Genomic DNA, 42,480 nt, shown 5'->3' on the forward strand with positions numbered 1-42,480 from the left:
CGCCGCGGCGCCGAGGAGGGCGACCGTCGCGCCCGCGGCGCCCGCCGCGGTGGCGTCCTTGCGGCCCAGCCGGCGCCCCGCGACGGTGTGCCGGCCCGCGACCTCCTGCAGGAGCTCGGCCAGCACCTCCTCGTTGGTCCAGCGCGGCCGCCAGCCCGCCGCGTGCAGCCCGCTGACGCTGACCACCCACGGATGCATGGTGTACGCGAGGTCGCCCGCCGGGGACGGCGTCAGGCCGATCCGGTGCAGCCGTGCCGCCGCGCCCAGTGCGACCGCCGACGGGAGCTCCATGCGGCGGATGCCGCTCAGCTCCTCGACCTCCTCCTGCTCCAGCCAGCCCTCGCAGCCCACCGCCAGCTCGCCCTCGGCCTTCTCCAGCGCGGCGTACTCCAGCGCGCTGACCAGGTCCTCCACGTGGCAGAACTGCCAGGTCGGCCGGGATCCGGCCACCACCAGCAGCCTGGGGGACTCGAAGTAGCGGGTCAGCGCCGTGTCCGTACCGCCGACCAGGACCGCCGGGCGGACCACCGTCACGTTCAGACCGGGGTGCGCCCGCGGCGCCCGCCGGCCCAGCCGCTCGATCTCCAGCAGGTCGCCGACGCCCGTCGCCTCGGCCGTGGCCCGCAGCTCGGAGTCCTCCGACAGCGGGATGTCGTTGTCCGGCAGCGCCCCGTAGACCATCGCGGAGGTGCACAGCACGACCCGGTGCACCCCGGCCGCCGCGGCCGCCGTCAGCACGGTCTGGGTCCCGCGTACGTTGTACGCGGTGCGGGCCGCCGGGTCCGTCTCCAGGTCGAGGTCCAGCGCCAGGTGGACGACCACGTCGGCGCCGCGCAGTCTCTCGGCGATCGCGGGATCGCGCACGTCCAGGACGTGCCACTGCGCGGCGGCACACTCGCCGCGCCGTTCGTCGATCGCCACGACCTGCTTGACCTCGTCGGATGCGGCCAGGCGGGCCACCAGGGCCGCTCCGACCCCGGAGGCGGCGCCGGTCACGGCGATCACGGGGCCCCGTGCCGCCTGGTTTCGCGGCCGGCGAACGCCTTCGGCGCTCTCACCGTGCTCAGGGCGGTTTTCGGCGTCGTGCGGCGCGTGAACCTGTGGATCTGGGGAACTCACCAGGCGTCTCCAGCGGTTGTCTTCAGTGGGGACGCGCCGTGACGCGTACCTACCAGGTGATGTCCATCCTGCCGCAGCCCAGGAGTCAGCGGAGCACCGAGCCCGGAAGCGGGTCTGGTGTCTACGCTGGGTGGTGTTGTCGGACCATTTCCCGTCGGCCCCCGCCGACGGCCCTACGAGCCGAGGAAACCCGTGAGCGACACCCCATTCGGATTCGGCCTTCCGCCGGAGGAGCCGGAGAACGGCGACGAAGGCAAGAAGAAGGGCAATCAGGGCGGCCAGGGCGGCCCGAATCCGTTCGGGTTCCCGGGCATGGGCCTGCCGGGCGGCGCCGGCGGCGCGGACAATCCGTTCGCGGCGATGTTCGGCTCGATGAACCCGAACGACCTGGGCGCGGCCTTCCAGCAGCTCGGCCAGATGCTCAGCTACGAGGGCGGTCCCGTGAACTGGGACATGGCCAAGGACATCGCCCGCCAGACCGTCGCCCAGGGCACGGCGGACGGGGTGAAGGACGCCAGCGTCGGCAGCGCCGAGAAGTCCGCCGTCGAGGAGGCCGTGCGCCTCGCCGACCACTGGCTGGACGGCGTGACCTCGCTGCCCTCGGGCGCGATCACGGCCGTGGCGTGGAGCCGCGCCGAGTGGGTCGAGGCGACCCTCCCGGTGTGGAAGGAGCTCGTCGACCCGGTCGCCGAGCGCGTCGGCGCGGCCATGGGCGGCGTGCTGCCCGAGGAGATGCAGGCCATGGCGGGCCCGCTGCTCGGCATGATGCGCTCCATGGGCGGGGCCATGTTCGGCCAGCAGATCGGCCAGGCCGTGGGCACCCTCGCGGGCGAGGTCGTCGGCTCGACCGACATCGGACTGCCCCTGGGCCCGGCCGGCAAGGCCGCCCTGCTGCCGCTGAACATCGAGGGCTTCGGCAAGGACCTGGGCGTCCCCGCCGAGGAGGTGCGGCTGTACCTGGCGCTGCGCGAGGCGGCCCACGCCCGGCTCTTCGCGCACGTGCCGTGGCTGCGCTCGCACCTGTTCGGCGCGGTGGAGGGATACGCGCGCGGCATCAAGGTCGACACTTCGAAGCTGGAGGACGTGGTCGGCCAGCTCGACCCGTCGAACCCGGAGCAGCTGCAGGAGGCGCTCCAGGGCGGCATGTTCCAGCCCCAGGACACCCCCGAGCAGAAGGCCGCGCTGGCCCGCCTGGAGACGGCGCTCGCGCTGGTCGAGGGCTGGGTGGACGCGGTCGTGCACGAGGCGGCCAAGCCCCGTCTGACCTCGGCGGACGCCATGCGCGAGACCATGCGCCGGCGCCGCGCCTCGGGCGGCCCGGCGGAGCAGACCTTCGCCACGCTGGTCGGGCTGGAGCTGCGCCCGCGCCGGCTGCGCGACGCCTCGCGGCTGTGGGCCTCGCTGACCGACGCGCGCGGCGTGGACGGCCGGGACGGGCTGTGGGAGCACCCGGACATGCTGCCGACGGCCTCGGACCTGGACGACCCGGACGGGTTCGTGCACCGCGAGCAGCTGGACTTCTCCGAGATCGACAAGATGCTCGGCGAGGCGGCGCAGAAGCGCGAGCGGGGCGAGCAGGGGTCTGAGGGCGAGGCCGGTTCCGACGGTTCCGACGGTTCCGACGGTTCCGACGGTTCCGACGGTTCCGACGGTTCCGACGGTTCCGACGGTTCCGACGGTTCCGACGGTTCCGACGGTGAGGGTGGAACGAAGAAGTGAGCCTGTACGACGACGCGGTGCTGGTCCTGAAGGAGTACGAGGGCCAGCCCGAGCTGCGCGATCTCTATCTGGAGCACCTGGCCGCCCACCCGGACGGGATGTACAAGCCCTGCCAGTCCGGGCACATCACCGGCAGCGCGCTGGTCATCGACCCGGCGGGCGGGCGGGTCCTGCTGACCCTGCACAAGAAGCTCGGCATCTGGCTGCAGATGGGCGGGCACTGCGAGCCCGAGGACACCACCCTCGCCGGAGCCGCGCTGCGCGAGGCCGTCGAGGAGTCGGGGATCGCCTCCGGGCTGACCCTGCTTCCGGGCGGCCCCGTACGGCTGGACCGGCACCCGATCCCGGCGCCGTGCAACTGGCACCTGGACGTCCAGTACGCGGCGCTGGCTCCGGCCGACGCGGTGGCGGAGATCAGCGAGGAGTCGCTGGACCTGCGCTGGTTCCCGTACGAGGAGGTGGCGGCGGCGGCCGACACCTCGGTCGTACGGCTGATGGAGGCGACCCGGGCGCGGCTCTGACGCCCCTCGAACAGCCCGGAAGGGGCGGCCCCGCATCCCGCGGAGCCGCCCCTTCCCCGTACCGTCGGCGCGCTAGTTCCAGGCGTTGTTCTGGTTCTGGGACTGGACGCCGTGCTGGCCCATCCCGTACTGCGCGGCCAGGCCCTGCCCGAGCTGGGCGTTCTGCGGCGGCAGCACCTCGCTCGGCTGCACCAGTGCGAAGCCGGTGCCCAGGAAGCTGAGCTCCCAGCCCTCGCCGGTGTTGCCGCGCCGCCGCCAGACGCCGGTGGAATGCGTCTGGGCCTGCATCTGCACGCGCAGCGAGGTGGACCAGGCGACGATCGCGTCCGCGTCGGCGTTGACGTACTTGTCGGGGGTGACCTGCATCATCAGCGGCTGCCCGGAGGTCATCAGCGCGACCTTGCCGCGGCCGGTGATGTTGAGCTGGTACTTGCCGGAGCCGGAGATCCCGTACTGGCTGTCCACCGCGATGGCCTCGGTGTGCAGGGTGGAATCCAGGGCCAGCACGTAGCTGCTGTCGACGGTGAGACCGTCCTGGTCCACGTCCACGACGTGCACGTACTGGGCGAGGTTGGCCAGGTAGACCGTGCCCTGCCCGGAGCAGCGCATCAGGTCGAGGCCCTCGCCGGTGCGGGCGCGGGCGGTGCGCTGCGTGGTGCTCTGGTACTCGCCGTCGAAGTCGATGATCCCCTGGTAGGCGACCATGGCGCCCTTGCGGGCGAGGACGTCGTCGGAGCCGGCCAGGGTGACCCGCAGCAGCTGCGGGTTCTGGACGGCGTACCGCTCCTGGGACTGCTGCTCGGCGTGGCCGAAAAGTGAGCTCTGCATGATGTGTCCGCTCCCCCTCAGCCCCGGGTCCGGAGCCGGTCGGTGCTGTCCTCGCTGGGCTGTACGACGACGATTCCCTGGCCGGAGAAGGCCATCTGGTAGGCCTCCCCGCTGCCCCGGCCGATCATCGACGAGGCCTTGAAGCTGCGCTTGCCCTTCACCTTGAGGTTCGGGGACCAGGCGACGAGCGCGTCCGGGTCGACGTACGTCTCGTCGTCGCCCCGGCCGCAGTCGACCACGATCGGGGTGCCGCGGGAGGTGATGGCGACCCAGCCGGTGCCCGAGATCTGTACGTTGAACAGGCCCTGGCCGGCGAACTTGGCCATGCCCTTGACCCGTTCGACTCCCCACTGGAGGTGGGCGTCGAAGGCGAGCAGGTTGGTGCCGTTGACCGAGAGCGCGTCGTTGTTGAGGTTGATCACGACGACGTCGGCGCCGTAGTCGGCGAGGTAGAGCAGGCCGTCGCCGGTGCACTTCATCAGCGGGGCGCCCTCGCCGGTGAGCCACTGGGAGGCCATCTGGCGCAGGGCCGGCGGGTTGGGCTCGTACTGGACGAAGCCCTCGTACGCGACCATCGATCCGGTGCGCGCGAAGAGGTCCTGGCCGCTCTGCATGGCGACCTTGAGCATGGCCTTGCCGTGGTTCTCCATGCGGGCCGTGACGGGGGTGGGGGCGTAACCCGCGAGCTGCTGGTTCATTGCGTTCATGGCATTCATGTGGGGCTCCCTCAGACCTCGTACGGCTGGACGACGATGAAGTTGCCGGGAGCGCCGCGGAACTGGAGGTTCACGGTCTCCCCGCTGTGGCCGGGGTAGGCGTTGCGCCGCAGCCGGACCTGGCTGGAGACGATCACCTGGGAGGCCGCCGACCACGCGACGATGGCGTTGCTGTCGGCGAAGGTGGTCGGGGTGACGGGCAGGACGACGGGCGTGCCGTGCGTCTTGACGATCACCGTGCCGGAGCCCTGGAACAACATCGTGAAGAGGGCGCCGCCGGGAATGCCGTGGCCCTCGATGCGGCGGACCTCGTGCTGGAGGGACTCGTCGAAGGCGAGGACGCTCTCGGCGGAGACGCAGATCCCGTCGCCCTGGAGCTCGATGGCGTGCAGGTGGGCGCCGTTCTCGGCGAGGAAGACCTGGCCGCGGCCGCTGCAGCGCATCAGCTGCATCTCCTGGCCGGTGGCGTTGCCCACGATGCGGCCGGCGAAGCCGGCGCCCTTGTAGCTGAAATCGACCTTGCCCTGGTAGAGGACCATGCTGCCCTGGCGGGCGAGGACGGGCTGGCCGCCCATCGCCAGGTCGACCCGCATGAGCTGCTGGTTCTGCGAGGTCCAGCGGGTGCCGGTGGGGACTTCCTTGTACGGCTGGAGGGCGGCGGCGAGGCCGGCGCCGGCGGCCTGCGGGGCGCCCTGGCCGTAGCCGGGCTGCTGGCCGGGGACCTGCTGGCCGTACGGGGGCGGCTGCTGGCCGGGGACCTGGCCGTAGGGGGCGGGAGCCGGGGCGGGGGGCGGGACCTGGCCGCCGTGGCCGGGCATCTGGCCGTACGAGGGCTGCGGCACCTGGCCGTACGAGGGCGGGCCGGGCGGCTGCGGGGCGTGCGGCGGCTGCCCGTACGGGCTGGGGGCCGGCGGGGTGGTGATCGGGCCGACCATGGTCGGGGCCGAGTGGACCGGGGCGGGCGGCCCGGGCTGCTGGTACTGCGGGGCGGGGGCCGGGGCCGGCGCGGGCTGCGGTACGTAGGGGGCCTGGGGTGCCTGCGGGGCCTGCGGGGCCTGGACCGGAGCGCCGAAGGACGGCGCCGGGGCGGCTGCCTGCGGCGGCGGGGCGAATCCGGGCGCGGCGCCGGCCTGGGCCGGGGCGGCCTGCTGCTGCGGTGCCTGCTGCTCTTCCTCCTCGGCGACCTCGCCGCCGAAGTTCTTGAGCAGCGCGGCGAGCCCGCCGTCGAAGCCCTGGCCCACGGCGGCGAAGCGCCACACGTCCTTGAGGTAGAAGTCGCCGAGCATGACCGCGCGCTCGGTGCTGAACTCCGCGCCCGTGAAGGAGTACCGGACGACTTCCTCGCCGCCGGCCACGATCCGGATGTAGCCCGGTCCGATCTGCGACATCTGTCCGGCGCCGTCGATCGTGGCGGTGAAGGACAGCTTGTGGATGGCCGCCGGGACGCGGTCCAGCGTCACCCGGAAGGACTCGGTGTCACCGGCCTGGGCACCGAGCTGCTGGATCGACTCCTCCGGCGACTTCGGCTGGTTGTAGAAGACGAAGTACCGGTCGTCCGAGAGCTGCTCGTTGGCGTCAAGGCCGAAGCAGCTGATGTCGAAGGCGAGTCCCGGACCGGCGACCTGCACGCCCACGTACAGATCCGTGCCTGCCGTCAGATCGCTGATCTTGGCCTTGTGACCGCGTTGGAATTCCCTGGCCATACGTAACGACCGTCCCCCATCCCGACAGTGATTTGCGTGCCGCTCAGGCTAGCCGCATCCGCCGACATCCGGCCAAGTCGGTACCGACCCGGTACATATCGAGACGTCAGCCGCCCGGGGTGCGCGGCGCGGGTGCCCGGGGTCATTCCTCGCGGGACGCGGGGACCTTGGGGAGGCGCTCGGCGGCGACCACGCCCTCCAGGTAGCCGCGGGCCCGCTCGGTGCGCGGGTAGGCCTCGAGCAGTTCCCAGAAACGGGGGCCGTGGCCGGGCACGAGGAGGTGGGCCAGCTCGTGGAGCAGCACGTAGTCGACGACGTACTCGGGCATCCCCTGGAGGCGGTGGGAGAGTCGGATGCTGCCTTCGGCGGGGGTGCAGGAGCCCCAGCGGGTGTTCTGGTTGGTGACCCAGCGGACCGAGCGGGGACGGGCGCGGGCGCCGAGGTACTGGTCGGACAAACGCTCGGCGCGCTCGGTGAGTTCCGCGTCCCCGAGGGTGCGCTTGCTCTCCTGCGCGGCCAGTTTGTCGAGCATGACCCCCACCCAGCGCTGCTCCTCGGCCTCGGACATCCGGGCAGGGATGAGGACGACCGTACGGTCACCCTCGCGGTAGGCCGATACGGTCCTGCGGCGGCGCGCGCTCCGGCGGACTTCGACGGCGCGCTGCTGTGGGTCGGCGGACACGCCCAAGACCGTACCCGTTCGCCTGGCCGAAGTCCTCACGCTCCACGGTTCGGACGTGATCGGTTCGAAGGCGGCACAGGAAGCGCCCCTTTTCTTCATCTCATATGCCTGATAACCCGCGCCTGTGGACAAAGGGACGCACGGAATGCGGCGGTCGGGCACTCTTCGAAGGGCGGGAACGAGGCGGGGTTCGCAGGAGGGGGAGAGCCGTGTATCCGAAGGTGAAGCCGGCGCTGGCGAGGGCGTGGCGGGATCTGCAGACGGTGCAGTTCGGGGTGACGCCCGCGCATGCGGTGGTGCTCGGTCCGGTGGACACGGCGACGGGGTCGCTCATCGACCGGATCGACGGGACGCGGGGGATGGAGCTGCTGCGCGCGGAGGCGGCGGCGCTGGGACTGCCGCAGGGGCAGGCCGACGCACTGGTGCGGCGGCTGGCGGAGGCCGGGCTGCTGGACGATGCCACGGCGGGCGGTCCGCGGGCCCAGGCCGTGCGCAAGCGGCCCGAGACCCTGGAGCGACTCGGGCCCGATCTGGGCTCGCTGTCACTGGTGCGCCGCGAGCCGGGGGGTGACTTACGCGGGGTCGCGGCGCGGCGGGCCGTACGGGTCCAGGTGCGCGGGAGCGGCCGGGTGGGCGGGGTGATCGCCGGGGTCCTGGCGGCTGCGGGCGTGGGCCGGGTCGAAGTGCTCGACGGCGGCAGGGTGGAGCCGGCGGATGTGGCGCCGGGCGGGCTCGGCCCCGACAGCGTGGGCCGGCTGCGGGCGGAGGCCGCGGCCCGGCTGGTCCGCGCCTCCGCCCCGGGGAGCCCACCGCGGCCCGCGGAGCACGAGGGGCCCGAGCCGGGGGTCTCCCTCGTGGTGGTCGCGCCCCGGGACGGCTTGCAGGCGTGGGCCCCGGATCCGGGCACCGCGTCCGACTGGATCGCCTCCGGCACCCCTCATCTGTACGCCGGGGCCCTGGAAGCCACGGGACTGGTGGGGCCACTGGTGCTGCCCGGGGCCACGGCGTGCGCGGGCTGTATGGAACGGGACCGGGTCGAGGCGGATCCGGCCTGGCCTCGAATGCTGGTGCAATGGCGCTCGGCACACCGCCGCCGGACCACCGCGGCCTGCGACCTTGGGCTGGCCACGGCGGTGGCGGGCCTGGCCGCCGCCCACGCCCTGTCCTTCCTCGACGGGGAACTCCCCGCTTCCACGGCCACCCGCTGGGAAGCCGCCCTCCCGGGCCTCCACTGGCGGCAGACACCCGTACACCCCCACTCCGACTGCCCCTGCGCGGCGGCCCGGATCCCGGCCGAACAGGCGGTGGTGACGTGAAGCTCGTGAAGCTCCTACGAAGGCCCGTCAAGGCGCCCCTCCACAGCGCGGCAGAGCTCTTCGATCCGGGACTCGGCCGACGGAATCACCGGGATCAAGCTGCGCAGGGCGACGAGCAGCTCGTGCATCTGCCCAGGGGGCGGGACCTTGGCCAGGAACTCGGCGAGGTGCTGTCCGGCTCGCTCCCAGCGAGGCCATACGCAGTGGGCGAGAACGAGGTTGCCGAGGTCGGCGGCAGAACCACCCTCGGCGGGTGCCCCGTTGGGGGTGAGCTCGAGCACACGGGCCAGGTGCCGGTCCCGGTCCGGATGCCCCAGGGCGTGCAGCACGACGGCCGTCTCGTAATGCGTCCAGGCATTGCCGCAATCGAGGTCGGCCGCCTCGACCAGGTCGGCGAGCGCCTCGTCATACCGGCCGAGGACGCGGTAGGTGACGCCGCGGGCGGTGAGCGGGGCGCAGTTGCCGGGCAAGAGGTGGACAGCGCGGCCGAAGTCGGCCAGGGACTCTTCGTATCTGCCCAGCTTCTGGTGGGTCTTTCCCCGGCCGCGGAGTGTCCACGCATCATCGGGGTCCAGGAGGACGGAGCGGTCGTAGTCGGCCAGGGACTCTTCGTATCTGCCCAGCATCCAGTGGACTTGTCCCCGGCTGCGGAGTGTCCACGCATCGTCGGGGTACAGAAGGACGGAGCGGTCGTAGTCGGCCAGCGCTTCTTCGTATCTGCCCAGCAGTTCGTTCAGCTCGCCGCGCCTGTCGAGGGCCCAGCCGTACTCCGGGCGAAGTTCGACAGCGCGGTCGAGGTCGGCCAGGGCCTCCTCGTACCGACCCAGTCGTCCGTACGTCCCGCCCCGGCCGCCGAGGGCCGAGGCGTAGTCCGGGCTGAGCGCGAGGGCTCGCGTGAAATCGCGAACGGCCTCCTCGAGCCGGCCCAGGGCCACGAGGGCAAACCCGCGGTCGGAGAAGACCCATTCAGCCACATCACCAAGCTCGGCTGCCCGCGTGAGGTCGGCCACCGCCTCCTCGTACCGGCCGATGGTCCGGTACGTGCCGCCCCGTCTGGCCAAGGTGGGCCCGTGGTCCGGATCGAGTTCGAGTCCGCGGGTGAAGTCCGCCACCCCCTCCTCGTGCCTTTCCATGGCGACGCACGCGATACCTCGGATGAGGAGCGGCCACGCGCTGTCCGGTGCGGCGTTCGCAGCTCTGGTGAACTCGGTCAACGCCTCCTCATGACGGCCCATCTCTTGAAGGGCCAAGCCTCGGCCCGCGAGCGCCCACTCGCTGGCTGCGTCGAGTTCCAGAGCACGGTCGAGGTCCTCAAGGGCCTCCACGTACCGACCCGCACGGTAGTGGGCGATTCCACGGTGGGAGAGGTTCAGACCGTTCCCCGGGTCGAGTTCAACGGCGCGGCAGAAGTCGGCCGTTGCCGCGTCCAGATCGTCCGTGAGCATATGGGTCCAGCCGCGACCGAAGTGCGCGCGCCCGGCTTCGGGATCCAGGGTCAGGGCGTGGGTGTAGTCGGCCAGCGCGTGCGGGTACCGCTCGGCGTTGCGGTGGTCGCGGCCGCGCAGGGTCAGAGCGAGGGCCTGGCCCGCGGTGTCGAGTGCACCCCGGGACAACAGGAGCGTCAGGGTGGCGACGCCGGCGTCGCGGTGCTCCAGGGCCGTCCGAAGGCGCTCACCCCAGTTCGTGAGTTCGCTGCCTTGTGTGTCCCGGCCCGCCTGGATCAAGACCTGGACCCAGCGGCGGAGGGTGGTGACGCCGTGGTCGTAGGCGTCGACGAGCTCCCGCATCGCAGCCGGGAGGGCGGCGCGTGGGTCGGCGCACAGCCGATGGTACGTCTCCTGGAGACGGTGTCCCCGCCAGGTCTCGTCCGACCACCAGCCGTCGGCCGGGGTGACGGCCGCCTCCAGATGCTCACGCCGCAGCCGGAAGGCATCGGCCAGCCGGGTGTGCAACAGCTCCCAGCGGGCCGGAGACTGCCTGCGCTGGAGCCGGAGCATCGCGCTGCGGACCACCTCGTGGTAGCGGCAGTGCCCCGACCGGTCGGTGACGAAGGGCATCGACCGCAGCCAGCCGAACAACTCGGCGGCTTCCTCCTCAACAGCCGCCCGGAACACGTCCTCGTCCAGTTCCTGGGGGAACGCGCAGGCCAGGGCGGCGGCCCGACGGGCCGGGTCGGGCTCCCACTTCAGGAACCGCTCGACGGCGGTGCCGCTCGGGTCCCCGATCTCCTCCACGCTGCGCGGCTGGGTCTCGGCGAGGGTGGAGACCAGAACCGGAAGCCGCCCCGACAATTGGAGCACCACTTCGACGACCCGCTCGTCCGTCACTCCCTTGCCCGCGAGGAGGCGCCGCGCTTCGGCGTCCGTGAACACCTCCAGCGGCCAGTCCGTGACCAGGTCGTGCCAGTCCTCCCAGCAGCGGGCGGCCAGCCGCGACTGACCGGCCAGGGTGACCAGCACGTTCGCGGGCAGCTCTCCGTAGCGGTCGCTGCCCAGCACGTCGCGCAGCCAGGTGTCCAGCATCGGTCCGGTGCGCTCGTAGGTGTCGAAGAACAGGACGATCCACGGATGCTTGCGGGCCACCTCCCCGAGCTCCTCAAGGAACACCGGGGTCAAGGCGTCCAGCAGGGACAGCACCAGCTCGACATCGCCATGGCTGCGCAGGCGGGTGCTGAGGAGGGCTTTGACCCGGTCCGCGCCCGCGGCGACCTGGTTCGGGTCGACCGCTCCCGTGAAGGCACCGACTCCCGGAAGCATGCCCAGCCCGACCAGGCCCAGCTGCGAGGCGATCACGCTGGACGGCGACGGCGCCGGGGAGCCACCGGCTGCCGCGTCGGCCCCGGCGGCGGCGGCCGTGGCCATCCCGGCGTCCGCCTCGTGGCGGCGCTGCCGATAGGTGGCCAGCAGCTTGTCGAAGCCCTTCAGTGCCACGCCTTGCTGGGCGAACTGCGCGCTGATGACCTCCATCGTCTCGACGACGTCCGCGACCGACTCGTCGACATACGCGGTGACCGCCTGCCCCTCACGGGCGACGGTCTCCAGCTGGCGCACCAGGGTGGACTTGCCGACGCGGCCGGGCCGCGCACGTGGAAGAGGAACTGCGGCGCCTCGTCCGGGGACTGCCTGAGGGCGTCCCGGAAGGCGGCGACCTCGTCGTGTCGTCCGATGAAGGTGCTGGAGCGCCGTCGCCGGATCAGCTCCTGCCTCGAAGGCCCCCGCCCTGCAATCCGCAGCCCCTTCTCGCTGACCACTCGATCCGCTGTCCGGTCATGCTGTCCCATGGGGGGCGACGCTGTCCGGCAAGGGCTGGATTCCCGCCACATCAGGGGTGGGCGCCTCGGCCGGGGTGGCGTGGGGGTGCCATGACAGGATGCGGTTGTCCGAGGGGTCATCCTGAAACGCCGCTTGCGGCACAGCTGTCTGGGAACTGGAGGGGCGCATGTCTGATCTTCCCCGGAAGGCGGTCACCCGTACCGTCAAGCTGGCCGCGCTGCCGCTCGGCTTCGCGGGCCGGGTCACCTGGGGGCTGGGGAAGCGGATCGGGGGCAAGTCGGCGGAGATCGTGGCGCGCGAGCTGCAGCAGCGCACCGCCGAGCAGCTGTTCCGCACGCTCGGGGAGTTGAAGGGCGGTGCCATGAAGTTCGGGCAGGCGCTCTCGGTCTTCGAGTCGGCCCTGCCCGAGGAGGTCGCCGGACCGTACCGGGCGGCGCTGACCAAGCTCCAGGAGGCGGCTCCGCCGCTGCCCGCCCAGACGGTGCACCAGGTACTGGCGGACCGGCTGGGAGCCGACTGGCGGGACCTGTTCGAGGAGTTCGAGGACAAGCCGGCGGCGGCCGCCTCGATCGGGCAGGTGCACCGGGCGGTGTGGCACGACGGCCGGCAGGTCGCGGTCAAGGTGCAGTACCCGGGGGCCGGCGAGGCGCTGCTGTCGGACCTGAAGCAACTGGGCCGGTTCGCCGGGCTGCTGGGGCCGCTGATTCCCGGGATGGACGTCAAACCGCTGATCGAGGAGTTGCGCGAGCGGGTCTCCGAGGAGCTGGACTACGAGCTGGAGGCGGCGGCGCAGCGGACCCACGCGGACGCGTTCGAGGGCGACGAGGACGTGGTCGTGCCGGACGTCGTGCACCAGGGCGACCAGGTGCTGGTGACCGAGTGGATGGAGGGGACCCCGCTGTCGGAGGTGATAGCGGACGGCACCCAGGAGGAGCGCGACCGCGCCGGACAGCTGCTGGCCCGGTTCCTCTTCTCCGGGCCCGCACGCACCGGACTGCTGCACGCCGATCCGCACCCGGGCAACTTCCGGCTGTTGGCGGGGGCGGACGGGCGGATACGGCTGGGCGTGCTGGACTTCGGCACCGTCGACCGGCTGCCCGGCGGCTGGCCCAAGCCCATCGGCACCTCGCTGCGGATGACGCTGGAGGGCGATGCCGAGGGGATCTACGGTCACCTGCGCGCCGAGGGGTTCGTGAGGGAGTCCATCGAACTGGACCCGGAGGCGGTGCTGGACTATCTGCTGCCCATCATCGAGCCCGCCCAGGCCGAGGAGTTCACCTTCACGCGGCCGTGGCTGCGCGGTCAGGCGGCCCGGATCGCCGATCCCCGCTCCCCCGCACACCAGTTGGGCCGGCAGATCAATCTGCCGCCCTCGTACCTGCTGATCCACCGGGTGACGCTGAGCACCATCGGGGTGCTCTGCCAACTGGGCGCGACGGTACGACTGCGGGACGAACTCGAGTCCTGGCTCCCGGGGTTCCTGCCCGAGGAGTGAGCGCAGCGGCGCCAAGGACTCCGGTTCACCACCAGGAGGAGTCGAGGCGGCCCTCGATCGCCCTGAGGTTGGCTCGCGCGCAGTCGACGCAGAAGTACTGTCTGGTCCCGTTCTCCACCGAGCAGGTCCAGGTGGGCGGGGCGCCGTCGGGGGCCTTCTTGCCGCAGCGCGCGCAGACGACGGGCTGGGCCTCGGGTCCCGACGGGGCGGGGTGGGGATTCGGCTGGTCCACCTCCAGACGATATCCCCGCGAGGGGTGGAGAGCCGTCCGCAACGCACCGGGGGGACCGGTCCGTTCGGACCGGTCCCCCGTACGCTGCTGTGCCGCTGGTCAGCGGCGGTTCAGCGGTTGATCAGTGCATGACGGCCATGGCGAGGGCCCGCCGGGCGCGCAGCGAGACGCGCTCGGCACGCCGCTGCATGCGGCGGGCGGCGACCAGGCGCACGGCGCGACGCTCGGCGTCGACCTCGCGCATGCGGTCGTCCATATGGGCACGGGCCAGGGCTTCTGGGATGAGTTGCATTTCTCGGGTCCTGTTCTGACGCGAGGTGATCGCGCCGGCGGTGATGAAGTCTGCGTGGGCGGAGCCGTGCGGCTGCTCGCTCGTCGTGTGGGCGGTCATGAGGGCCTGCTTCAAGGGGTCGTGCGTCACGGGGCGGTCGATGGTTCCGATGGCGGTCATGCCGCGACAACCGGGTTCTTGCGCGGACGGCCACGGGGGCGCTTCCGGGCTACGACAACGCCCTGGACGAACAGCTCGCCACCCCAGACACCCCAGGGCTCGCGGCGCTCGAGCGCACCGGCGAGGCAGGCCTCGACCAGCGGGCAGGTGGCGCAGAGGGACTTGGCGTACTCGACGTCCGCGGGGGACTCGGCGAAGAAGACCTCGGGGTCGTAGGTACGGCAGGCGACGGGTACGCCGAGGTTCTCGATGGCGTCGTCGAGCGCGGTCAGCGCGGTGAGGGGAGTCAAGGTGGAGTCCTCCGGGACTGCGGGCGGGGAGATCGTCTGGGTCTGCGGTACGGACGGGGCGTGCGCTTCGAGTTGCACGGTGTTTTCTTCCTCGTCTTTGTTGGCTAGTCGTTCCGGCCGGGTTCGGCCGGGGGCGGCTGGTACCTGGTCTTGCCAGTCCCGAGGCTCCTTCGTGCCGTCGTCCCCCGGTCGGGGACAAACAGAAGGGCCGCGGATCCCGGGTGGGGTTCCGCGGCCCTGAAGGCGCCGGCCTGATCATGGATCAGGCTGGATCACTCCAGGGTTCGAGCCCACGGAAGGCCCACATCAGGTGGTGCTGCTGCTTCGTCTGCGTCGTCTTGGATCCGGCACCGGCTGCGGCCGCAAACCCATAGGCGCCGTGCGCCTGGGCTTCCAGTACTGCCACCGGTGCCTGGGTCGGTCGCTCATTCCGCTCGCTCGCCAGGAGCGCGGAGGGCGCGGCCAGCAGGGCGCGGCTGTCAGCGGAAATCGCGGACAGACCGGTACCCAGGAGCGGGAGGAGCGAGGAGGAGCCGAGCGTGCAGGAAGCGGCGACCGAGCGATCGGTCATTTTGGTGGTGGTGATGAAGCTGGTCACTGGTCTCGCCTCCTCTCGGCGTCTCGGGGACGGGGCCCGGGGGCCTGTCCCATGCGTATTCGGATAAGTACAGCACGGATCCGGAGCTTCGGAGAAGCCACCGTTTCCGTTGCTAAGAACCTATGGGGATTCGCCGGGCATGTGCAAACTATTTTTCCGACGAGTTTCTACGCGTCGTCAGAATCCGCGCCCCCAAGCTCCTGACCTGCACAGATGGCCAGGACGTCGGCTCCGTACCGGTCGAGCTTGCGGCCGCCGACTCCAGAGATCATCGAGAGCTCGCCCGCCTCGGACGGCTGGGCCTCCGCGATCGCGACGAGGGTCCTGTCCGTGAAGACGCAGTACGCGGGCAGCCCCTGCTCCTTCGCCTGCCCCGCGCGCCACTCCCGCAGCCGCTCGTAGAGCCCCTCGTCCATGTCGGACGGGCAGTCGTCGCAGCGCATCAGTTTCAGCTCGGCCGCCTCGGTGAGGGTCTTGCCGCAGACCCGGCACAGCGCCGGTCCGCGGCGCCCGCGCTTGCGGACCCCTCTCTCGGGCTCGGCGCCCTGCCGGCTGCCCGGGGCCGCAGAGCCCGGCCGCAGGCCGTTCAGGAAGCGGCTGGGGCGTCGGGAGGCCCGGCCGCCCGGGGCCCGGGAGAGCGCCCAGGAGAGCGTCAGGTGCAGCCGCGCCCGCGTGACGCCGACGTAGAGCAGCCGGCGCTCCTCCTCCACCTGCTCGTCGGTCTTGGCGTACGTGATCGGCAGCATGCCGTCGGTGAGGCCGGCCAGGAACACGGCGTCCCACTCCAGGCCCTTGGCGGCGTGCAGCGAGGCGAGGGTGACGCCCTGGACGGTCGGGGCGTGCTGGGCGGCCTTGCGCTCGTCCAGCTCGACGGTCAGCTCCGCCAGGGTGGCCCCGGGCCGGCCGCGGGCGAAGTCCTCGGCGAGCCGGACGAGGGCGGCCACCGATTCCCACTGGTCGCGGACGGCGCCGGAGCCGGCGGGCGGCTCGGTGGTCCAGCCGGTGGAGCTGAGCACGGCCCGGACCTGGGAGCCGAGCTCGACGACGTCCTCGAGCAGCGGGTCGTTGCCCCCGGAGCGGGCGGCGCCGCGCAGGGCGAGGATCGCCTTCTGCACCTCGGGGCGCTCGAAGAAGCGCTCGGCTCCGCGCAGCTGGTACGGGACGCCGGCGTCGGCGAGGGCCTGTTCGTAGACCTCGGACTGGGCGTTGATGCGGTAGAGCACGGCGATCTCGCCGGCCGGGACGCCCGCCGCGATCAGGTCCCTGATCCGCAGGGCGACGCCCTCGGCCTCGGCGGGCTCGTCCGGGTACTCGGCGTAGACCGGGTCGGGGCCGGGCTCGCGCTGGGAGACCAGCTCCAGGCGGTGCTCGGCGGCGCGGCCCCTGGCCTGGGCGAGGAGCCCGTTCGCGAGGTGGACCACCTGCGGGGTGGAGCGGTAGTCGCGGACCAGCTTGACGAGGGTCGCCTGCGGGTAGCGGGTGCGGAAGTTCAGCAGGTGGTCCGGGGTGGCGCCGGTGAAGGAGTAGATCGTCTGGCTGGCGTCGCCGACGACGCAGAGGCTGTCGCGCTCGCCGAGCCACAGGTCCAGCAGCCGCTGCTGGAGCGGGCTGACGTCCTGGTACTCGTCCACCACGAAGTGCTGGTACTGGGTGCGGATCTGCTCGGCGATGTCGTGGCGGTCCTGGAGGATGCCGACCGTGAGCAGCAGCACGTCCTCGAAGTCGATCATGCCGCGGTCACGCTTGAGCTGCTCGTACGTCCCGTAGATCTGGGCGATCTCCGCCATGTCCCGGGGGGCTTCGCGGCCCGCCTTGAGGGCGGCCGCCGGATAGTCGGAGGGCACGGTCTGGGTGACCTTCGCCCACTCGATCTCACCGGTGACGTCGCGCAGCTCGCCGCGGTCGAGCCGGATGCGGCAGCGGGCGCCGGCCTCGGCGACGAGCTGGACCTTGCGCTCGACGAGCCGGGGCACGTCTCCGCCGATCGCCTTGGGCCAGAAGTACTGGAGCTGGCGCAGGGCGGCGGAGTGGAACGTCCGCGCCTGCACCCCGCCCGCGCCGAGGGAGCGCAGGCGGCCGCGCATCTCGCCGGCGGCGCGGTTGGTGAAGGTGACGGCCAGCACGCTGGCCGGCATCAGCTGCCCGGAGCGGACCCCGTAGGCGATGCGGTGGGTGATCGCCCGGGTCTTGCCCGTGCCCGCGCCCGCCAGCACGCACACCGGCCCGCGCAGGGTCGTCGCGACCTCGCGCTGCTCCGGGTCCAGGCCCAGGAGCACCGCGTCGGCCGAATCCGCGCCGGCGGGGAAGGATGAGGGATGCGTTGCTGATGTCACCCCGCCATGCTGCCAGGTCCCGGGGGGCGGCCGGGAAAGTTGTCCACAGGGTGCGTGCGTTCATCGCACCGTCGCACTTGACGGACCGGGCGTACGTGACGTACTCGGACGTCCCCGCCGCGACGCGGGTGCGGGAATGGCCCCGCGGTCCCGTACGTTCGAGTACTCGGACCACCCAGACCCCACAGAGGAGAGCGCAGCATGCAGGACACGGGTTCCGTCACGATGTACAGCACGACCTGGTGCGGCTACTGCCGCCGGCTGAAGACCCAGCTGGACCGGGAAGGCATCGCGTACAACGAGATCAACATCGAGCTGGACCCCGAGTCCGCGGCGTTCGTCGAGAAGGCGAACGGCGGCAACCAGACGGTCCCGACCGTGCTCGTGAAGTCCGCCGCCGGAGCCGAGTCGGTCATGACGAACCCGAGCCTGGCCCAGGTCAAGCAGGCGCTCGCCGTCTGATCCGCAGCTCGGCGCAGTGCGCGCGCAGAAAGGCCCCCGCCATGTGCGGGGGCCTTCTGCCTGTGGCGGGCCGTGCGCGCCGCCGTGTGACGAGTCTTACGCGACCGGTCTTACGCGACCGGTCTTGCGCGACGGATCTCACGCGACCGGTCCCACGCGACCTGTTCTACGCGACCGGGCGCGGCAGCGGCTCCCCGTACCAGCGCTCGACCAGGCGGGCCGCGATGGAGATCCCCGACGGCGGCAGCATCTCGCCCGACTCGAACGCGGCGCGCAGCTCCTCGCGGGAGAACCAGCGGGCCTCCTCGATCTCCTCGCCGTCGACCGTGATCTCGGTGGTCGTGGCGCGCGCCGTGAAGCCCAGCATCAGGCTGTACGGGAACGGCCAGGGCTGGCTGGCCACGTACTCGACCTCGCCGACCTTGATGCCCGCCTCCTCCCACACCTCGCGCACGACCGACTGCTCGATCGACTCGCCCGGCTCCACGAACCCGGCCAGCGTCGAGAAGCGCCCCTCCGGCCAGTGCACCTGGCGGCCCAGCAGCGCACGGTCGTGCTCGTCGGTGACCAGCATGATCACCGCGGGGTCGGTGCGCGGGTAGTGCTCGGCGCCGCAGCCCGGGCAGCGGCGGATGTGCCCGGCGGCCGCGACCACCGTGCGCTCGCCGCAGCGGGAGCAGAAGCGGTGCATCCGCTGCCAGTTCTCCAGGGCCACCGCGTGCACCATCAGCCCGGCGTCGCGCGGGGACAGCAGCAGCCCGGCCTCGCGCAGGCCGGCCGCCCGCGCCGACTGGTCCATCCGGCCGGGAAGGGAGTCCTTCTGGAGCGCGAAGTACCGTACGCCGTCGTCGTCGGTGCCCAGGAAATAGCGGTGCGTCTCGGTGACCGGGGCCTCGAAGGCCGGGGTCATCACGATCCCGGTCCCCCCGTCGGGGGTGTCGTCGATCAGGACCTGACCACCGGAGACCACGAAGACGCGGGTCGTCGGGTGGCTCCAGGCCGCCGCGAGCCAGGCCTCGTCGAGGCGGTGGTGCGCGGCGCGGTCGATTCCGCTGGGCGCGGCGAGCGAGATCGGGTGCTCGGTATGGGTGCTCACAGGTACTTCCAACTCCCCCGGTGGTGGGACAGGCAGGCTCAGTGACTCGTGACTCGTTACGCGTGGCTCGGTGAGCGCGGTGAACTCGGTGAAGCGGTGCGGCCGTGGGTGCGTCAGGCGGGCTTCCCGTGGGAGGCGGCCAGGTCGCCCCACAGGTAGGCGGCCGTCTCGACGCCCTTGAGGAGCAGGTCCAGCTCGACCTTCTCGTTGGGCGAGTGCCAGCCGTCGGACGGCACCGAGATGCCGAGGAACAGGACGGGCGCGTCCAGTACGTCCTGGAGGTCGGCCGCCGGTCCGGAGCCGCCCTCGCGGGTGAAGCGGACCTTCTCCCCGAACGCCCGCCCCATGGCCCGTACGACGGACTGCAGCGCCGGGTGGTCCAGCGGCGTCAGGCAGGGCCGGGTGGGGGCGCCGAAGACGATGGAGTGCCGGATGCCGTCCGGGATCCGCGCCGCGACCCAGTCCCGGACGGCCGCCTCGACCTCGTACGGGTCCTGCCCGGACACCAGGCGGAACGACAGCTTCAGGTGGGCGGAGGCGGGCACGATGGTCTTGCCGCCGGGGCCCTGGTAGCCGCCGCCGATGCCGTTGACCTCGGCGGTCGGGCGGGCCCAGACCCGCTCCAGGGTGGAGTAGCCCTTCTCGCCCGCGGCGGCGTGCGACCTGGCCGTGCGCAGCCACTCGGACTCGTCGAACGGCAGCTCGGCGATCAGCGCCCGCTCCTCGTCCGTGAGTTCGGCGATGTTGTCGTAGAAGCCGGGGACCGTGACCCGCTCGTCGGCGTCGTGCAGGGCCGCGACCAGGCGGGCGGCGACGGTGGCCGGGTTGGGCACGGCCCCGCCGAAGGCTCCGGAGTGGATGTCCTGGTCGGGCCCGTGCAGGTCGATCTCGCAGTCGGCGACGCCGCGCATGCCGGTGCAGACGGTGGGCGTGGTCTCGGACCACATGCCGGTGTCGGAGACGATCGCGACGTCGGCGGCGAGGCGCTGCGCCTCGCGCTCGACGAGGGCCCGGAAGTTCGGGGAGCCCGACTCCTCCTCGCCCTCGATGATCAGCTTGAGGTGGACGGCCGGGGCCTCGGCGCCGGTGGCGGCCAGGTGGGCCCGTACGCCGAGGGTGTGGAAGAAGACCTGGCCCTTGTCGTCGGCGGCGCCGCGCGCGTACATGCGGCCTTCGCGGACGACCGGCTCGAAGGGGTCGGTGTGCCAGCCGTCGGCAACGGCTGCGGGCTGCACGTCGTGGTGCCCGTAGACGAGGACGGTCGGGGCGTCCGGGTCCGCGCTCGGCCACTCGGCGAAGACGGCGGGGGCGCCGGGCGTCGGCCAGATCTCCGTGACCGGGAAGCCGGTCTCCTTGAGCTTCGCGGCGAGCCACTCGGCGCTGCGCCGTACGTCGTCCGCGTGCTCGGGCTGGGCCGAGACGGAGGGGATGCGCAGCCACTCGGCGAGGTCCTCGAGGAACGCGGCGCGGTGGGTGTCGATGTACGTGCGGACGGTGCGGACGACGCTGTCCGCCGGGGTTTCGCTCATGCCTACGAGCCTAACTGTCGGGGTGCCGGTCACTGTCCGTGTCCGTTTTGCCTTGGAGGATCCGCTCAAGGCGGTCCCGGCCGGGGAGGTCGCGGGGGCGGATCACGCGGCCGCTGCGGACGTGCAGGAAGGCGGCGCCGACCCGGTCGAGGGGCGTGCCGGTGGCTTCCGCCCAGGCCAGGCGGTAGACGGCGAGCTGGAGGGGGTCGGCCTCGGTGGTGCGGCCGGTCTTCCAGTCGACGATCTCGTAGCCGCCGTCCTCGGTCCGGTACACGGCGTCGATCCGGCCGCGGACGACGCGGCCGGCGAGGGTGAACTGGACCGGGACCTCCATGCGGTACGGGGTGCGCTCGGCGTACTCGCTCCGCTCGAAGGCGGCCTTGAGGGAGTCGAGGTCCGCCTCGTCGGCGATGTCCTGGTCGGAGCCGGGCAGCTCGGTGGCGGGGTCGAGCACGTCGAGGAGCGGCAGCGGGAGCTCGTCGAAGCGGGACTCGACCCAGGCGTGGAAGCGCGTGCCCTGGCGCGCCGCGGGTTGCGGGGGCTTCGGCATGGGGCGGGCCAGGTCGCGGGCGAAGCCCTGCTCGTCCGCGGCGAGGCGCAGGAGCTGGCTGGCGGAGAGGGCGGCCGGGAGCTCGACGTCGCGCACGGCGGCGCGGGCACGCCGGAGCTCGCCCTCGAGGGCGTCGAGGTCCCGGTCCCAGGAGGCGACGGCCCGCGCCTCTTCGGGGGTGAGGGCGGCCGCTCCCGCGGTACGCCGTGCCGCGGGAGCGGAACCCCGGCCGCCGTCGGACGGACCGGCGGGAGCCGCGCCCCGGACGGCGGGCCCGGTGCGGGGGTGCGGGACGGCCGCAGCCTCGCCCCGTACGGCCGGGGCTCCGTCCTGCGGCCGGGCCTCGTCCTGCGGCCGGGCCCCGACCGCGGCCCAGGCCTCGTCCGCCGCCCAGAGGTCCTCGGCGTCCGGCTCCTCGGCGTACGAGGGGTCCTCGCAGTCCGGGGGCCACAGGTAGGGCTCCGGGTCCGGCTCGGAGCCGGGAGCGGAGGCGGCGGGGTCCCGCTCGGGGGCGGCCAGGTGCGACTCGACCAGGGCCGCCGCCGCGCGGCGCAGGGCCAGCGACTCCGGGTCCAGGGGAAGGGGCCAGGACCGGTCCGTGGCGGACTCCTTGGCGAGGGACGGGTTCTCCGCGTCCGGGTCCGGTTCCTGCGCCCAGGCCTCGATCTCGCCGTTCCCCGCCACGCAGTGGTCGTACAGGGCGGACAGGAAGGCGGACGGGCCCCGGCGCTTCTTCTGCGTCGGGCCCCACCAGTGTCCCGAGGCCAGCAGGAGCGTGCGGGGGCGGGTGAACGTGACGTAGCCCAGGCGGAGTTCCTCCACCGCCTTGTGTTCCTTCAGCGCGGCCTTGAACGCCTTCAGGCCTGCCGGGGTCCACGCCGGATCACCCGGAAGGGTGGCCGCGTCGCCGCGCAGGCCGTACGGCAGGACCTTGGCGTACGAGGTCCACGGCTCCGGGGCCTTCTCCTTCGGGAACGAGCCCGCGCACAGGTCCGGGACCACCACCACGTCCCACTCCAGCCCCTTGGACTTGTGGGCGGTGAGCACCTTCACCGTGTTCTCCCCGCCGGGCAGGGCGTGGTCCAGGCCCTTCTCGTACCGGACCGCCGTGCGCAGGAAGCCCAGGAAGGCCAGCAGGCTCGCCTCGCCGTCCAGGGACGCGAAGCCGGCCGCCACGTCCATGAAGCCGGACAGCGACTCGCGCCGCCGTGCCGCCAGCGCGTGCGGCGACGCCGACAGCTCCACGTCCAGGCCGGTCGCGGCCAGCACCCGGTGCAGTACGTCCATCAGCGGGTCCGCGAGCGAACGCCGCAGGTCGCGCAGCTCCTGGGCCAGGTGCGCGAAGCGGACCCGGGCCGCCGGGGAGAACGGCAGGTCGTCGGCGGAGGACCCCGCCCCGGAACCGTCGAGGAAGGTCTCCAGCGCGTCGGCCAGCGAGACGACCTCCGCCGGGTCCACCCCCTCCACCGCCGCCGCGAGGCGCTCGTCCGGTTCCACCTCGCCCGGCGCGCGGCCGATCAGCTGCCGCGCCCGGCGCCCCAGCAGGGCCAGATCGCGCGCGCCGATCCGCCAGCGCGGGCCGATGAGCAGGCGCACCAGGGAGGCGTTGGCGCCCGGGTCCTGGAGCACCTCGCACACCGCGACCAGGTCCGCGACCTCCGGCAGGTGCAGCAGCCCGGACAGCCCGACGACCTCCACCGGCACGTCCCGGGCCACCAGTACGGCCTGGATCTGCGCGAAGTCCCGCGCCGACCGGCACAGCACCGCGATCTCGCGCGGCTCCGTCCCCGTACGGACCAGGTGCGCGACCGAGTCCGCGAGCCACTCCAGCTCCTGGGCGTGCGTGTCGAGCAGGGCGCAGCGGACCGAGCCGGCCCGCTCCTCGCCCGGCGCCGCGCGCAGCGCCTCCACGCCCTCGTGCATCGAGCGCAGCGGCGCGGCCAGCTCGTTGGCCAGGTCGAGGAGGCGACCGCCGCTGCGCCGGTTCTCGCTCAGGGAGAACCGGGTCGCGGGGCGGCCGTCGGCGTGCGGGAAGTGCTCGGGGAAGTCGTCCAGGTTGGCCACGGACGCGCCGCGCCAGCCGTAGATCGCCTGGCAGGGGTCGCCGACGGCGGTCACCGCGTGCCCGCTGCCGCCGCCGAACAGGCCGGACAGCAGCAGCCGCTGGGCCACGGAGGTGTCCTGGTACTCGTCGAGCAGGACCACTCGGAACTCCTCGCGCAGCAGCGCACCCACCTCGGGCCGGGTGGTGGCGAGCTGCGCGGAGAGGGCTATCTGGTCGCTGAAGTCGAGCAGGTCGCGGGAGCGCTTGGCGGTGCGGTAGCGCTCGGTCAGCTCCAGCAGTTCGAGGCGGCCGCGGACGGCCTCGGGGACCTTGCGCAGGTCGTCGTTGGTGAGCTTGGCACCGGCGAGGGCGTCGAGGAGCTCCGTGTCGTGGGCGCGCAGCTCGGCCGGGGTGACCAGGTGCTCGGAGAGTTCGCCGTCGAGCGCGAGCAGGTCGCTGACCAGGTCGGGGACGGATTTGGTGAGCGCCGGGTACGGGCCGGGGGCTTCGCGCAGCACACGCGCGGCGAGCTGGAACCGGGTGGCGTCGGCGAGGAGGCGGGCGCTGGGCTCCAGGCCGATGCGCAGGCCGTGGTCCGCCAGGAGCTGGCCGGCGAAGGCGTGGTACGTGGAGATGCGCGGCTCGCCGCCGGCCGCGTCGGCATCGGCCGGCGAAGGGTCCGGGTCGGTGATGCCGGCCCGCGCGAGGGCCTTGCGCACGCGCTCGGCGAGCTCGGCGGCGGCCTTGTTCGTGAAGGTCAGGCCGAGGACCTGCTCGGGGGCGACCGCTCCGGTGCCGACGAGCCAGACCACGCGGGCGGCCATGACGGTGGTCTTGCCGGAACCGGCGCCGGCCACGATGACCTGGGGGGCGGCGGGGGCGGTGATGCAGGCCAGCTGTTCGGGCGTGAACGGGATGCCGAGGAGCTCCTTGAGCTGCTCGGGGTCGGTGAGGACGGACGGACGCGCGGGCACGAGAAGAGGCTAGCCGGACCCGCCGACACTCCCGGCCGCCGTCTCACCGGCCGGGCGGTCACCGGCCGGCCGGGGTCAACGGCCGGTTGGCCGCGGGCGCCGGCCGTGTGACTCACTCCACCGTCTGCCGGCCCTCCGGGCGCGCGCTGCACGCGCTGCGGAAGGAGCAGTGGTCGCAGTGCTTGCCGGTGGCGGGCGCGAAGCGCTCGTCCAGGACCCGGCCGGCGGCGGTGGCGAGGAGGTCGCCGACCCATGCGCCGTCCAGCGGCTGCTGCGCCTGGATCTTGGGCACCGTCTCGCCGCCCTCCCGCTGGGCGGCGCCCTGGCGCAGCTGCACCAGCTCGGCGCCGCCGGCCTCGGGGCGCACCCCGTCGAACACCTCGTCGACGGCGCCTTCGCGTACGGCGAGCTGGTACACGGCGAGCTGGGGGTGGCGCTCGACCTCGCCCTTGGTGGGCGCGGACTTGCCGGTCTTGAAGTCGACGACGTACGCGCGGCCCTGCGGGTCGGCCTCGACCCGGTCCATGGAGCCCCGGATGCGGACGGCGACGTCGCCGGCTTCGAGCGTGACGTCGAACGCGTGCTCCGTGGCCACGGCCGCCCGGCCCCCGCGGTCGGTGGTGTGCCAGCGCAGGAAGCGCTCCAGGGCGGCGCGGGCGTTGTCCTTCTCCTGGCGGGACTTCCAGGGGGCGTCGAAGGCGAGGGCGTCCCAGACGGAGTCGAGGCGTTCCATCAGGACGGCGAGGTCGGCGGGGGTGCGGCCGGAGGCGACCTCGTCGGCGAGGACGTGGACGACGTTGCCGAAGCCCTGGGCGGCGGTGGAGGGGGCGTCGGCCTTGACCTCGCGGCCGAGGAACCACTGCAGGGAGCAGGTGTTGGCGAGCTGGTCCAGGGCGGAGCCGGAGAGGGCGACGGGCCGGTCGCGGTCGCGCAGCGGAACGCTGCTGCGGGTGGGCTCGTACAGCCCCCACCAGCGCTGCGGGTGCGCGGCGGGGACCAGCGGGCGGTCGTCCTCGTCGGTGAGCGCGGCGAGGCGGGCGAGACGGCGGGCGGCGGCCTCGCGGAGCGCGGGCGAGGCCTCGGGGTCGACGGTGGTGGCGCGCAGTTCCGCGACGAGCGCGGGGACGGCGAGGGGGCGGCGGGGGCGGCCGGTGACGTCCTTCGGGGTGACCCCGAGCTCGGTGAGGAAGCGGGAGGGCTGGTCGCCGTCCTCGGCCGGTGCCTTGACGGCGGTGACGACGAGCCGGTCGCGGGCGCGGGTGGCGGCGACGTAGAAGAGGCGGCGCTCCTCCGCCAGGAGCGCGCCGGGGGTGAGGGGCTCGGCGAGGCCGTCCCGGCCGATCCGGTCGGCCTCGAGGAGGGAGCCGCGCCGGCGCAGGTCGGGCCAGAGCCCTTCCTGTACGCCGGCGACGACGACGAGGGACCACTCCAGGCCCTTGGAGCGGTGGGCGGTCATGAGGCGGACGGCGTCGGTGCGGGTGGCCCTGCCCGTCAGCGTGTCGGCGGCGATGTCCTCGGCTTCGAGCTGTTCGAGGAAGTTGAGCGCGCCGCGGCCGCCGGTGCGGTCTTCGGCGCGGGCGGCGGTGTCGAAGAGCGCGCAGACGGCGTCGAGGTCGCGGTCGGCGTTGCGGCCGCCCGCGCCGCCGCGGCGGGCGCCGCGCTCCAGGCGCTGGGGCCAGGGGGTGCCCTCCCAGAGGGTCCAGAGCGCCTCTTCGGCGGTGCCGCCGCCCTGGAGGAGCTCGCGGGCCTTGCGCAGGAGCAGCCCGAGGCGCTGTGCTCCGCGGGCGTACGCGGGGTCGTGGGCGGTGAGCCGCTCGGTCTCGGCGAGGGCGCGGGCGAGCAGGACGTCGGAGGGGGCCGGCACCTTGATGCCGGCCGCCCGTTCCTCGTCGCGCAGGGCCCGCCCGAGCCGCCGCAGATCGGCGGCGTCCATCCCCCCGAGCGGCGAGCTCAGCAGCGCGAGCGCGGCCTCGACCCCGACCCACCCCTCACCGGCGGCGGGCACGGACTCGATCTCGGCCTCGGCCTCGGGCTCGGGCTCGGGCTCGGACAGGAGCTCGGCCTCGGACAGGGTCTCGGCGTCGGTCTCGTGTTCCGGTTCCGGGTCCGAGGCGTCCGGGCCCGCGGCTGGCTCCGCGTCCGCGCCCTCGGCGGCCTGGGCCGCCGCGGCCGGGGCCGGGGCCGGGGCCGGGGTCGGGGTCGGGGCCGGGGCCGGGGTCGCGGCGATGCGCAGGGCCGTCAGGAGGGGGGCTATCGCCGGTTCGTGGCGCAGGGGGGTGTCCGTGCCGTCCGTCTCCGCCGGGACTCCCGCGGAGATCAGGGCGCGGCGCATCGCCGGGAGGGTGCGGCCGCCGGAGCGGACCAGGACGGCCATGTCCTGCCACGGCACGCCGTCCTCCAGGTGCGCCCGGCGCAGGATGTCGGCGATGTTGTCGAGCTCGGCCCCGGCCGTGGGGTACGTGAACACCTCCACCCCGCCGCCCTCCCGGACCGGGGTCAGGGCGCGGTGGGCGCGGACCGCCGCCGAGGGGAGGCGCGGGAGCGGCATACGGGTGGTCAGGAGGCGGGTCGCCGCCAGGAGGCCGGCCCGTGAGCGGCGGCCCACCGTCAGCGCGTGGACCGCGGCTCCCGGGAACGAGCTCTCGAAGTCGAGGATGTTGTTGATGTCGGCGCCCCGGAAGGCGTAGATCGACTGGTCCGGGTCGCCGAAGGCGACCAGCGTGCCCGCCGGGCCGGCCAGGGCCCGCAGCAGCCGCAGCTGGGAGGCGTCCGTGTCCTGGTACTCGTCCACGTAGATCGCGTCGTAGGACAGGGCGAGGGACGGGGTGCGCTCCGCGAGGAGGACGGCCCGGTGGACGAGCTCCGCGTAGTCCAGCGTGCCCTGCATGTCCAGTACGTCCAGGTACTCCGAGAGGAACGCGGCCGCCGCCTTCCAGTCCGGGCGGCCCAGCCGGGTCGCGAACGCGTCGAGCGCCGCCGGGCCGAGGCCCAGCTCGCGGGCGCGGGCGAGCACCGCGCGGACCTCGTCCGCGAAGCCGCGCGTGGTGAGGGCGGCCCGCAGGTCGTCCGGCCAGCGGATGGAGCGGATCTGGCGCTGGCCGTCGAGGAGGGTGCGGACCATCACGTCCTGCTCCGGGCCCGACAGCAGCCGCAGCGGATCCGCGAACAGGTCGGTGTCCTGGTGGGCGCGGACCAGGCCGTAGCAGAAGGAGTGGAAGGTGGTGGCCTGCGGGGCCCGCGCCCCGCCGAGCCGCAGGGCGGCCCGGTCGCGCAGTTCGACGGCCGCCTTGCGGCTGAAGGTGAGGACGAGGATCCGGGCGGGGTCCGTCCCGGCCTCGACCCTGGCGGCGGCCGCCTCGACGAGCGTGGTGGTCTTCCCGGTACCCGGTCCGGCCAGGACGAGAAGCGGTCCGTGGGCGTGGTCAACCACCGCCTGCTGCGCTGCGTCCAGAACAGGGGGATCCACCCGCTGCGGCCCGGTGCGCACGAGGCGGTACGCGTCGGGGGTCCGCGTACGCCGCCGCTCGGTGCGGTCGGATGGAGAGGTGATCACGTGGGGTGCCGGTCCAGGTCCTGGTGGGTCTGCGGTTGTCGCGGTCACGGCCGTCCCCGCGGGTGCCGCGGTCACCGCCGCGCCTGCCGAAGCCGAAGCCGAAGGGGCAACGCTACGGCAACCGCCGGGGCCGGCGCAGTTCCCCGAGGTCGGGACGGGTCGCCCCCGCGCCGTCGCCCGTACGGGCTCTCGACGGCCCGCACCGCCCCCGCATGGCCGAAGCTGTCAGATGTGACCCTCGTCCCGTGCGGCGTGCTCCTCCCGCCCGTCCCAGCGCGCCCGCGGCATGTTCAGCCGGGCCTCGCCGGCGGCGGTCAGCCGCAGCGGGGTGGCCTCCGTGCGGTAGTGCTCGAGGGCCCGGACCTCGCTGCCGGGCAGCGGCCGGCCGTCCGCCCGGACCACGCGCCACCAGGGCACCGCTCCCCCGTACAGGGCCATCGCGCGCCCGACTTGGCGCGGTCCGCCCTCGCCGAGCCACTCGGCGACGTCCCCGTACGTCATCACCCGGCCGGGCGGAATCCGCTCGGCCACATCCAGCACCCGCTCCGCGTACGCGGGCAGCTCTTCGCTCATTCCGCCCATGGTGCCGTACATCACGGACCGGTTCCCGGAAGGTTTCCTTCCGTACCGGCACGCACCCTGATGCCCCGCCCGCACGTCGGTCCGTGCCACCATCTTCCGGGCGGTGACTGGTGATACGTGATCAAGAAGAGACGGAAGTGACGACGAAGGAGCAGGGTGTGAGCCCTCCGGACGGCGCGGCTGAGGACGACGGCACGCGCCCGGACCCGCACCCCGGATCCGGGAAGCTCCCCGACGAGCCTCCCGGCCGGGCCCGCGCCAAGGCCGGGGCTGAGCCCGCGGCCGGCGCCGACGGGACGCACGGGCGTGCCTCCGCGTCCGCCGCCGACCAGGTCGAGGTCGACGAGCCGCTGCTCGCCGCCCGCGTCCACCGCCCCTCGGACCTCGTACGCCTGCTCGTCGGCGTCCTCGGCATCGCCGTCGTCCTCGCCATCGCCGCCTTCGCCCACCGCACCACCGCCGGACTCGAAGCCGACATCTCCCAGGGCACCGGCGCCGCGCCCGATCTGCTGATCAAGGTCGCCGGGCTGGTGTCCAGCATCGCCGTGCTGCTCGTGCCCGTGGCCTTCGCCATCGAGCGGCTGATCAAACGGGACGGGCTGCGCATCGCCGACGGCGTGCTCGCCGCCGTCCTCGCCCACGGCGTCACCCTGGCCACCGACCTGTGGGTCTCCCAGGCCGCCTCCGACACCATCCAGGAGGCCCTCACCCGTCCCACCGGCATCGGCGGCCCCCTCACCGACCCGGTGCACGGCTACCTCGCGCCCGTCATCGCGTACATGACCGCCGTCGGCATGACCCGCAGGCCCCGCTGGCGGGTCGCGCTGTGGGTGGTCCTGCTGCTCGACGCCTTCGCGATGCTGGTCAGCGGGTACACCACCCCGTTCTCGATCATCCTGACCGTGCTCATCGGCTGGAGCGTCGCGTACGGGACCCTGTACGCCGTCGGCTCGCCGAACGTCCGCCCCACCGGACAGACCCTCCTCGCCGGCCTGCGCCGGGTCGGCTTCAAGCCCGTCAGCGCCATGCGCGCGGAGCTCCCGGACGGCGCCGACGCCTCGGAGGCCAGCGACCGGGGCCGGCGCTACCACGTCACGCTGGAGGACGGGCCGCCGCTCGACGTCACCGTCGTCGACCGCGAGCAGCAGGCGCACGGGTTCTTCTACCGGGTCTGGCGCCGGCTCACCCTGCGCGGCATCACGACGCGGCGCAGCCTGCAGTCGCTGCGCCAGGCGCTGGAGCAGGAGGCGCTCCTCGCGTACGCGGCCATCGCGGCCGGGGCCAACGCCCCGAAGCTGATCGCCACCTCCGAGCTCGGCCCGGACGCGGTGATGCTCGTCTACGAGCACCTGGACGGCCGGCCCCTCGACGCGCTCGCCGACGAGGAGATCACCGACGACCTGACCCGCAGCACGTGGAAGCAGGTACGGGCCCTCCAGTCGCGGCGGATCGCCCACCGGCGGCTGACCGGCGACGCGCTCGTGGTGGATCGTTCCGGCAATGTCGTCCTCACCGACCTGCGCGGCGGCGAGATCGCGGCCGGGGACCTGGTGCTCCGCATGGACATCGCGCAGCTGCTGACCACGCTCGGCCTGCGGATCGGCGCGGAGCGCTCGGTGGCCTCGGCGGTGTCGGTGCTCGGCCCCGACGCGGTGGCGGACTGCCTGCCGCTGCTCCAGCCGATCGCGCTGAGCCGCTCCACGCGGGCGACGCTGCGCAGGCTGGCCCGGGAGCGGGCCGACCGGCAGCGGGAGGCCGTACTGGAGTCCTCGCGGGCGGCGAAGGCGGCGCGCGAGTCGGCTGCCGAGGAAGCGAAGCCGGACCGCAAGGCGGGGAAGGCCGGGAAGGCCGGATCCAAGCCGGCGTCGACCACGGCAGCGGAGAAGAAGGCCGAGAAGAAGGCGCTGGACGACGCCCTCGACGGGGCCCGCGAGGAGGACCTGCTGAGCCAGATCCGCCAGCAGGTGCTGCTGATCCGCCCGCAGGCGCCGGTGGAGCCGGCCCGGCTGGAGCGGATCCGGCCGCGCACGCTGGTGTCGTTCATCGCGGGTGCGTTCGGTGCGTACTTCCTGCTGACGCAGCTGGCCCACGTGGACTTCGCGACGATCGTCGGCGAGGCGCAGTGGGGCTGGGTGGGGGCCGCGCTGGCCTTCTCGGCGCTCACCTACTTCGCGGCGGCGATGAGCCTGCTGGGCTTCGTACCGGAGCGGGTGCCGTTCCTGCGGACCGTGGTCGCGCAGGTTGCGGGGTCGTTCGTGAAGCTGGTGGCGCCGGCGGCGGTCGGCGGCGTGGCACTGAACACGCGGTTCCTGCAGCGGGCCGGGATCCGGCCGGGGCTGGCGGTGGCGAGCGTGGGCGCCTCGCAGCTGTTCGGTCTGGCGAGCCACGTCCTGCTGCTGCTGGCCTTCGGCTACCTGACGGGTACGGAGAAGACGCCGGAGATGACGCCGTCCCGGACGGTCATCGCGGGTCTGCTGACGGTGGCCGTGCTGGTGCTGGTGGTGACGGCGGTGCCGTTCCTGCGGAAGTTCGTGGCGACCCGGGTGCGGGCGCTGTTCGCGGGTGTGGTGCCGCGCATGCTGGACGTGCTGCAGCGGCCGCAGAAGCTGATGACGGGGATCGGCGGCATGCTGCTGCTGACCGGCTGCTTCGTGATGTGCCTGGACGCGTCGATCCGGGCGTTCGGCGGCGGCCAGGCCATCAGCTACGCGAGCATCGCGGTGGTGTTCCTGGCCGGCAACGCCCTGGGGTCGGCGGCCCCGACGCCGGGCGGCATCGGCGCGGTGGAGACCACGCTGACGCTGGGTCTGATCGCGGCGGGTCTGGAGAAGGAGGTCGCCATCTCGGCGGTGCTCCTGTTCCGCCTGATGACGTTCTGGCTGCCGGTGCTGCCGGGCTGGCTGTCCTTCAACTACCTGACCCGGAAGGAAGCCATCTAGCGCCCGTCCGGCGGGCCAGGCCGGACCGGGCCGGGAGAGCGCGTCGGCGAGCCGCTCTCACGCATCTTGAACACGGCGCTCCATGCGTGCGATCCCGCAAGGACGCCGACGGCCTCGAAGGACCGTCAGACGCCGCGCACCGACCCGAACGGGTCAGCGCGGGGGCGGGGCGGGGGTGGGGGTCGCACGATGGGGGCATGGGTCGAAATGTGGTGCGGGGTGCCGTGGCCGTCGTCGTCGCCTTCGGGCTGGCCGGGGTCAGTGGGTGCTCCGACAGCGGCGAAGGCAAGCCCAAGGCCGGGGGGACCCCGGGGGCCGCGCCCCTGAAGTGGGGGGAGTGCGCCGCTCCGGACGTCGCCGAAGGCGGCGGGCAGGCGCCGCCCAAGGACTGGGAGTGCGCCACGCTCCACGTGCCCCTCGACTACGCCAAGCCCGAGGGGGAGACGATCCCGCTCGCGCTGATCCGGGCCAAGGCGCGGAACAAGGACGAGCGGCTCGGCTCGCTCGTGTTCAACTTCGGCGGACCCGGCGGTTCCGGGATCAGTACGCTGCCCGGCGCCGCCAAGGAGTACGAGGCGCTGCGGGCGCGGTACGACCTCGTGAGCTTCGACCCGCGCGGCGTGGGGCGCAGCGCCCCCGTCGAGTGCGAGGACGACAAGCAGCTCGACGCCTACTACGCGCAGGACTCCTCGCCCGAGACCGCCCAGGAGGAGAAGACCTATCTGGCGAACCTCGAGAAGTACCAACGGGCCTGCAAGGACAAGTCCGGGCACCTGCTGCCCCACGTCGGCACCGAGAACGCCGCCCGCGACCTCGACCGGATCCGGCAGGCCCTCGGCGACGAGAAGCTGAACTACTTCGGGATCTCCTACGGAACCGAACTCGGCGGGGTCTACGCCCACCTCTTCCCCAAGAACGTCGGCCGTGCCGTCTTCGACGCCGTCGTCGATCCGACCCAGAACTCCGAGCAGAGCGCGCTGGGCCAGGCCAAGGGGTTCCAGCTCGCCCTCGGCAACTTCGCGCAGGACTGCGTGAACCGCGGCGACGAGTGCCGGCTCCAGGGCAGCACCGCCAAGGAGATCGAGGACAACATCATCAAGCTGCAGAAGAGCCTGGCCGACAAGCCCATCCCCGGCATCGGCGGCCGGATGCTCACCGACTCCGCCGCCACCAACGGCATCGCCCAGGCCCTGTACTCCAAGGAGCTGTGGCCGCTGCTGGAGCAGGGGCTGGACGAGGCCGAAGGCGGGCAGGGACAGCTGCTGATGGCGTTGTCCGACGCGCTCAACGGCCGTGACCAGCAGGGCCACTACAGCAACATCGGCGCCGCCAACACGGCGATCAACTGCGCCGACTCCAAGGGCCGGTACACGCTGGCGCAGACGAAGGCGAAACTGCCCGAATTCCGCGCCGCCTCCCCCGTCTTCGGCGACTTCCTCGGCTGGGCCATGATGAGCTGCACCGACTGGCCCGTCCCGGGCGTCTGGGACACCCCGGACGTCTCCGCCCCCGGATCGGCGCCCATCCTGGTGATCGGCAACACCGGCGACCCGGCCACACCGTACGAGGGCGCCCGCAAGATGGTGGAGCGGCTCGGCCCCGGCGTGGGCGTGGAGCTCACGTACAAGGGCGAGGGGCACGGCGCCTACAACAGCGGTGACCAGTGCGTGCAGGCCGCGGTCAACAGCTACCTGCTCGACGGGAAGGTGCCCCCCGCCGACACCGTCTGCACCCCGGCCTGACAAGGGAGAAGGCCCTCACCGCCACCCGTGGGGGCGGGGCGAGGGCCTTCTCGACCGGCTGTCCGGACCAGCTGCTCGGACCGTTTAGTAGACCGGCTTCTCGGGCTCGATCTGGTGGACCCAGCCGATGACGCCGCCGCCCACGTGGACCGCGTCCGCGAAGCCCGCGGACTTCAGGACCGCGAGGACTTCCGCACTGCGGACGCCCGTCTTGCAGTGCAAGACGATGCGCTTGTCCTGCGGGAGGTCCTGGAGGGCGGTGCCCATCAGGAACTCGCCCTTGGGGATCAGCTTCGCGCCGGGGATCGCGACGATCTCGTACTCGTTCTTCTCGCGGACGTCGATGATCTCGATCGGCTCGTCGTTGTCGATCCACTCCTTGAGCTGCTTCGGAGTGATCGTGGAGCCTGCGGCCGCCTCCTGGGCCTCCTCCGACACGACGCCGCAGAAGGCCTCGTAGTCGATGAGCTCGGTGACCGTCGCGTTCGGACCGCAGACCGCGCAGTCGGGATCCTTGCGGACCTTGACCTGCCGGTACTGCATCTCCAGGGCGTCGTAGATCATCAGGCGGCCGACCAGCGGCTCGCCGACGCCCGTGAGGACCTTGATGGCCTCCGTCACCTGGATGGAGCCGATGGACGCGCAGAGCACGCCCAGCACGCCGCCCTCGGCGCAGCTCGGGACCATGCCCGGCGGCGGGGGCTCCGGGTACAGGCAGCGGTAGCACGGACCGTGCTCGGACCAGAAGACCGAGGCCTGGCCGTCGAAGCGGTAGATCGAACCCCATACGTACGGCTTGTTCAGCAGCACGCAGGCGTCGTTGACGAGGTAGCGCGTGGCGAAGTTGTCCGTGCCGTCGACGATGAGGTCGTACTGGCTGAAGATCTCCATCACGTTCTCGGCTTCGAGCCGCTCTTCGTGAAGGACCACGTTGACGTACGGGTTGATGCCCAGCACGCTGTCGCGCGCGGACTCGGCCTTGGAACGGCCGATGTCCGCCTGGCTGTGGATGATCTGGCGCTGGAGGTTCGACTCGTCGACCTCGTCGAACTCCACGATGCCCAGCGTGCCGACGCCGGCCGCGGCCAGGTACATGAGGGCGGGCGAGCCGAGGCCGCCCGCGCCCACGGCCAGCACCTTGGCGTTCTTCAGGCGCTTCTGGCCGTCCATCCCGACATCCGGGATGATCAGGTGGCGGGAGTACCGACGGACCTCGTCAACGGTGAGCTCAGCAGCTGGCTCGACCAGGGGTGGCAGCGACACGGGGACTCCGTAGATGGTTACGTCGTAACGGTGGTTCTTCCCGTAACACTGCCACGCCCTTCTTCATTCCGAGACACCCGGTCCGATCCGCGAGACGATTTCGTCCCAGTACGCGGGCAGCGAGGCCCACGGATCGCGGCCTCCGGCCCCGCCCCGGTCGGTGAACCAGATCGTGCCGGCGCCCTGCCAGCGGGCGATCCGCACCGCCTCCTCCAGATGCGTCTGCGGCACCCCGTGGACCAGGTGGCAGAAGCGCTCGGGCGGGTGCTCGGCGGTCCACTCCGCCACCTGCGACCACCGGTAGTCGGCCCACGCCCCGGAGAAGGTGACCAGCTGGTCGGCGGCCTCCGCGTAGCCCTCGTACGGATGCGTGCCGTGTCCCAGCACGATGCGGAGGTCCTCGCCGAGGCCGCGCAGGGCGGCGGTGACCCGGCGTACGGCGGCCAGCTCGGCCCGGTCCGCCGGGACGTCGGCCAGGTAGAAACCGCCGACCCGGTACCAGTCGCGGAAGCGGTGGGCGTCGGAGACCAGCTCGCCGAACGAACGGGATCCGTCTCGCATCGCGAGATGGCCGAGCACGGTCCCGCCGGCCTCCCGGAGCTTGCCCGCGGCCTCCGTGCAGTGCGGATCGGGCCGACCGCCCGGCCCGTCCGTGACGTTGAGCACCGTCCAGTGCAGCGGGGTCCCGGGCCGGGTCAGTTCGGCCCACTCGACCGGCGCGAGCAGCGGGTGCGCGTACCCGGGTGCACCGAGGCCGAGGCGGCCCGCATCGGTCGCGGCGGCCGCCGTGGCCGCTGTCGTCAGATGCGGCACGCCGCCTCCATCCAGATGTCCGCGAGGGACTCCTCCAGGTTGATCCGGGGCCGCCAGCCCAGCCGGTCCCGGGCCGTGCGCACATCGGCCTGCTGCCAGGCGCCGCAGCCGTCGGGGTACGGGTACGGGGGCGTCACGGCGCCGCCGGCGAGCTGCTCGCCCGTCGCCTCGGAACGCGGGGAGCCGATGGCGGCGAGCCCCGGCGGCCGGCCGCCGCCCTGGTGGCCGTGCCCGTGGCCGTGCCCGGGCCCGTGGCCCGGTCCGTGACCGAGTCCCTGACCGTGTCCCGGCCCGTGTCCCGGCCCGTGCTGGCCCTGCTGCGGCAGGTCCAGCTCGTGCAGGGCGCCCCCGTACCCGGCGACCCTGGCCAGCACCGCGGCCGCGTCGCGCAGCCTGACAGCGCGCCCGGTGCCGATGTTGACGACCCCCTGGGCGGCGGAGAGCGAGGCGGCGTGCACGGCGCGCGCCACGTCCCGTACGTCCACGAAGTCGCGCTGCACGCCGAGCCCGCTGAGCTTGAGCTCGCCGTCCCCGTTCTGCATCGCCCGGCGCATGGCCTCGGCGAGCCGGCCGAGCGGGGATCCGGCGGGGGTGCCGGGCCCGACGGGCGAGAAGATCCGCAGGACGACCGCGTCCAGCCCCGACCCGAGCACCAGCTCGGTGGCGGCCAGCTTGCTGACGCCGTACGGGCCACCGGGTCTCGGCACGGCGTCCTCGGCCGTGGACGATCCGGGCTGGCTGGGCCCGTACTCGGCGGCGCAGCCGAGCTGGACGAGACGGGCCCCGCAGCCGCTGCGGCGCAGGGATTCGCAGATGGTGGCCACGGCGACGGTGTTGTGCCGGGTCAGCTCCCGGGCCCCGCCGCGGGTGGCCCCGGCGCAGTTGATGACGACACCGGGGTGCACGGCGTCGAGGAACCGGGTGAGGGCGCCGGGGCTGCCGGTGGCGAGGTCGAAGCGGACGTCCGCGTCGTCGCCGCGGCCGAGCGCGGTGAGCTGGACGGCGGGGTCGGCGAGCAGCCGGTCGGCGACGTAGCGGCCGAGGTATCCGTTGGCTCCGATCAGCAGCACCCTCATCGCGCGGCCCCTCGGTTGGTTGGCTGGCCGGTCATCCTGTGTCTCCTTCGTCGATGGGCGGGGGTCGGGGGTGGTGGGGGTAGGGGTGGGTACGGCTCCGGAGAGCTGCGGCGGAAGGGAGGACGGCGGCCGGGCTCAGGGACGGGCGTGCGCGGACGCCCGGGAGAGCGCGAGGACGGCGTGTACGAGCAGCACCGCGGCCGCGGCGGACACCGCCGGCGGCGTCGGGACCAGGGCGAGGGCCAGGGCTGCGGCGACGGGCCCGCGCGGAGCCCCGTGCCCGAGCAGCAGGCGGGTCAGGAACAGCAGCACGGCGAGCGGTACGGCGACGCCGAGCGGGGTCCCGGCGAGCGCGGCCGCCCCGGCCGCGGCGAAGGCCAGGGCGGCCGCGACGAGCAGCGGCCGGGCCCGGTCGGCGAAGTCCTCCAGGGCCCGGCTCCCGGCGAGCCGGCTCCGGGCGCGGGCGGCGAACACGGCGCCGACCAGGTGTCCGGGGGCCGCGGCCAGGGCGAGGCCGGCCCCGAGCGCGGTGCCGTCGCGGTACACCGCCCAGCCCACGACGGCCGCGGCGAGCAGCAGCACGGCGTAGGGGAACCGGCCGGCGGCGGGCCGCCCGGGCCGGGCGGGCCAGACCAGGGCGGCGACGACGGCGAGCACGGCGACGGGGCCCGCGAACGGCACCCCGGCCGCGCTCACCCCGAGTGCGAGGGCCCCGGGGAGCACGGCGTGACCGAAGCCGCGTAAGGCCCGGGCGTCGCGGGGCCGGGCGGCGGAGGGCGCGGCCGGCTCGTCCCCGCGCGGGGTGCGGGCGTAGAGCTCCTCGGCGAGCGAGAACACGTCCCGGTGCCGGAAGCGCGCGGCGGTGCGGTCGGTGATGCCCTGCACCTCCAGCCCGGCGGCGATCTCCAGCGGGTCCACGGCCCGCTCGCAGAGCGCCCGGTGGCGGTGCAGCAGCGTCTTGACGGGGTCCCCGGCGGCCCTGCGGCGGGGGGCCGAGGCGACGGGGGCGGCTTCGTCCAGGGTCATACGGTCGCCTCCGTGGCCGTGGTGGTGGTCGTGCTCGGGGTCTTCGCGGCGGCGGCGCCCGGCGTCCTCGCCGAAGCCGCGCCCCGGGTCGTCGCCGAAGCCGCGCCCGGCGTCCTCGCGGAGGCCGCGCCCGGCGTCGGGGCCGTGGCGGCAGCGGCGGCGGCCGGAGCCGAAGCAGCAGCCGGAGCCGGGCCCCCGGCCCGGTCCGCCCCCGGGTCCGCCCACGTCGGGCTCGTCCAGTGCCCCGGAACCCGCGCCTCCAGGGGCTGTTCGAACGGGACCCCGCCCTCCCCCCGGGCCGGCCCGCGGGCCAGCAGCTGGAGGTAGATCTCCCGGAAGGCGGCCACGTTCTGCTCGACGGTGAAAAGCTCCAGGGCCCGGGCCCGGGCGGCGGCTCCCAGCCGGAGGGCCCGTTCGGGATCGCGCAGCAGGGACAGGCAGGCGTCGGCCAGCGCCCGCGGGTTGCGCGGCGGGACGACCAGCCCCGTACCGCCGATGACCTCGCACACGGCGCCGACGTCGGTGGAGACGGTGGCCCGGCCGCAGAGCATCGCCTCGGCGAGCGTGATCGGGAAGCCCTCGATCACCGAGGACAGCACGACCACCCGTCCCGAGCCGTACGCGTGGGCCGGCGTCGGGGCCTCGGGGCCGCCGATCTCCTCGAAGGTGACGGGGTTCTCCCCGACCGTGACGGCGTCTGCGGCCTCGTCGGGGAAGAGCTGCGCGGCGAGCGAGCGGCAGTCGGCGAGGTAGCCGGGGACGACGGCGGTCGCGAAGATCCGCAGCCGGGTGCCGGGCGCGGCCCGGCGCACCTCGGCGAAGGCGTGCAGCAGGGCGATCAGGTCCTTGGCGGGCTCTATCCGGCCGACCCAGACCAGGGTGTCGGGGTCCCCACAGCCGGGGTCCTCGCCGACGGTGGCGAATCGGTCCGCCTCCATCCCCGGGTAGACCGTCCGCAGCCGGTCGCGGGTGGCGCCGCAGCGCTCCTGCCAGCGCCGGGCGTGCGCGTTGCCGGGGGTGAGGAGGTCGGCCTCGGCATAGATCTCGGAGGCCAGCCGCATGTGGAAGGCCGCGAGCAGGGCCCGTACGGCGGGCCTCGGAGTGGCACCCCGCCCGCCGGTGCCCGTGGCGGCCGAGGGGTCCGCCGCGTGCTCCAGGTAGTGGGCCCGGAGCTGGACCCCGTACTCGGTGACCAGCAGCGGAACCCCGAAGAAGCGTTTGGCCAGCAGGCCGGGGAGCGCGGCGATCCCGCCCGCCGCCGCGTGGCAGACGTCGACCTCGCGCAGGTCCTCGTACCAGTCGAGGGACAACGGTCTCAGCAGCCGCTCCAGTTCGTCGACGAAGTCGAGCAGGTCGGCCACTTGGGCCCGCTGTACGGAGCGGCGTGCGCCGGGGGCCCGGCAGCCGGCCTCCACCGCCCGCACCGCGGTCTCGGAGCGCAGGGCCGCGTACAACCCTCCCTGTTCTCGGGCGAGTTCGGCCAGTCCGTACAGTCCCGCGGCGAAGGGCTCGGGCTCCGGCCCGCCCGCGCAGATCCCGCGGACCAGATCCTTGAAGCTGTCGGCGAAGCGCCGGCGCTCACGCCGGGAGTACGTGCGCCCGTCGTCCGCCGGGGCCCAGAGCGGGGCGGTCCAGACACGGGTGACGTGCTCGGGGAGGACGACCCGGCCGCGTTCCTCCTGCTCGGCGCTGCGGCTCAGCGCGTAGAGCTCGAACTCGTGCTGCGGCAGCCCGCGGACCAGCCGGTCGCACCACAGCCGTGCTTCTCCCGTCGCATACGGATAACCACCTTCCGTGAGCAGTCCGATCCGCACGAGTGGCACCCCCGATCTCCCGTTCAGGCGGTCTCCGTGGTCCGGTGACCCGCCGCGGGAAACTCAAGCGGATATGCCGATGACGCGACGGACGGTTGTCCGTCGCGCCACCGGAAGGGGTGAAGAGTCGTAACTTTCGACCACGGTCCGCGTTCGAGCGCGCTAGAAAGGGCCTGCGGCCCTCGTACCTCAGGCGCCCCCGATGCCCCCCTCGCCTCCCAGAGCCGGTACGGCGGCGAGCAGTTGCCGGGTGTATGCGTGGCGGGGCCGGTCGTACACCTCGTCGACCGGTCCCTCCTCGACGACCAGGCCGCCCCGCATGACGGCGACCCGGTCGCTGACCTGCCGGACCACGGCCAGGTCGTGCGCGATGAAGACCAGCGCGATCCCGAGCTCCCGCTGCAGCTCGGCCAGCAGGGCCGTGACCTGCGCCTGCGTGGTCACGTCGAGCGCGGAGACGGGCTCGTCGCAGACGATCAGCCGCGGCCGCGGCGCCAGGGCCCGGGCGATGCCGACGCGCTGGCGCTGGCCGCCGCTGAACTCGTGCGGGTAGCGGTCGCGGTGCCCGGCCTCCAGCCCGACGCGGACCAGGAGTTCCCCGACCCGGGCCCGGATCGCGGCCTCGTCCCGCTCCCCCGCCGCGCGCAGCGGGTCGGCGATGGATTCCCCGATGGAGCGGCGCGGGTTGAGGGAGGACGCCGGGTCCTGGAACACCATCTGGACTCCGGGGACCACGCCCCCGGTCTCCCGGCCGTCGTGGCGGACCAGTCCGGAGCCGGGCTCCAGCAGGCCCACGAGCATCCGCCCGAGGGTGCTCTTTCCGCTGCCGCTCTCCCCCACGATGCCCAGCGTCTCCCCCGCCCGTACGGAGAGCGAGACCCCGCCGACGGCGGCGACGCGCCGCTTGCCCCGCCCGAACTCCCGCCGCAGCGACACGGCTTCGACGACGGGCACGCCCGCGTCGGCGGCCGCCGCCGGGGCGGTGCCGCGCGGCGGCCGCGGGGTGTCGAGCCTGGGCACCGCCGCCAGCAGGTCCCGGGTGTACGGGTCCGAGGGCGCGGTCAGGACCTGCCCGACGGGGCCGCGTTCCACGGCGGCGCCGTCCCGCATGACCAGGAGCTCGTCCACGCTGTGCGCGGCCACGCCGACGTCGTGCGTGACCAGCAGCAGGGCGAGCCCGCGCTCCTCGCGCAACCCGTGCAGCAGCTCCAGGATCTGGGCCTGCACGGTGACGTCGAGGGCGGTGGTCGGCTCGTCGGCGATCAGCAGCCGCGGCTCGCACGCCAGCGCCATGGCGATCAGTGCGCGCTGGCGCATGCCGCCGCTGAACTCGTGCGGCCTCGCCCGCGCGCGGCGCACCGCGTCGGGGATGCCCACCCGGTCCAGCACCTCGACCGCCCGGGCCCGCGCGGCGCGCCGCGAGACGTCCGCGTGGACCCGGTACACCTCGGCGATCTGGTCGCCGACGGCGTAGTACGGGTCGAGGGAGCTGAGCGGGTCCTGGAAGACCATGGCGGCGGTGCCCCCGCGCAGCGCGCGCAGCTCCGCGGCCGGGGCCGCGCCGACGTCGGTGGCGCCGACCCGGACCGAGCCGCCGAGCCGGGCGCCGGTCCCGCGGTGCAGTCCCAGCAGGGCCGCGGCGACGGTGGACTTGCCGCTTCCGGACTCGCCGACGATGCCCAGCGCGCCTCCCGGTTCCAGGGTGAACGAGACCCCGTCGACGGCCCGTACGTACTCCCGCGGTCCGCCGGCGGGCCCGTCGACCGGGAAGTCGACGGCGAGATCGCGGACCTCCACCAGCATCCGGCTCATGTCAGCGCCACCCTTCGGTCGGCGAGGGCGTACAGCAGGTCGGCCACGGCGCCCGCGAGGACCACGGCCGTGCCGATGGCCAGGACGACGCCGACCACCACCGGCAGGTCCACGACCCGCACGCCGTCGATCAGGGTCTTGCCGAGGCCGGGGATCCCGAACAGCGACTCGGTGAGCACCGCGCCGCCGATCATCGTCCCGAAATCCACGGCGCTGAGCGCGATCACCGGGGCGACCGCTCCGCGCACCGCGTGCCGGGTGACGATCGCCCGCTCACTCACCCCGTAGGCGCGGAAGGTGCGGATGTGGTCCTCGGCGAGCGTTTCCACGGTGGAGCTGCGGGTGAGCCGGGCGTACTTGGCGCTCTCGAAGACGCCGAGGGTGATCCAGGGCAGCAGCATGTTCCAGGCCCACTGTTCGGGGTCCTCGCCCAGCGGCACGTACGTCGGGAACGGCAGCCACTGCAGGTACGCGCAGACCGCCATGAGCAGCAGCAGTCCGAGGATGAACACGGGCGTCCCGGTCCCGGCCAGGGTCAGCACGGTCAGCAGCCGCTCGGTCGGTCCCCCGCGGCGCAGCGCCGACAGCAACCCGGTGCCGACGCCGACGAGGAGCCAGATGACGAGGGCGCCGAGCGCCAGGGACAGGGTGGCCGGCAGCCGTTCCAGCAGCAGGCCGGTGACCTGCTGGTCGTTCTGGTACGAGAACCCCAGGCAGGGCGCGTCGCAGTGCAGCACGAGCCCGGCGCCGCCGGAGTAGTCCCGGCCGGTGAACAGTCCCTGGAGGAACTGCAGGTACTGGACGACCACCGGATCGTTCAGGCCGAGCTGTTCGCGCACCTGGGCGACCTGCGCCGGATTGCAGCGCTCCCCGCAGGCGAGCCGGGCGGGGTCGCCGGGGGCGACGTAGAAGAGGAGGTAGACGGTGGCGGAGAGGGCGAGCAGCACGAAGAGCGCGCCGCCGATCCGGCCGAGTACGAACCGGGTCACGCCGCGGCCTCCTTTCCGGTGCCGATCCGCAGGCGGGAGCCTTCGCGCGGGTCGAGGGCGGTGCGGACGGCGTCGCCGAGCACGGTGGAGGCGAGCACGGTGACGAAGAGCAGCCCTGCCGGGAGCAGGACGTACAGGGGGTCGGCGCGGAACCAGGTCTGGGCGCTGGAGAGCATCTGCCCCCAGGAGGGGGTGGGCGGCTTCACGCCCACGCCGAGGAAGGAGAGCGAGGCCTCGGCGACGATGTTGGCGGGGACCTGGATCGCCGCGTACGTGATGACGGGCGCGGCCAGGGACGGCAGCAGTTCGCGGCGCGCGATGCGCAGGGTGCCGTTGCCGGACAGGCGGGCGGCGGCGACGAAGTCCAGGCCCTGCAGGGCCTGGGTCTGGGCGCGCACCATCCGGGCGGTGCCGCCCCAGCTGAGCAGTCCGATGACGAGGATCAGCAGCAGGGTCCGCGGGAAGTCGGCCGGGACGACGGCGGTCAGGGCGATGCCGAGCACCAGCATGGGCAGGGCGATCATCACATCGGTGAGCCTGCCGATGAGCTGTCCCGCGAAGCGGTTGCCGAGGGCGGCGGCGAGTCCGGCGGCGACTCCGACGAGGATCTGCACGGCGGTGGCGCCGAGTGCGACGAGCAGGGAGATCCGGGCCCCGTAGAGCAGCCGGACGAACAGGTCGCGGCCGGTGCCGGGTTCCACGCCGAGCCAGTGGTCGGCGGAGATGCCGCCGAGGGAGCCGAGCGGGACGCCGCCGCGCGCCGAGTCCACGAGATCGTCGTGGTACGCGTTCGGGTCCTGGCCGGTCAGCCCGGCGAGGAGGGGTGCCGCGAGGGCGAGGAGGACGAGGAGCGCGAGGACGGCGGCGGCCGTGGCGGCCGAGGGCCGCCGGCGCAGCCGCCGCCAGACCTGGCGCGCGCCGCCCGCGCCCGGGGCGGGGGC

Annotated in this window: 31 protein-coding genes; 7 read left to right on the plus strand and 24 right to left on the minus strand. The window is 73.5% G+C overall.

Annotated features, from left to right (window positions below; all coding sequences use genetic code 11):
• On the minus strand, positions 1 to 1,119 hold a 1,119-nt coding region (locus K7B10_RS15385; protein ID WP_229336593.1), incomplete at its 3' end, for an SDR family oxidoreductase.
• 192 nt (positions 1,120 to 1,311) lie between these two features.
• Here K7B10_RS15385 and K7B10_RS15390 point away from each other — a divergent pair.
• Both K7B10_RS15390 and K7B10_RS15395 read left to right on the plus strand, forming a co-directional pair.
• On the plus strand, positions 1,312 to 2,838 hold the full coding sequence (locus K7B10_RS15390; RefSeq protein WP_229336594.1) for a zinc-dependent metalloprotease: 1,527 nt from the start codon (positions 1,312 to 1,314) through the stop codon (positions 2,836 to 2,838).
• Positions 2,835 to 3,359, plus strand: a complete 525-nt coding sequence (locus K7B10_RS15395) for an NUDIX hydrolase (RefSeq protein WP_229336595.1) — start codon at positions 2,835 to 2,837, stop codon at positions 3,357 to 3,359. Before K7B10_RS15390 ends, K7B10_RS15395 begins: the two co-directional genes overlap by 4 nt.
• Positions 3,360 to 3,431: 72 nt before the next feature.
• Here K7B10_RS15395 and K7B10_RS15400 read toward each other — a convergent pair whose 3' ends face one another.
• The 4 genes from K7B10_RS15400 to K7B10_RS15415 all read right to left on the minus strand — a co-directional run bounded on the left by K7B10_RS15400 (position 3,432) and on the right by K7B10_RS15415 (position 7,288).
• Positions 3,432 to 4,187 (minus strand): AIM24 family protein, encoded by a 756-nt coding sequence (locus tag K7B10_RS15400; protein WP_229336596.1) that lies wholly within the window; start codon positions 4,185 to 4,187, stop codon positions 3,432 to 3,434.
• A 17-nt stretch (positions 4,188 to 4,204) separates the two neighbouring features.
• Positions 4,205 to 4,885 (minus strand): AIM24 family protein, encoded by a 681-nt coding sequence (locus K7B10_RS15405; RefSeq protein WP_030859421.1) that lies wholly within the window; start codon positions 4,883 to 4,885, stop codon positions 4,205 to 4,207.
• A 29-nt stretch (positions 4,886 to 4,914) separates the two neighbouring features.
• Positions 4,915 to 6,606, minus strand: a complete 1,692-nt coding sequence (locus tag K7B10_RS15410) for a TerD family protein (protein ID WP_229336597.1) — start codon at positions 6,604 to 6,606, stop codon at positions 4,915 to 4,917.
• Positions 6,607 to 6,748: 142 nt separating this feature from the next.
• Positions 6,749 to 7,288 (minus strand): M48 metallopeptidase family protein, encoded by a 540-nt coding sequence (locus K7B10_RS15415; RefSeq protein ID WP_229336598.1) that lies wholly within the window; start codon positions 7,286 to 7,288, stop codon positions 6,749 to 6,751.
• A gap of 209 nt (positions 7,289 to 7,497) precedes the next feature.
• On the opposite strand from K7B10_RS15415, the gene K7B10_RS15420 reads away from it, so the two are divergent.
• Entirely contained in the window at positions 7,498 to 8,604 is a 1,107-nt protein-coding gene (locus K7B10_RS15420) for a ThiF family adenylyltransferase (RefSeq protein ID WP_229336599.1), read from the plus strand.
• A 14-nt stretch (positions 8,605 to 8,618) separates the two neighbouring features.
• Here the strand turns inward: K7B10_RS15420 and K7B10_RS15425 are convergent, their stop codons facing one another.
• Positions 8,619 to 11,654, minus strand: coding sequence for a tetratricopeptide repeat protein (locus tag K7B10_RS15425; RefSeq protein ID WP_229336600.1), 3,036 nt, complete (start codon positions 11,652 to 11,654; stop codon positions 8,619 to 8,621).
• Positions 11,655 to 12,042: 388 nt separating this feature from the next.
• Between K7B10_RS15425 and K7B10_RS15430 the strand changes: the two genes are divergently transcribed.
• On the plus strand, positions 12,043 to 13,371 hold the full coding sequence (locus tag K7B10_RS15430) for an ABC1 kinase family protein (RefSeq protein ID WP_229336601.1): 1,329 nt from the start codon (positions 12,043 to 12,045) through the stop codon (positions 13,369 to 13,371).
• A gap of 25 nt (positions 13,372 to 13,396) precedes the next feature.
• Here K7B10_RS15430 and K7B10_RS15435 read toward each other — a convergent pair whose 3' ends face one another.
• The 5 genes from K7B10_RS15435 to K7B10_RS15455 form a co-directional block, all read right to left on the minus strand.
• Complete coding sequence (locus tag K7B10_RS15435; protein WP_099889587.1) at positions 13,397 to 13,603, minus strand: hypothetical protein; 207 nt, start codon at positions 13,601 to 13,603, stop codon at positions 13,397 to 13,399.
• 121 nt (positions 13,604 to 13,724) lie between these two features.
• Positions 13,725 to 14,054 carry a putative WhiB-interacting protein gene (locus K7B10_RS15440; protein WP_229336602.1) on the minus strand — a complete coding sequence of 110 codons (330 nt, stop codon included), beginning with the start codon at positions 14,052 to 14,054 and terminating at the stop codon, positions 13,725 to 13,727.
• Positions 14,051 to 14,422 (minus strand): WhiB family transcriptional regulator, encoded by a 372-nt coding sequence (locus K7B10_RS15445; protein ID WP_030153506.1) that lies wholly within the window; start codon positions 14,420 to 14,422, stop codon positions 14,051 to 14,053. Before K7B10_RS15445 ends, K7B10_RS15440 begins: the two co-directional genes overlap by 4 nt.
• Positions 14,423 to 14,606: 184 nt before the next feature.
• Positions 14,607 to 14,942: a hypothetical protein gene (locus K7B10_RS15450; protein ID WP_030153504.1), complete on the minus strand. Its 336-nt coding sequence runs from the start codon at positions 14,940 to 14,942 to the stop codon at positions 14,607 to 14,609.
• 167 nt (positions 14,943 to 15,109) lie between these two features.
• Positions 15,110 to 17,275, minus strand: coding sequence for an ATP-dependent DNA helicase UvrD2 (locus tag K7B10_RS15455; RefSeq protein WP_229336603.1), 2,166 nt, complete (start codon positions 17,273 to 17,275; stop codon positions 15,110 to 15,112).
• A gap of 201 nt (positions 17,276 to 17,476) precedes the next feature.
• Here K7B10_RS15455 and K7B10_RS15460 point away from each other — a divergent pair, with 201 nt between their 5' ends.
• Complete coding sequence (locus K7B10_RS15460) at positions 17,477 to 17,737, plus strand: mycoredoxin (protein ID WP_030153502.1); 261 nt, start codon at positions 17,477 to 17,479, stop codon at positions 17,735 to 17,737.
• 166 nt (positions 17,738 to 17,903) lie between these two features.
• Here K7B10_RS15460 and nudC read toward each other — a convergent pair whose 3' ends face one another.
• The 5 genes from nudC to K7B10_RS15485 form a co-directional block, all read right to left on the minus strand.
• Positions 17,904 to 18,845, minus strand: coding sequence for an NAD(+) diphosphatase (nudC, locus tag K7B10_RS15465; RefSeq protein ID WP_267501400.1), 942 nt, complete (start codon positions 18,843 to 18,845; stop codon positions 17,904 to 17,906).
• Between the two features lie 101 nt (positions 18,846 to 18,946).
• Entirely contained in the window at positions 18,947 to 20,362 is a 1,416-nt protein-coding gene (locus K7B10_RS15470) for a dipeptidase (RefSeq protein WP_229336605.1), read from the minus strand.
• A 10-nt stretch (positions 20,363 to 20,372) separates the two neighbouring features.
• On the minus strand, positions 20,373 to 23,930 hold the full coding sequence (locus K7B10_RS15475; protein ID WP_229336606.1) for an ATP-dependent helicase: 3,558 nt from the start codon (positions 23,928 to 23,930) through the stop codon (positions 20,373 to 20,375).
• A gap of 112 nt (positions 23,931 to 24,042) precedes the next feature.
• Entirely contained in the window at positions 24,043 to 27,480 is a 3,438-nt protein-coding gene (locus K7B10_RS15480; RefSeq protein WP_372481552.1) for an ATP-dependent helicase, read from the minus strand.
• Between the two features lie 228 nt (positions 27,481 to 27,708).
• Positions 27,709 to 28,065, minus strand: a complete 357-nt coding sequence (locus tag K7B10_RS15485) for an MGMT family protein (RefSeq protein ID WP_308284688.1) — start codon at positions 28,063 to 28,065, stop codon at positions 27,709 to 27,711.
• 158 nt (positions 28,066 to 28,223) lie between these two features.
• On the opposite strand from K7B10_RS15485, the gene K7B10_RS15490 reads away from it, so the two are divergent.
• Together K7B10_RS15490 and K7B10_RS15495 are read left to right on the plus strand one after the other, a co-directional pair.
• Positions 28,224 to 31,004 (plus strand): lysylphosphatidylglycerol synthase transmembrane domain-containing protein, encoded by a 2,781-nt coding sequence (locus K7B10_RS15490; protein WP_372481416.1) that lies wholly within the window; start codon positions 28,224 to 28,226, stop codon positions 31,002 to 31,004.
• Positions 31,005 to 31,201: 197 nt separating this feature from the next.
• Positions 31,202 to 32,746, plus strand: a complete 1,545-nt coding sequence (locus K7B10_RS15495; RefSeq protein ID WP_229336608.1) for an alpha/beta hydrolase — start codon at positions 31,202 to 31,204, stop codon at positions 32,744 to 32,746.
• An 84-nt stretch (positions 32,747 to 32,830) separates the two neighbouring features.
• On the opposite strand, the gene moeZ is transcribed toward K7B10_RS15495, so the two are convergent.
• The 8 genes from moeZ to K7B10_RS15540 all read right to left on the minus strand — a co-directional run.
• A complete protein-coding gene (moeZ, locus tag K7B10_RS15500) occupies positions 32,831 to 34,009 on the minus strand; it encodes an adenylyltransferase/sulfurtransferase MoeZ (protein WP_229336609.1) in 1,179 nt (392 codons plus the stop codon).
• A 63-nt stretch (positions 34,010 to 34,072) separates the two neighbouring features.
• Positions 34,073 to 34,822 carry a spherulation-specific family 4 protein gene (locus K7B10_RS15505; protein WP_229336610.1) on the minus strand — a complete coding sequence of 250 codons (750 nt, stop codon included), beginning with the start codon at positions 34,820 to 34,822 and terminating at the stop codon, positions 34,073 to 34,075.
• Positions 34,810 to 35,898: an SDR family oxidoreductase gene (locus K7B10_RS15510; protein ID WP_229336611.1), complete on the minus strand. Its 1,089-nt coding sequence runs from the start codon at positions 35,896 to 35,898 to the stop codon at positions 34,810 to 34,812. Before K7B10_RS15510 ends, K7B10_RS15505 begins: the two co-directional genes overlap by 13 nt.
• A 135-nt stretch (positions 35,899 to 36,033) precedes the next feature.
• A complete protein-coding gene (locus tag K7B10_RS15515; protein ID WP_229336612.1) occupies positions 36,034 to 36,924 on the minus strand; it encodes a hypothetical protein in 891 nt (296 codons plus the stop codon).
• Entirely contained in the window at positions 36,921 to 38,738 is a 1,818-nt protein-coding gene (gene pelF / locus K7B10_RS15520) for a GT4 family glycosyltransferase PelF (protein WP_229345086.1), read from the minus strand. Before pelF ends, K7B10_RS15515 begins: the two co-directional genes overlap by 4 nt.
• 189 nt (positions 38,739 to 38,927) lie before the next feature.
• Positions 38,928 to 40,550: a dipeptide ABC transporter ATP-binding protein gene (locus K7B10_RS15530; protein WP_308284583.1), complete on the minus strand. Its 1,623-nt coding sequence runs from the start codon at positions 40,548 to 40,550 to the stop codon at positions 38,928 to 38,930.
• The gene (locus K7B10_RS15535; protein ID WP_229336613.1) at positions 40,547 to 41,539 is read right to left on the minus strand and encodes an ABC transporter permease; all 993 of its coding nucleotides are present in this window, start codon (positions 41,537 to 41,539) and stop codon (positions 40,547 to 40,549) included. Before K7B10_RS15535 ends, K7B10_RS15530 begins: the two co-directional genes overlap by 4 nt.
• A partial coding sequence (locus K7B10_RS15540) for an ABC transporter permease (protein WP_229336614.1) occupies positions 41,536 to 42,480 on the minus strand: 945 nt, incomplete at its 5' end. The genes K7B10_RS15535 and K7B10_RS15540, both read right to left, overlap by 4 nt.

Source organism: Streptomyces flavotricini (assembly GCF_020639365.1).
GTDB classification, from domain to species: domain Bacteria; phylum Actinomycetota; class Actinomycetes; order Streptomycetales; family Streptomycetaceae; genus Streptomyces; species Streptomyces flavotricini.

Excerpts from the sequence above, each read along its gene's own strand:
- K7B10_RS15400 (WP_229336596.1), bottom strand. The coding sequence starts at position 4,187 with ATGCAGAGCTCACTTTTCGGCCACGCCGAGCAGCAGTCCCAGGAGCGG.
- K7B10_RS15530 (WP_308284583.1), bottom strand. The coding sequence starts at position 40,550 with ATGAGCCGGATGCTGGTGGAGGTCCGCGATCTCGCCGTCGACTTCCCG.
- K7B10_RS15470 (WP_229336605.1), bottom strand. The coding sequence starts at position 20,362 with ATGAGCGAAACCCCGGCGGACAGCGTCGTCCGCACCGTCCGCACGTAC.
- K7B10_RS15495 (WP_229336608.1), top strand. The coding sequence starts at position 31,202 with ATGGGTCGAAATGTGGTGCGGGGTGCCGTGGCCGTCGTCGTCGCCTTC.
- K7B10_RS15430 (WP_229336601.1), top strand. The coding sequence starts at position 12,043 with ATGTCTGATCTTCCCCGGAAGGCGGTCACCCGTACCGTCAAGCTGGCC.
- K7B10_RS15405 (WP_030859421.1), bottom strand. The coding sequence starts at position 4,885 with ATGAACCAGCAGCTCGCGGGTTACGCCCCCACCCCCGTCACGGCCCGC.
- K7B10_RS15460 (WP_030153502.1), top strand. The coding sequence starts at position 17,477 with ATGCAGGACACGGGTTCCGTCACGATGTACAGCACGACCTGGTGCGGC.
- K7B10_RS15485 (WP_308284688.1), bottom strand. The coding sequence starts at position 28,065 with ATGGGCGGAATGAGCGAAGAGCTGCCCGCGTACGCGGAGCGGGTGCTG.
- K7B10_RS15410 (WP_229336597.1), bottom strand. The coding sequence starts at position 6,606 with ATGGCCAGGGAATTCCAACGCGGTCACAAGGCCAAGATCAGCGATCTG.
- K7B10_RS15515 (WP_229336612.1), bottom strand. The coding sequence starts at position 36,924 with ATGACCCTGGACGAAGCCGCCCCCGTCGCCTCGGCCCCCCGCCGCAGG.
- K7B10_RS15510 (WP_229336611.1), bottom strand. The coding sequence starts at position 35,898 with ATGAGGGTGCTGCTGATCGGAGCCAACGGATACCTCGGCCGCTACGTC.
- K7B10_RS15440 (WP_229336602.1), bottom strand. The coding sequence starts at position 14,054 with ATGACCGCCATCGGAACCATCGACCGCCCCGTGACGCACGACCCCTTG.